General features: G+C 58.2%; 57 protein-coding genes (1 of these 57 running past the window's edge). 25 read left to right on the forward strand and 32 right to left on the reverse strand.

Annotated features, from left to right (window positions below; genetic code table 11):
- Positions 1–46: 46 nt before the first annotated feature.
- Positions 47–499: a hypothetical protein gene (locus tag BOP96_RS29600; protein ID WP_138726222.1), complete on the forward strand. Its 453-nt coding sequence runs from the start codon at positions 47–49 to the stop codon at positions 497–499.
- On the opposite strand, the gene BOP96_RS13175 is transcribed toward BOP96_RS29600, so the two are convergent.
- The 11 genes from BOP96_RS13175 to BOP96_RS13225 form a co-directional block, all read right to left on the reverse strand.
- Entirely contained in the window at positions 496–2,223 is a 1,728-nt protein-coding gene (locus BOP96_RS13175; protein WP_060765331.1) for a replication endonuclease, read from the reverse strand. The two genes, BOP96_RS29600 and BOP96_RS13175, sit on opposite strands and share 4 nt — an antisense overlap.
- A gap of 311 nt (positions 2,224–2,534) precedes the next feature.
- Positions 2,535–2,921: a hypothetical protein gene (locus BOP96_RS13180; RefSeq protein ID WP_060765330.1), complete on the reverse strand. Its 387-nt coding sequence runs from the start codon at positions 2,919–2,921 to the stop codon at positions 2,535–2,537.
- A 47-nt stretch (positions 2,922–2,968) separates the two neighbouring features.
- A complete protein-coding gene (locus BOP96_RS29605) occupies positions 2,969–3,382 on the reverse strand; it encodes a hypothetical protein (RefSeq protein WP_073453032.1) in 414 nt (137 codons plus the stop codon).
- A 62-nt stretch (positions 3,383–3,444) separates the two neighbouring features.
- Entirely contained in the window at positions 3,445–4,161 is a 717-nt protein-coding gene (locus BOP96_RS13190; RefSeq protein ID WP_073453033.1) for a hypothetical protein, read from the reverse strand.
- A 138-nt stretch (positions 4,162–4,299) separates the two neighbouring features.
- Complete coding sequence (locus BOP96_RS13195; protein WP_373420027.1) at positions 4,300–6,522, reverse strand: transporter substrate-binding domain-containing protein; 2,223 nt, start codon at positions 6,520–6,522, stop codon at positions 4,300–4,302.
- A gap of 8 nt (positions 6,523–6,530) precedes the next feature.
- The gene (locus BOP96_RS13200) at positions 6,531–7,157 is read right to left on the reverse strand and encodes a response regulator transcription factor (RefSeq protein WP_014717686.1); all 627 of its coding nucleotides are present in this window, start codon (positions 7,155–7,157) and stop codon (positions 6,531–6,533) included.
- 249 nt (positions 7,158–7,406) lie between these two features.
- Positions 7,407–7,808, reverse strand: a complete 402-nt coding sequence (locus BOP96_RS13205; RefSeq protein ID WP_073453036.1) for a response regulator — start codon at positions 7,806–7,808, stop codon at positions 7,407–7,409.
- Positions 7,809–7,976: 168 nt separating this feature from the next.
- Positions 7,977–9,308, reverse strand: a complete 1,332-nt coding sequence (locus tag BOP96_RS13210) for a deoxyguanosinetriphosphate triphosphohydrolase (protein ID WP_014717688.1) — start codon at positions 9,306–9,308, stop codon at positions 7,977–7,979.
- 165 nt (positions 9,309–9,473) lie between these two features.
- On the reverse strand, positions 9,474–9,815 hold the full coding sequence (locus tag BOP96_RS13215) for a hypothetical protein (RefSeq protein ID WP_014717689.1): 342 nt from the start codon (positions 9,813–9,815) through the stop codon (positions 9,474–9,476).
- Positions 9,812–10,216 (reverse strand): phage holin family protein, encoded by a 405-nt coding sequence (locus BOP96_RS13220; protein ID WP_005786473.1) that lies wholly within the window; start codon positions 10,214–10,216, stop codon positions 9,812–9,814. The genes BOP96_RS13215 and BOP96_RS13220 overlap by 4 nt, the downstream gene beginning before the upstream one ends.
- Before the next feature lie 2 nt (positions 10,217–10,218).
- Positions 10,219–10,533 carry a DUF883 family protein gene (locus BOP96_RS13225; RefSeq protein WP_019820355.1) on the reverse strand — a complete coding sequence of 105 codons (315 nt, stop codon included), beginning with the start codon at positions 10,531–10,533 and terminating at the stop codon, positions 10,219–10,221.
- 345 nt (positions 10,534–10,878) lie between these two features.
- On the opposite strand from BOP96_RS13225, the gene BOP96_RS13230 reads away from it, so the two are divergent.
- Positions 10,879–12,087, forward strand: coding sequence for an ammonium transporter (locus BOP96_RS13230; RefSeq protein ID WP_014717690.1), 1,209 nt, complete (start codon positions 10,879–10,881; stop codon positions 12,085–12,087).
- Here the strand turns inward: BOP96_RS13230 and BOP96_RS13235 are convergent.
- A complete protein-coding gene (locus BOP96_RS13235; protein WP_073453085.1) occupies positions 12,074–13,804 on the reverse strand; it encodes a cation:proton antiporter in 1,731 nt (576 codons plus the stop codon). The genes BOP96_RS13230 and BOP96_RS13235 overlap by 14 nt on opposite strands.
- A 173-nt stretch (positions 13,805–13,977) precedes the next feature.
- Here BOP96_RS13235 and BOP96_RS13240 point away from each other — a divergent pair, with 173 nt between their 5' ends.
- From BOP96_RS13240 to BOP96_RS13250, 3 genes are all read left to right on the forward strand, one after another.
- Positions 13,978–14,214, forward strand: coding sequence for a glutaredoxin family protein (locus tag BOP96_RS13240; RefSeq protein WP_014717692.1), 237 nt, complete (start codon positions 13,978–13,980; stop codon positions 14,212–14,214).
- Positions 14,215–14,288: 74 nt separating this feature from the next.
- The gene (locus BOP96_RS13245) at positions 14,289–14,624 is read left to right on the forward strand and encodes a hypothetical protein (RefSeq protein ID WP_003189932.1); all 336 of its coding nucleotides are present in this window, start codon (positions 14,289–14,291) and stop codon (positions 14,622–14,624) included.
- Positions 14,625–14,693: 69 nt separating this feature from the next.
- Complete coding sequence (locus BOP96_RS13250; RefSeq protein ID WP_014717693.1) at positions 14,694–15,584, forward strand: pseudouridine synthase; 891 nt, start codon at positions 14,694–14,696, stop codon at positions 15,582–15,584.
- Between the two features lie 55 nt (positions 15,585–15,639).
- Here the strand turns inward: BOP96_RS13250 and BOP96_RS13255 are convergent, their stop codons facing one another.
- Both BOP96_RS13255 and mobA read right to left on the reverse strand, forming a co-directional pair.
- Positions 15,640–15,861 (reverse strand): YgdI/YgdR family lipoprotein, encoded by a 222-nt coding sequence (locus tag BOP96_RS13255; RefSeq protein ID WP_003189935.1) that lies wholly within the window; start codon positions 15,859–15,861, stop codon positions 15,640–15,642.
- Between the two features lie 79 nt (positions 15,862–15,940).
- Positions 15,941–16,543 (reverse strand): molybdenum cofactor guanylyltransferase MobA, encoded by a 603-nt coding sequence (gene mobA / locus BOP96_RS13260; RefSeq protein ID WP_073453087.1) that lies wholly within the window; start codon positions 16,541–16,543, stop codon positions 15,941–15,943.
- Between the two features lie 76 nt (positions 16,544–16,619).
- On the opposite strand from mobA, the gene moaB reads away from it, so the two are divergent.
- Together moaB and BOP96_RS13270 are read left to right on the forward strand one after the other, a co-directional pair.
- Complete coding sequence (gene moaB / locus BOP96_RS13265; RefSeq protein WP_014717696.1) at positions 16,620–17,159, forward strand: molybdenum cofactor biosynthesis protein B; 540 nt, start codon at positions 16,620–16,622, stop codon at positions 17,157–17,159.
- The gene (locus BOP96_RS13270) at positions 17,143–18,369 is read left to right on the forward strand and encodes a molybdopterin molybdotransferase MoeA (protein WP_073453039.1); all 1,227 of its coding nucleotides are present in this window, start codon (positions 17,143–17,145) and stop codon (positions 18,367–18,369) included. Before moaB ends, BOP96_RS13270 begins: the two co-directional genes overlap by 17 nt.
- A 70-nt stretch (positions 18,370–18,439) precedes the next feature.
- Here BOP96_RS13270 and BOP96_RS13275 read toward each other — a convergent pair whose 3' ends face one another.
- Both BOP96_RS13275 and fliK read right to left on the reverse strand, forming a co-directional pair.
- Positions 18,440–18,769 (reverse strand): EscU/YscU/HrcU family type III secretion system export apparatus switch protein, encoded by a 330-nt coding sequence (locus BOP96_RS13275; protein ID WP_014717698.1) that lies wholly within the window; start codon positions 18,767–18,769, stop codon positions 18,440–18,442.
- Complete coding sequence (gene fliK / locus BOP96_RS13280; protein WP_014717699.1) at positions 18,766–20,343, reverse strand: flagellar hook-length control protein FliK; 1,578 nt, start codon at positions 20,341–20,343, stop codon at positions 18,766–18,768. The genes BOP96_RS13275 and fliK overlap by 4 nt, the downstream gene beginning before the upstream one ends.
- Before the next feature lie 200 nt (positions 20,344–20,543).
- Between fliK and ccmA the strand changes: the two genes are divergently transcribed.
- From ccmA to BOP96_RS13330, 10 genes are all read left to right on the forward strand, one after another.
- Positions 20,544–21,179, forward strand: coding sequence for a cytochrome c biogenesis heme-transporting ATPase CcmA (gene ccmA / locus BOP96_RS13285; protein ID WP_014717700.1), 636 nt, complete (start codon positions 20,544–20,546; stop codon positions 21,177–21,179).
- Complete coding sequence (gene ccmB / locus BOP96_RS13290) at positions 21,176–21,844, forward strand: heme exporter protein CcmB (RefSeq protein ID WP_014717701.1); 669 nt, start codon at positions 21,176–21,178, stop codon at positions 21,842–21,844. Before ccmA ends, ccmB begins: the two co-directional genes overlap by 4 nt.
- A gap of 87 nt (positions 21,845–21,931) precedes the next feature.
- Positions 21,932–22,687, forward strand: coding sequence for a heme ABC transporter permease (locus tag BOP96_RS13295; RefSeq protein WP_014717702.1), 756 nt, complete (start codon positions 21,932–21,934; stop codon positions 22,685–22,687).
- Positions 22,684–22,860 carry a heme exporter protein CcmD gene (ccmD, locus tag BOP96_RS13300; protein WP_003172771.1) on the forward strand — a complete coding sequence of 59 codons (177 nt, stop codon included), beginning with the start codon at positions 22,684–22,686 and terminating at the stop codon, positions 22,858–22,860. The genes BOP96_RS13295 and ccmD overlap by 4 nt, the downstream gene beginning before the upstream one ends.
- Positions 22,857–23,315, forward strand: coding sequence for a cytochrome c maturation protein CcmE (ccmE, locus tag BOP96_RS13305; RefSeq protein WP_014717703.1), 459 nt, complete (start codon positions 22,857–22,859; stop codon positions 23,313–23,315). The genes ccmD and ccmE overlap by 4 nt, the downstream gene beginning before the upstream one ends.
- A 3-nt stretch (positions 23,316–23,318) precedes the next feature.
- Positions 23,319–25,307 carry a heme lyase CcmF/NrfE family subunit gene (locus tag BOP96_RS13310; protein WP_014717704.1) on the forward strand — a complete coding sequence of 663 codons (1,989 nt, stop codon included), beginning with the start codon at positions 23,319–23,321 and terminating at the stop codon, positions 25,305–25,307.
- Positions 25,304–25,840 (forward strand): DsbE family thiol:disulfide interchange protein, encoded by a 537-nt coding sequence (locus tag BOP96_RS13315; RefSeq protein ID WP_014717705.1) that lies wholly within the window; start codon positions 25,304–25,306, stop codon positions 25,838–25,840. Before BOP96_RS13310 ends, BOP96_RS13315 begins: the two co-directional genes overlap by 4 nt.
- Positions 25,837–26,310 (forward strand): cytochrome c-type biogenesis protein, encoded by a 474-nt coding sequence (locus BOP96_RS13320; RefSeq protein ID WP_019820370.1) that lies wholly within the window; start codon positions 25,837–25,839, stop codon positions 26,308–26,310. Before BOP96_RS13315 ends, BOP96_RS13320 begins: the two co-directional genes overlap by 4 nt.
- Entirely contained in the window at positions 26,303–27,493 is a 1,191-nt protein-coding gene (ccmI, locus tag BOP96_RS13325) for a c-type cytochrome biogenesis protein CcmI (protein ID WP_073453041.1), read from the forward strand. Before BOP96_RS13320 ends, ccmI begins: the two co-directional genes overlap by 8 nt.
- A gap of 16 nt (positions 27,494–27,509) precedes the next feature.
- The gene (locus BOP96_RS13330; protein WP_005786516.1) at positions 27,510–27,905 is read left to right on the forward strand and encodes a hypothetical protein; all 396 of its coding nucleotides are present in this window, start codon (positions 27,510–27,512) and stop codon (positions 27,903–27,905) included.
- 547 nt (positions 27,906–28,452) lie between these two features.
- Here BOP96_RS13330 and BOP96_RS13335 read toward each other — a convergent pair.
- Positions 28,453–29,904 (reverse strand): MFS transporter, encoded by a 1,452-nt coding sequence (locus BOP96_RS13335; protein WP_032902972.1) that lies wholly within the window; start codon positions 29,902–29,904, stop codon positions 28,453–28,455.
- A gap of 393 nt (positions 29,905–30,297) precedes the next feature.
- On the opposite strand from BOP96_RS13335, the gene phnN reads away from it, so the two are divergent.
- From phnN to BOP96_RS30515, 5 genes are all read left to right on the forward strand, one after another.
- Complete coding sequence (phnN, locus tag BOP96_RS13340; RefSeq protein WP_073453043.1) at positions 30,298–30,864, forward strand: phosphonate metabolism protein/1,5-bisphosphokinase (PRPP-forming) PhnN; 567 nt, start codon at positions 30,298–30,300, stop codon at positions 30,862–30,864.
- Between the two features lie 405 nt (positions 30,865–31,269).
- The gene (locus BOP96_RS13345) at positions 31,270–32,835 is read left to right on the forward strand and encodes a M57 family metalloprotease (RefSeq protein WP_073453045.1); all 1,566 of its coding nucleotides are present in this window, start codon (positions 31,270–31,272) and stop codon (positions 32,833–32,835) included.
- Between the two features lie 1,569 nt (positions 32,836–34,404).
- The gene (locus tag BOP96_RS30765; RefSeq protein WP_272949434.1) at positions 34,405–35,871 is read left to right on the forward strand and encodes a M10 family metallopeptidase C-terminal domain-containing protein; all 1,467 of its coding nucleotides are present in this window, start codon (positions 34,405–34,407) and stop codon (positions 35,869–35,871) included.
- Between the two features lie 687 nt (positions 35,872–36,558).
- The gene (locus BOP96_RS30510; RefSeq protein ID WP_238346840.1) at positions 36,559–37,167 is read left to right on the forward strand and encodes a hypothetical protein; all 609 of its coding nucleotides are present in this window, start codon (positions 36,559–36,561) and stop codon (positions 37,165–37,167) included.
- Positions 37,130–37,807: a M10 family metallopeptidase C-terminal domain-containing protein gene (locus BOP96_RS30515; protein ID WP_238346841.1), complete on the forward strand. Its 678-nt coding sequence runs from the start codon at positions 37,130–37,132 to the stop codon at positions 37,805–37,807. The genes BOP96_RS30510 and BOP96_RS30515 overlap by 38 nt, the downstream gene beginning before the upstream one ends.
- 118 nt (positions 37,808–37,925) lie before the next feature.
- On the opposite strand, the gene BOP96_RS13360 is transcribed toward BOP96_RS30515, so the two are convergent.
- From BOP96_RS13360 to gcl, 9 genes are all read right to left on the reverse strand, one after another.
- Complete coding sequence (locus tag BOP96_RS13360) at positions 37,926–39,131, reverse strand: MFS transporter (RefSeq protein ID WP_073453049.1); 1,206 nt, start codon at positions 39,129–39,131, stop codon at positions 37,926–37,928.
- Between the two features lie 251 nt (positions 39,132–39,382).
- Positions 39,383–40,384: a sulfate ABC transporter substrate-binding protein gene (locus BOP96_RS13365; protein WP_014717712.1), complete on the reverse strand. Its 1,002-nt coding sequence runs from the start codon at positions 40,382–40,384 to the stop codon at positions 39,383–39,385.
- Positions 40,385–40,477: 93 nt separating this feature from the next.
- The gene (locus tag BOP96_RS13370; protein WP_019820385.1) at positions 40,478–41,302 is read right to left on the reverse strand and encodes an ion transporter; all 825 of its coding nucleotides are present in this window, start codon (positions 41,300–41,302) and stop codon (positions 40,478–40,480) included.
- Between the two features lie 31 nt (positions 41,303–41,333).
- Positions 41,334–42,209, reverse strand: coding sequence for an urea transporter (locus BOP96_RS13375; protein ID WP_038449570.1), 876 nt, complete (start codon positions 42,207–42,209; stop codon positions 41,334–41,336).
- A 131-nt stretch (positions 42,210–42,340) separates the two neighbouring features.
- Positions 42,341–43,756, reverse strand: a complete 1,416-nt coding sequence (gene pyk / locus BOP96_RS13380; protein ID WP_073453051.1) for a pyruvate kinase — start codon at positions 43,754–43,756, stop codon at positions 42,341–42,343.
- Complete coding sequence (locus tag BOP96_RS13385) at positions 43,746–45,026, reverse strand: glycerate kinase type-2 family protein (RefSeq protein ID WP_073453053.1); 1,281 nt, start codon at positions 45,024–45,026, stop codon at positions 43,746–43,748. Before BOP96_RS13385 ends, pyk begins: the two co-directional genes overlap by 11 nt.
- Positions 45,027–45,202: 176 nt before the next feature.
- Complete coding sequence (locus tag BOP96_RS13390; protein ID WP_020302585.1) at positions 45,203–46,093, reverse strand: 2-hydroxy-3-oxopropionate reductase; 891 nt, start codon at positions 46,091–46,093, stop codon at positions 45,203–45,205.
- A gap of 128 nt (positions 46,094–46,221) precedes the next feature.
- Entirely contained in the window at positions 46,222–47,004 is a 783-nt protein-coding gene (gene hyi / locus BOP96_RS13395; protein ID WP_014717718.1) for a hydroxypyruvate isomerase, read from the reverse strand.
- A gap of 10 nt (positions 47,005–47,014) precedes the next feature.
- A complete protein-coding gene (gcl, locus tag BOP96_RS13400) occupies positions 47,015–48,790 on the reverse strand; it encodes a glyoxylate carboligase (RefSeq protein ID WP_003189987.1) in 1,776 nt (591 codons plus the stop codon).
- A 256-nt stretch (positions 48,791–49,046) separates the two neighbouring features.
- On the opposite strand from gcl, the gene BOP96_RS13405 reads away from it, so the two are divergent.
- Positions 49,047–49,487, forward strand: coding sequence for a GlcG/HbpS family heme-binding protein (locus BOP96_RS13405; RefSeq protein WP_014717719.1), 441 nt, complete (start codon positions 49,047–49,049; stop codon positions 49,485–49,487).
- Between the two features lie 131 nt (positions 49,488–49,618).
- On the opposite strand, the gene BOP96_RS13410 is transcribed toward BOP96_RS13405, so the two are convergent.
- Together BOP96_RS13410 and BOP96_RS13415 are read right to left on the reverse strand one after the other, a co-directional pair.
- Positions 49,619–50,077 (reverse strand): REP-associated tyrosine transposase, encoded by a 459-nt coding sequence (locus tag BOP96_RS13410; protein ID WP_014717720.1) that lies wholly within the window; start codon positions 50,075–50,077, stop codon positions 49,619–49,621.
- 203 nt (positions 50,078–50,280) lie between these two features.
- Positions 50,281–50,886, reverse strand: a complete 606-nt coding sequence (locus BOP96_RS13415; protein WP_014717721.1) for a TetR/AcrR family transcriptional regulator — start codon at positions 50,884–50,886, stop codon at positions 50,281–50,283.
- 134 nt (positions 50,887–51,020) lie between these two features.
- Here BOP96_RS13415 and BOP96_RS13420 point away from each other — a divergent pair, with 134 nt between their 5' ends.
- Positions 51,021–51,941: a DUF808 domain-containing protein gene (locus BOP96_RS13420; RefSeq protein WP_014717722.1), complete on the forward strand. Its 921-nt coding sequence runs from the start codon at positions 51,021–51,023 to the stop codon at positions 51,939–51,941.
- 70 nt (positions 51,942–52,011) lie between these two features.
- Here the strand turns inward: BOP96_RS13420 and BOP96_RS13425 are convergent, their stop codons facing one another.
- The 3 genes from BOP96_RS13425 to BOP96_RS13435 all read right to left on the reverse strand — a co-directional run bounded on the left by BOP96_RS13425 (position 52,012) and on the right by BOP96_RS13435 (position 54,837).
- Complete coding sequence (locus tag BOP96_RS13425; RefSeq protein ID WP_019820397.1) at positions 52,012–52,548, reverse strand: hypothetical protein; 537 nt, start codon at positions 52,546–52,548, stop codon at positions 52,012–52,014.
- A 209-nt stretch (positions 52,549–52,757) separates the two neighbouring features.
- Positions 52,758–53,546, reverse strand: a complete 789-nt coding sequence (locus BOP96_RS13430; protein WP_014717723.1) for an MlaA family lipoprotein — start codon at positions 53,544–53,546, stop codon at positions 52,758–52,760.
- Positions 53,539–54,837, reverse strand: coding sequence for a serine protein kinase PrkA (locus BOP96_RS13435; RefSeq protein WP_003189995.1), 1,299 nt, complete (start codon positions 54,835–54,837; stop codon positions 53,539–53,541). The genes BOP96_RS13430 and BOP96_RS13435 overlap by 8 nt, the downstream gene beginning before the upstream one ends.
- Before the next feature lie 233 nt (positions 54,838–55,070).
- Between BOP96_RS13435 and BOP96_RS13440 the strand changes: the two genes are divergently transcribed.
- Entirely contained in the window at positions 55,071–55,439 is a 369-nt protein-coding gene (locus BOP96_RS13440; RefSeq protein ID WP_014717724.1) for a hypothetical protein, read from the forward strand.
- Positions 55,440–55,545: 106 nt separating this feature from the next.
- Here the strand turns inward: BOP96_RS13440 and BOP96_RS13445 are convergent, their stop codons facing one another.
- Positions 55,546–56,129, reverse strand: partial view of a glycoside hydrolase family 17 protein gene (locus BOP96_RS13445; RefSeq protein WP_073453055.1) — the end only. Its footprint extends 970 nt past the window's final position; the window shows 584 of its 1,554 coding nt (coding positions 971–1,554); its start codon lies off the right edge, out of view; it ends in the stop codon at positions 55,546–55,548.

Here is a 56,129-nt window from a genome sequence, read left to right on the forward strand (position 1 = left end):
GAGTTCGGTATAAGACATAGGGGCAGCACCGTACCGGAAAGGTCAGGTGTTGCACTCAGTTTTTGCCGCCGCCGAGTCTTTTAAGAAATTCACACAAGAATACTTTACAAAAATCTTCGACGAAATGAAAACCCTGTATCAACAAGTGTTGGGACTTAAACCGCTCTTCGATAGAAATTTAAAACGATTTGGTCTTGGTAAAGTATTCTTAAAGAATGATTTGCTTGACGAAGAAGAGTTTGATAATAGAGTCAAACAGATTGTTAGAGATAAAAGCACTGCGTCGTTAGAGTTATTTAATTCAATAGATAGACATTACGACAAGAACGATAAGGACTTTGAAGCACGAACAAAAAAATGGACTCACAAAGAAGTTAAACATCGAGCAGCAAACAATAGAATATCAGAAAATGAATTTACTCAATTTCTTGACAGAAGCGCTCCTGAAAGCCGACCAACATACGAAAACTCTCAATCACAAAAAAACAAACTCACTTAAAAGCCAGCCCCGCTGGTTTTTAATCGGCAGTTGAATTTTGTTTGTAGACAATCATCTGTATCTTTAACACGATAACCCCACTTTATTTTCTTAATGTACTCAAACCCGCTTGGGGTTTCAGTGTCAATCTCTACGATAATTGATTTGATAAACTCATTGGCATACTCACAAAACTCCCAAAATTTGTTCTCTTTTCTTAATTCTGCGAGCTTTACAAAAACTTTGTTTTTTAAAGCCAATCTTAATTCGTGAGGTTCTTTATTGAAAAACCTATCAAATGTTCGCCACAATATTGACTTTGTTTTTCCAAAAAAACCGTACATATGATAATTCCACAGACGAGCAACAGCCTTGTTTTTCATCGACTCATCAGACTTATCACGTAGACTTTTAATCACGTATTTCGTGATATAGCTCGCTGGGCTCGCTGCTTTTTTTCCCGCTTTTTTAGCTTCTTCTTCTGAAATGTGAACAATTCGCACAGCACTAGGGCTGTGCGAAAAATGTTTATTGATGAGTTCAATTAGCTCATCTGCTTGGTCAGGATGAACAAAAAACATCGAATGCATATGAACACATTGGTCTTTGTGAGCTTCTTTGCACCACATCCCAAGCGTCTCAATCTCGTGTCTTTCTCTATCCTTGTTCAGAGCCACAAGGCGTTTAGAAAGCCAGTCAGAGGCATCTCTCGGTGTTGAACCATTCCAACAGTTTCGCCCGTTTGAAGGATTTGAATGAAATTCTGCTGGGCAAGTAAATGTTGTAAATAAAGCCACATAGCCTTTACTTTCTGCGATTTTTTCTAAATTTTTAACTTTCATATAAATCTCAGACGCCTTGCGTTCGTCAGTCAAGGCAAATTGCGAAAGCGGTATAGAATGCTCTTCCCCTGTTTTTTCGTCCTTAAAGATTACTTCTGTATTCTCAACATAGTCTTGTTGTTCAATATCCTTTTCGTGCTGATATTTCAGTAGTTCTTCACTGCAATATACTTGGCCGTTTTCACCAATCCTTCTATTTTTCATCAAGTGAATTTCCCTTTGTTTTCTTGCTATTTTCCTTATGATGTTTCGCAATCGACGAAATGTTCTTTTATCTTTTTTATCAAACTCTTTATCTATGAACGCCATATCACTAGCAAAACCTAATGCTTCATTAGTAATGAAGTACTCATCAAGCTTGTCATAAATAGTTCCTGCAAGGCGCAAGTCCGAAAATTTTATGTTTTTATATATGGTGATGCTTTCTAATTCTTTCTTTAAAGAAGGGATAGCGCTTGCTTGAAGTATTAAGCCTTTAAGGTTCTCGTTGGCAGTGAGATAGCCGAATAATTTATTAATGACATTTGCGAAAGCAATTGTCTCCTTGTCGTAATTATCTATTTTTTCACGATAATCAAATTCAACTTTTTTCTTTGTTTGTAAAATATCTATTGCAATCGGGAGCTTGCCATCCCAAACGTCATTGTAGTTGCCACTCGAAAAACCCTCTGAATCACTTAAAAAAGGCAATGTAGTATGAGGGGTATAGTTAAACAACAGTGAAAAGGTTTTGGTAGTTGAGTTAAATTGAGAGATTGCTATCTCTATCTTACGTTTAAGTTCGTAGATATTTATCTCTGGCTTCAAATACAAAGAAATATCCGAACTTATTTCCGCAATATTTTCTTTGCTTATTACTTGCTTTTTATTTATAAATGGTATAATTGACGTATGAAGTTTCATTTTTAAAATTGTGTGTGGTAACTCAATTATAACAAATGAAAAATAAATACAAGAGCCGAAAGGCTCTTTTTTATTACCTATATTTTAGTGATGTCGCCTTTATATAATAATGTCGTAATTATGTAATTATCTTAACTTCGAGAGTTAATATTTATAAAATAGAATTCGCTGTAAGCCACGGATTTAATGGTTGCGACAGTTATTTTAGAATTATCCAAGAAGAGCAAAATCAAAAGCATTAGCCTGACGGCTCGGCTATACACTGCAATAGAGTAAGCACCTGTCAAGAAGTGAAGCCCGTTCGACTTTTTTTAGAAATAGGGATTTGTCGGAAGAGTGTAGGTTTTTATAACCACACCTCTGCTCAAATACTCTGGGTTTCTCCAAAAAATATCGTCTTGCATAGTCCAAAGCGTTTTGGCCTCTTCACAACTCCCAGTCTTGAAGTTAAATGTATGGCTTATTTGAAGCATAGAGCTACCTCGTTCATTGTATGAGTCTTTACTTTTGCAGTCGTTAGCTGCATTTTGAAAAGCTCTTACAGACTTCTTTTTCTCTTTGTCAGTCAGCCCGTCCTTTGCTGAAATTTTAGTTTCAATAACAGCGCCTTGCTGAACCTCGTCACTTTTGAAATAACCAACGTTTACTGCAATGCAAAGCGCACCGAGAACCACAAGGAATTTAAAAGCATCTTCCATATCAATTAGATATTATCATTACTCAATTGTAGCACTTCTATTGAATTTCACTTAACTATGCTAACGGCCAAAGCAGCTAATGACACTATCATGGCGGCTCCTGAAATCCATGTAGTTGTAAAAAATTTACTCTTCTCTGATTGAAGTCCAGCTAATACAGAAGCCATCATTGGGAAGTGAATGCATCTAACATCTCTTCCAACTTGCAACTCGAAGAGCGGGACTCTGGATTTCTGTGCGTCGTCATTGACATAAGAGTGGAGCCTGTTTAAATGATTATATAATCGTCCAAATACTATCCCCGAATCTACATTGAGCTTTGACGCTATTAAGTCGATGTCGATTGGCATATATGCTTTACTGTCCCTACCATTTTCCTCTCCCTTGCTGAAATTACTATATGGCTCATAGTATTCATTATAAATTGCTTCTAAAATTTGTAGGTCTGTCGGAAGCTTCATTTTTTGTACCTTATTTTGGTTGGGGGACTAATCGTGTGTTTGCCCTCAACACGCTATGTAGTTTATTTGGGAGTGCGGTAAACCGTATTTATTATTTCCCAAGCTTCTGCGAAGCCATATAAATCTATGGTCTGGTCCTTGTTTTGCTCATATGGCCATTCTTGGTAACGTGTCAGCGCTTTGCTACCAGATTTAAGCTGTTCAATTATTTGAGTAGTTTGTTTTCTGTTGAATCCACTTTCGGCAGAAGCGCTATTTGGAGTTTGCTGGTCGATTCTAATCGCAATATTTGAATTCGGAAAATGCTCACTGCCAATGCTTATAAAACTTTTTCCATCTTTCCATATGCCCACCATCAAATCCTTTTTTTGTATATAGCACCAATGTTTGTCTTCCATGCCATCCACCTTGCAACCCGTACTCCAATTGGTTACATGCAAATCCTTGATAGTGTCTAATGTACTGTTTTTATCGCCTTGTATAGAGCCGCTACCGTCAGTATAGTAAATTCGATATTTAATATTTTTAAAGCTCCCAGTCTCAATGCGGAGCTTCTCGTTTTCACTCATTTTTCGATAGTTCAATCCAATAAGGCAGGTAATCTTACCGTTAGCAAAAAGAGGTGTGTTTGTTTTTATTAACTCATCACGTCCCACAACCGGCAGCTGTTTTTTGTAACCACTGTCATAAGTTGTATTTGGGCAATCACTATCAGCGAATGACATTGCGCTAAACATTAGTCCAGTTACGATTCCAACTGTACGCCCGATATTTTTCATTTTCGACCCTCCATGGAGAATGTGGTTGACTGATACCATTTTAGCATCATCAGGTTGCAATGGTTTCGCATGATTTCCACGTTTGGACCAGCAGAGTTGCTGGTCAAAAAACACCCAAAATGCCGAGTTAATATTTCTTCAAATTTGGCCTATCATTGCGTTCATCGGGGTGCGAATCTCGTGGCTCATGGTGGCCAGGAACGTGCTCTTGGCGCGATTGGCCTCGTCGGCACGCTCCTTGGCGGCGCGCAGTTCATCGAATAGCTGGCGTCGGTCACTGATATCGATCCAGCCACCGATGATGCCTTGGACTTCACCCGTGGAGTCGCGGTAAGGCAGGATCCAGTGGTAGATGGTCAGTTTCCTGTCGTGGATATGCAGGCTGCGATCGAGGATCAGCGGGTTGCCCTCGGCCACCACGCGCAGATAGTCAGCATGGTACTGGGCCGCCTCCGACTCCAGGGCCATGCTCATCTGGGTCACGCTTTTGCCGATCACGTCTTCACGCTTGACGTCGAACACCTGCAGGTAGCTGTCGTTGCAGGTCTGCAGCAGGCCATTGCGGTCGCGCACGTAGATCGGATGCGGCGTCTCATTGACCAGCGCGCGCATGAACTCGAACTGATCGTTGAGGGCGCGTTCGGCCATTTTTCGATGCTTGATCTGGCGCCGCATGTAGGCGTTCCAGGCCAAGGAAATCAACAGCAACAGGCCGGTGCCGATGATGATGCGCGCGATCAACTGATGATAGTTTCGCCAGTAACTGTCGGACGCGGCGGTGTAGCCCCGCCAGCGGCTGTTGATCACGCCCATTTCATCCGGGGCAATGCTGAGCAGGGCCTTGTCGAGGATCGAGCTCAACTCCGTGGCTTGGCGCGAGGTGGCCAGGGTGAATGTTGCGGGGGTGGTGCCGATGCTGGCGCTGATTTGCAGGCGGTCCTGGAAAACCTGGGAAGACAGGAAGTAGTTGGCGATCACCAGGGTGTTCACGGCCCCATCTACTTGTCCCTGTGCGAGCAGCTCGGATGCTCTGAATGTATCACTGGTTTCCACCAGGTGAATCTCAGGAAAGTCCTTGGTCAAGGTTGCGGCCAAGGGGTTACCCTGGGTTATCGCCAGGCGCTTTCCGGCCATTTGCTCCATGTTCGACGGCGCTCCTGGCTCTTTGCGCGTCAACAGCACATAGGAGTTTTCGAGGTAAGGGCGGCTGAAATTAAGTTGTGGGTCTCGCTCGTTGCTGGGAACGATGGCCCCGATCATATCGACTTTCTGGGTCGCGACCTGGTCGATCATCGCGTTGACGTCGCGCCCACGTTGTACCGAAAAACGCAGGCCGGTGCGCAGGCGGATCAATTCCAGCAGGTCCGCGGTGATCCCGCGAAAGTTGCCGTCCGCATCGAAAAATGTCAGTGGCGCGAAGGTTTCGTTGACGATGACCGTCACCACCGGGTGGTCTTTGAGCCAACGCTCTTCGCGCTGGGTCAGTTGCAGTTTCTTGTCGGTCAGCAGGATATCGCTGCCGGCGCTCCAACGCTTGGCGATGCTCTCCCGTTCATTGATGGGCACCGAAGCCAGCGCTGAATCGACAATGCTCAAGAGCATCCGGTTGTCCTGACGCGTGGCAAAGCTGAAGCCATAAGCTTCATGCTTGCCGAAGTTGGCCATGCGAATGTTTTTGAGGTAGCCCTTGTTGATCATGTAATGGGTGGAAATGGTGTCACCGAGAAACACATCCGCCTGGTCGAAGGCCACTGCATTCAAGGCATTCTGATAAGAGGGGTAGGCGCGGATGATCGCCTTGGGGTACAGCTTTTCCACCTCATTAAGCGGCAGGTAGTGATAGACAAGGCTCAGGCGCAGCCCGTCGAGGCCTTCACTGAGGCTGCGGGTTTCTCCCTCGCGTGTGACCAGGACTGGCTGGTCTACCGCATAGGGTTCGGAGAGGATCAGATTCGGCGTTGCAGCCTCAAAGCCGTTGGAGGAGCCCAACAAGTCGATTTCCCCGGCTTCCAGGGCGCGAATGGCAGCCGCCCGGGACGGGTAGCGCATCACAGTGATGGGCAGGGAGAGTGCCTTGGCCAGCAATCCCGCGTAATCGGCGGTAAGGCCTTCATAATCATGTCCGCTGGACGTGAGGTCAAAGGGTGGGTAGTCAGGACTGGATGTACCCAGCGTTAGTTCACGTTTGTTATGCAGCCACTGGCGCTGGGCCTTGTCAAAATGAGTGTCCAGTTGTACAGCTCCCGCACGACTCAAGAGGGTGAAGCGTTCCGGGCTGGTTTGGTGCTCTGCCAGCACAGTTGTGCTGAAGTACAAACCGGCACTTAATATAATCAGATAGTCCTTTATACGCCTGGGCATCCGCTTTCTCACACTAGCGCGTTTCGTTTTGCCAACTCGATGAGGTCGACCAAGGATTTGGCTTGGAGTTTTTGCATTAATCTTTTCTTATAAGTACTGACGGTCTTGTTACTCAGGAACATACCTTTGGCGATTTCCTTGTTAGTGCGACCTTGTGCAAACAGTTGCAGCACCATCAGCTCCCGGTCGTTGACGGTCTTGAACAGTTCCAGCTCCTGAGCATCCATGCCTTCCGTTCCGGGGCCATTCAAGGCCTGGCTGGGGAAGTAGTTGTAGCCGGATAGCACCGCGCGGATGGCGCTCAGCAACTCGCTCAGGTCACCCTCCTTGCACACATAGCCCTCTGCCCCCGAGCGCATGCACCGCGTGGCAAACAACGTCGGACATTGAGCCGTGAGGACCAGGGTTTTCATCGAGGTGTTCATGGCGTTGAACCGGCAGAGCACCTCAAGGCCATCAAGTTTCGGGATGCTGATGTCGAGAATCACCAAGTCTGGAAGGCATTCACGCACCATCTGTATGGCATCGCACCCGTTATCTGTTTCGCCGACGACTTTGTAACCTTCATGTTCCAGCAACATTCGAATGGCAAGCCGGATAACGGGATGGTCGTCGATAATAAAAACTGAGTTCATAGTCACATTCCATGCAGGTGCAGATAAAGCGGGCACATTAGCTCAGAAGGTGAGTCCGCAGTATGAAGCTCGCAAGGAGTAGATGCAGAACAGGAAAGTTCCTACATTTAAAAAGGTATAGACCTACAAGTTGTTAGGTAATCGTGACAAGGCATGTGAGCGTTTCGAGGTCGATCATGACAAGACGCAAGGCTGGGGAATTTACGGCGGGCCTCGTATCTATTTTCGTTGAAAGGAATGTTTAAAATCCTACATGAGGGGGGCGAAAGTTAAGCCGATTAATATTTCAAGATCATCTTTGTTCAAAGGTTTTGGCAAATAGCCAAGGAGGGGGAGATTTCGTTGCGCGGCTTGTGTCGTCAGGTTGACCAGTTCTGGCGTAGGTAAGCCGCTCAACAGGATGGCACTGCTGATGAAGCGTCGGCGGCTGGCGATTTCCACCAGTTCAAGCCCAGGCAGGTCTGGCAGGCATTGGTCGCATAACATCAGGTCGAAAGGGTGTTCGGACTGGCTCATCGCGCGTATGGCCTGCTCGGCATTTTCCACCGCGGTCAGTTGGTCGAAGCCGAAACTTCTGAGCAGGCATTGGGTGGCCAGGAGTTGAAAGGGGTGATCCTCCACCAAAAGAATACGGAGAGAATAGCTGGGCATAAAGAGCACACAGTAAGGCAAGCGTCGATGGGGGCAGTAGGAATGACTCGGCTGGTCCGTTGGGAGCGCGCGTGATTATTCTTCGAGTGTCTGTACGAATTCGATCAGGCCGCTCTGTTCCCGTCGTAGGGCAATTCGCTTCAGGGAACAGGTTGCCTGATGAAGTCGTTATTGGGGGCCGGAGCGCCCGGTCATTTCTCGTGCCATTTCGGTGGCGTAGCTGTCGGTCATACCGGCGATGAAGTCGATCATCCGCAGGAACGAGGCGTGCAGTGACCAGGCGGGGTCTGGCGCGCTATTGCCTAGCAGGTCGAGAATGCGCCGGTTCTTGAACGACGGGGTGCGCCCGCCATGTTGTTCAAGGGCCGCGCCGCAGAAGGCGTTCAGCAGGATTTCCAGGGTGGTGTAGGCCCCGATTTCATGCAACGTCTTGCGCTTGTCCTGGAAGATTTTCTTGCGCGCCATGTCCTTGGCATCCAGCACGCAGCGCTTTGCCGGGCCGTGCATGTGCTCCACCAGATCCCCCGGCAGCGTGCCGGCCAACAGGGCGTCCTGTTGTTCGACGAACGCCTGCGCCGCTGCGTTGGTCAGGTGCTCGATGGCTTTGCCGCGCAGGATCGCCAGCTTGCGGCGGCGCGAGTCCATTGGCCCCAGTTGGCGATAGGTTTGTGGCAGATCATCGCCGACCAGGTCCAGCAGCAATGACTCGACTTCGGCGTACTCCAGCAACTCCATTTCCAGGCCGTCTTCCAGGTCGATCAACGCATAGCAGATGTCGTCGGCGGCCTCCATCAGATACACGAGCGGGTGACGCGCCCAACGTTGTTCCTCCAACTGAGGCAACCCCAGCTTGTGGGCGATTTGCTCAAGAATCGGCAGCTCGCTCTGGTAACAGCCAAACTTGTGTTTCTTGTAGCCCAGCGAGTCGGCGTGGCGGGCGGTCCAGGGGTATTTAAGGTAAGTGCCCAAGGTGGCGTAGGTCAGCCGCGTACCGCCGTCGAACTGATGGTATTCAAGTTGGGTGAGCACCCGAAAACCCTGGGCATTGCCTTCGAAGTTAAGGAAGTCATTGCGTTCGGCGCTGCTCATGTCATCCAGCCAGCCGCGCCCGGCGGCCTGTTGGAACCAGTGGCGAATGGCGTCTTCGCCAGAGTGCCCGAACGGTGGGTTGCCGATGTCATGGGCCAGGCAGGCCGATTGCACCACCATGCCCAGGTCGCTCGGGTCGCACCAGTCGGGCAGGGCGCCGCGCAGGGTTTCGCCTACGCGCATGCCCAGGGAGCGCCCCACGCAGCTGACTTCCAGCGAGTGGGTCAAGCGTGTGTGGATATGGTCGTTGCTCGTCACCGGGTGTACTTGGGTCTTGCGCCCCAGGCGCCGGAACGCGCCAGAGAAAATAATGCGGTCGTGATCTTTGTGAAAGGGACTGCGGCCCAGTTCTTCAGGGCTGTGCAGGGGTTTTCCAAGACGTTCGCGGGTCAACAGGGTGGGCCAATCCAAGGCAGAGGCTCTCCGTAGGGTGAATGACAGCGCCAGCTTCCCGGTTCGGCCTTTATGGGGCAAGCGAATCCAGCGGTCGGCCGCGTCAGTATCAATTAACAGGCAGCGCAAAAAACCGCAATGACCAGCAGTTGTCTGGTCGTTGCGGTCATTGGCTTTCGAAGGTCAGCTTTTGCGCGAAGCGCCTTGCATGGCCAACTTGATCAGTGGGATCAACCCGGCACCCAGCCGCACCAGGCGCGTGATGCTGCTGATACTGCCGCCCTTGGCGCCCTTGCCGGTAAAGAAGCCCATCAGCGTGACCGCCGCCACGCCCCACAACGGCGCGTGCTTGATGCCCAGGCTGTCCTGCCAGTTGTGGCGCATATTGCGCATTTTGTGCAGGGGCGCCATGAGTTGTTGGGACTCATGCCGGATTTCCTGGCGGTGCATTTCCATGCGCAGGCGGATCAAGGCTTTGCGCATTTCCCGGCGTGACGTATTTTGCGGGATCTCAGTCATGCTCATGGCAGCAGGCGCTCCCGGTCATTGGCCAGTTCTTCGAGCGTGGCATGGAAGGGCGTGGACTCATCGAATACCGCCGCCTTCAAGCGCACGCCGCAGAACGCAGCGGCCAGGCTATAGAACACGCAGAGGCAGATGATGCCGGTCAGGCGATAGCCCGTGTCCCACACCAGGATCATCACCAGCGTCGACAAGCCCACCAGCAACAGCAGGGCAAACACCAATGCCAGGCCGGCAAACAGCAACAGGCTGACGGTACGAGCCTTTTGCTCTTGTAATTCAATGCCGAACAACTCGACATGACTGTGCAGCAAGCCCAGCACAGCTGCGCCCAGGCGTCGGGAAGTTGAACCGCTTGCTGAGGAATGTGCGCTCGTGGATGAGCTGGATTCGCCGATAGACATGGTTAGCGCCTTGTAGCCAATAGACCGATCAAAAAACCTACGCCGGCAGCAATGCCGACTGACTGCCATGGGTTGGCTTGCACGTAGTCTTCAGTGGCAGTGATCGCCGCCTGGCCGCGCTCGCGCAATGAGTCTTCGGTCAGTTGCAGGGTCTGGCGGGCCTTGAGCAGGCTCTCATGGATCTTGGTGCGCAGCTCGTCAGCCTGGTCACCGGCCAGCACGGCAGTGTCGTCCAGCAGCTTTTCGGTATCGCTGACCAGGGTTTGAAAATCCTCCATCAGTATCTCTTGAGCAGTCTTTGCTGTTTTACCGGCCATGGTTATCTCCGTGGGTAGCTGATCTGTACGTGTGGTTTCGAGTCGCGGCGTTCGCTGAAGGTTCACTGCAATTGTGTGGTACAGCTTTTGCTTTGCCTTGGTGCGCAGGCCCTGGAGCCTGCGCTGAATCCGGGCGGTCGAGGTGAAAACCTTGAAAAACCTTACCCTAAATCACTTAACTTCGCGGAAAAACCCTGTCGGCAACGGCCTGTTGTGTTGATCGCTGCGCTAAAGCGGTTCACGCCCTCTGAAGAAGGGCGAGGCCGGCGGTGCCAATTTAGTGCGCGAAACCCTGGCTTGAACCGCTTTGGTGCTTTTTGCCTTGATGCAGGCCTGCCAACCTCCATGGAAAACTTGCAAAGCGCGGTGGACACCCTCGTCCACAGTTCCAACACCTTGTTCATTCTGATTGGCGCGGTCATGGTGCTGGCCATGCACGCCGGCTTTGCCTTCCTTGAGGTTGGCACGGTGCGCCAGAAAAACCAGGTCAACGCCTTGTCGAAAATCCTCAGTGATTTTGCGATTTCAACGCTGGCCTATTTCTTTATAGGCTATTGGATCTCCTACGGTGTGAGCTTCCTGCAACCGGCCGCCGTGATCAGCGCCGATCATGGCTACGGCCTGGTGAAGTTTTTCTTCCTGCTGACGTTTGCCGCGGCGATTCCGGCGATCATTTCCGGTGGGATTGCCGAGCGTGCCAAGTTTGCGCCGCAGCTGTGTGCCACCGCGTTGATCGTGGCGTTTATCTACCCGTTCTTCGAAGGTCTGGTGTGGAACGGCAACCTTGGCCTGCAAGCCTGGCTGCTCGCAACCTTTGGTGCCAGCTTCCACGACTTTGCCGGTTCCGTGGTGGTTCACGCCATGGGCGGCTGGCTGGCGCTGGCGGCGGTGTTGCTGCTGGGCCCGCGCAATGGGCGTTATCGTGAAGGGCGTCTGGTGGCGTTTGCGCCGTCGAGCATTCCTTTCCTGGCGCTGGGCTCGTGGATTTTGATCGTGGGCTGGTTCGGCTTTAACGTGATGAGCGCCCAAACCCTCAATGGCGTCAGTGGCCTGGTGGCCGTCAATTCGCTGATGGCCATGGTCGGTGGCACCGTGGCTGCCCTGGTAATTGGCCGTAACGATCCTGGGTTTCTGCACAACGGTCCTTTGGCCGGGTTGGTGGCAATCTGCGCCGGTTCCGACCTGATGCACCCGGTGGGCGCGCTGGTCACGGGCGTGGTGGCTGGTGGCTTGTTCGTATGGTGTTTTATCGCTGCCCAGTCGCGCTGGAAGATCGATGACGTGCTGGGCGTGTGGCCATTGCATGGCTTGTGCGGTGTGTGGGGCGGCATTGCCTGCGGTATTTTCGGGCAGGCCGCCCTCGGTGGGCTGGGCGGCGTGAGCCTGATCAGCCAGTTGATCGGCACCGGGTTGGGCGTGGCCGTGGCGTTTGGCGGCGGCTTGCTGGTGTACGGTGTGATCAAGCGTGTGCAAGGGCTGCGCTTGAGCCAGGAGCAGGAGTATTACGGCGCAGACCTGTCGATTCACAAAATCGGCGCGGTCAGTCAGGACTGATCGGCGCGTCTTCGTCAGTGTGTTCCGGTGGGTAGAAACCGTGCAGCAGGCGATAGTGGTTGCGCCGTACTTCGTTCACTCGCGCCTGCACCTGTTGGTCCGGCAGACCCAGCAGGATCAGGGCATGGGAGGCGAGCATCAGGCTCGACTCCAACAGCTCGGGCACCACTTCGCTGGCGCCCGCGGCCTTGAGCTCAGCCAACTGGCTGTCATCGCGGGTGCGCACCAAAATCGGCACGTCAGGGTTGATCTGCCGTGCCTCCTTGAGCACCACCAGCGCGACATCGCTGTTGTCCACCGCGATCACCACCAACCGCGACCGTTCCAGGCCGACGGCGCTGAGCAAAGCGCCACGGCGGCAGTCGCCGTAATGCACGCTGCTGTCCTCGGTGGCGGCTTCCTGCACCCGTTCGGGGTCATCATCCAGGGCGATAAACGCCTGTTGTTCGCGGCGCATAAAGCGCCCGATGGACTGGCCTACCCGGCCATACCCGCAAATCACCACGTGCCTATGCAGTTGGGCGTTGAGCGCGGTGATGTGTTCCAGTTGCACTTGCTGGTTGGGCTTGCGATGCAGGCGCAGGGCGATGGCCGGTGCCGCACGTAACAGCAGTGGTGTCAGCAGCATTGAGCAGAAGGTGGCAGCCAGTAGCAGGCCGTTGAACTCATCGGGAATCAACCGGCTCTGCTGCATTTGCGCCATCAGCGCAAAACAGAATTCGCCGCCCTGGGCCAGTGCCAGGCCGCTGCGCCAGGCCGTTTCGGTGTCGCTGTCACGCCACTTGACCAGCGCCGCGACGACCATGCCTTTGACCAGCATCAACGTGAGCGTCAGGCCGAGGATCAACAGGCTGTGGCTGACGAACAACTGCAGATCGATGAGCATGCCGATGCTGACAAAAAACAGCCCCAGCAGGATGTCGCGAAACGGGCGGATATCGGCTTCGATCTGGTGTCGGTAATGGCTCTCGCCCAGCAGCATGCCGGCCAGGAACGCGCCGAGGGCAGGGGACAGGCCCAGCAGGTGGGTGAGCCAGGCGGTGAGCAAGACAATCACCAGCGCCAGCAGCACAAACAGCTCCGCCGAATGAGACGCGGCGACTTCACGGAACAGGCGCGGCAGCAACCAGCGGCTGGCGAACAACAGGCCCACGAACAGCACCACGGTCTTAGCCAGCGTCAACGGCAGCGCCCAGTACCAGGCGTGGTCGCTGCTGCCGGCAAACACCGGCACCAGTGTCAGCAGCAACACCGCCACGACATCCTGGAACAGCAACACGCCTATCGCATTCTGGCCATGACTGCTGAAGATTTCCCCGAGGCTGGCCAATTCCTTGCTGACAATGGCCGTGGACGATAACGCCAGCCCTGCGCCCAGCAATAACGCGATGCCAGGCGCGAGGCCTAAGCTCATCAACAAAACGCCCAGCAATGCCCCGCACCCCAGCACCTGCAGGCTGCCCAGGCCAAATACCACGCTGCGCAGCGCCAACATTTTCGACAGGGAAAACTCAAGCCCCAGGGAAAACAGCAGGAACACCACGCCCATCTCGGCCAGGTCCGGCAGGTCTTCGTTGTCATTGACCCAGTCCAGCGCGGTGGGCCCCACTGCCAGGCCCACGCACAGGTAGCCCAGCACGGGAGGCAACTGCAGCCGGCGAAACAACGCAATCACCACCAGGGATGAAGCCAGAATAATCAGCAGGTTGGCGAACACAGGCATCTCCGTTGCAGGGTGAGCGGCAAAAAGCCGCGAGAATCGCTGAATCAGTTATAGGCCATGGTGATCTGGGTCAGGCTTTTTGCACCGTAGGAGCGAGCAAGCTCGCTCCTACAAGGGGCTTGTTGGGCTTAGAATGGAGATTCGTTTTGTGACCGAGTCCTTTCATCATGCTTCCTGAATGCCAGCTGTTCGGCACCCTGGGTTGCCATTTGTGTGAGATCGCCGAAGCCGAAGTCATGCCGCTCGTCGAACACGGGCTGTTGGTGGAGTTGGTGGATATCACCGATCCGCAGGACCTGACAGACGTCTACGGCCTGCGGATTCCGGTGCTTCGCCGCACGGACACCGGGGCGGAACTGGACTGGCCGTTCGACACCGAGCAGGTGGTTGCCTTCCTGCGCTGAGATTTATGCGATGGCGGCTTTTCAAATATTCAGTTACTGTATATTCGTACAGCGATTGAATAGAGGGAACGCCCGTGGTGAATGTTGAACAACTTAAAAGCAGCGTCAATCGCATGTCCGCCGATGTGGTGCGTGACGCGGTGAACGAACTGCGCCTCGATGGCTTGGTCACGGAAGGCAAGACGCCGTTTAACAAAGTGCATTTCAACACCTGCTTCGCGGAAATCGAGGCGCTGTTCCAGCGCGCCGGTTATCACAAGCAGCTGGATGTGGTGGGTTATCAGGGCTTGCTCTACGCGCTGTATGACCCAGGCCGTTGGGAAGCGGTGGACGTGCTGCGCTGGCTCAAGGAATTCACCGAGGCGGCGAGCGCCTCGCCGGTGCTGCGGGCTCAACTGGCCAAGGCCTGAGATAGGCCCTAGGCAATCGCGCGCCATGGGCGATAATGCCCGCCTGTTTTCCAGGCTTTGAGCGTCGGCATGTCCACTTTGGTTTTTTCCCCCTCCCAGCACCAAGCCAGCACCCTGTACTTGCCGCCGGGCTCCTGGGTGACAGTGCTCGATTGCCTGTGCGCACACTTCCCGGCCATTGGCCGCGAACAGTGGCTGGACCGCATTGCCCGCGGCCGGGTGCTGGATGTCAATGGCAACCCGATCAGCCTGGGCCTGGGCTACAAGGAAGGCCTGTGCATCTATTACTTTCGCGAAGTGCTCAACGAGAAAGTGATTCCGGTGCAGGAAAACATCCTGTACGCCGATGAACACCTGGTGGTGGCGGACAAACCGCATTTCCTGCCAGTGACACCCGCTGGCGAGTACGTCGAGCACACCTTGTTGCGACGCTTGATCCGGCGCCTGGACAATCCCGCCCTGGTGCCTCTGCACCGCATCGACCGGCATACGGCGGGGTTGGTGCTGTTCTCCGCCAACCCGCACAGCCGTTCGGCCTATCAGCAATTGTTTCCCACACGGCGTATCGACAAATTCTACGAAGCCATCGCACCGGCCTTGCCGCACCTCAGCTTCCCGTTGGTGCACAAAAGCCGTTTGGTGGATGGCGAGCCTTTCTTTCGCATGCAGGAAGGGCCGGGGGCCAGCAACACCGAGACGGCGGTAGAGGTGCGCGAGAAAAACGCTGATCTATGGCGCTACGGCCTGTTCCCGGTGACCGGTAAGAAGCACCAGCTGCGCGTGCATATGACGGCACTGGGGGCAAGCATCTGTAATGACCCGTTTTACCCCGAAGTAATCAAGGATGCCGAGGACGATTACGCCAAGCCACTTAAGCTGCTGGCCCAGGGCGTGCGCTTTATCGACCCGGTGAGCGGTGAACAACGCAGCTTCCGCAGCCAGATCACCCTGGACTGGTAAACCCCAGGAACAACAAGGCCCGCGCTAGGCGGGCCTTGTGTGCAAGCGCTGAAGCTTACAGGTCTTTAACGGTGCGAACCTGATCTTTGTTGATACGGGTGTGCTTGCCGTCCAGTTGTTCGAATTCGTAGAAGCCCGAATCTTCATCGTATTTCGGGGTGTCGACGGCCTGGATTTCGCGACCGTCATTCAGGGTGATCACTGTTGGCGAGGCGCAACCGGCGAGGGTGGCGAGGCCCAGTGCAAGCATGAGAGCGGCGATGGTCCGTTGAGTCATGAGTTTGTCTCCGAGAGAATACTTTTAAATTGCTGACCTTGTGACGTACGGGACGCCGGCAAAGTTCCTTGTGCAGGGTTCATTCTGACATGCCAGCCCCGGGGTGCAACAGCTCGGGCGTATTAAGATTGGCCAGGCGTGGGTCATCGGCCGGGCATTCCACGGCCACCGCGCCCAGTTGCAGCCAGAGCTTGCGCGGGCTGCGCTCACCCGCTTGCCATGCCTCTTCCACCTGGTTTTTCAGGCTTGTGGGAATGATGCACAGCAAGGGTTCCCAGCATTCACCCTGGCGCACCATCACCGGTATCTGCGGGTTGCGTCGTGCGGTCGCACGCAGGTCGGCCAGCAGTCGCGCATCGACCTGCGGCACATCGCAAGGCAATATCAGCAGATGCGCATGGCGTGCGGCGAAGAGTCCCGCACGGATACCGGCCAGCGGGCCGGGGAAGTCCGGGTTGTCGTCACTCACCTGCTGGTCGGCATAGGGCGCGTAGCGTTCATGGTTGCGGTTGCACGAGATGATCAGGTCATCGGTGAGCGGCCGGGCCAACTGGTGCAGGTGGGCGATCAAGGGCTGGCCTTGCCATTCCAGCAGCCCTTTGTCCTGGCCGCCCATGCGTTGGCCGCGACCACCGGCGAGCAATAGGATCGAACACGGCAGTGAGGAAAATTCAAACGTCATGGTGGTTGCGCTGCGGCAGGGAAACAGGGGCCTGTGATATAACACCGGGCTGTTCCTTCGACAACCGGACCGTGCCATGAAAGCCAAGGCCGATGCGCCCTTTGTACCCCTGAATATTGCTGTATTGACCGTCAGCGACACCCGCACCCTGGAGACTGACACCTCCGGCCAGGTCTTCGTCGACCGCCTCACCGCCGCCGGCCACCGCCTGGCCGAGCGCGTGCTGCTCAAGGACGACCTCTACAAGATTCGCGCCCAGGTGGCCCACTGGATCGCTGAAGACGTGGTGCAGGTGGTGCTGATTACCGGCGGCACCGGCTTCACCGGTCGCGACAGTACCCCTGAAGCAGTGAGCTGCCTGCTCGACAAGCAGGTCGATGGTTTTGGCGAGCTGTTCCGCCAGATATCCGTGGCCGATATCGGCACCTCCACCGTACAATCGCGCGCCTTGGCGGGGTTGGCCAACGGCACCCTGGTGTGCTGCCTGCCAGGCTCCACCAATGCCGTGCGCACCGGTTGGGACGGCATCCTCGCCGAGCAGTTGGATAACCGTCACCGCCCGTGCAATTTCGTCCCGCATCTGAAGCAGGCAGAACCTTGTGAATCCCGTGGATAAGCCCGGCAAGACCGGCGCCCTGATGCCGGTGGAGGCAGCCCTGCAACGTTTGCTCGACATGGCCGCCGCCGCGCCGATCCGCGAGGAGGAAGTACTGTCCCTGGCTGAGTGTGATGGCCGGGTATTGGCCCAGGATCTGATCTCCACACTCGACCTGCCACCGTGGCCCAACAGTGCCATGGACGGCTACGCCGTGCGCCTGGCGGACTGGACCGGCGAACCCTTGGTGGTGAGCCAGCGGATTTTCGCCGGCACTGCCCCTGAACCCTTGGCGGCCGGCACCTGCGCACGCATCTTTACCGGCGCGCCGGTGCCCCAAGGCGCTGACTGCGTGCAAATGCAGGAAAACGCCGTGGTGCATGCCGACCAGCGCGTGAGTTTCACCGAGCCATTGCAGATGGGCGACAACATCCGGCCTCAGGGCCAAGAGACCACGGTCGGCGAGACCGTACTCAGTGCCGGTACCCGCCTGGGCCCTATCGAACTCGGTTTGGCCGCGTCTCTTGGACGTGATCGTCTCGAGGTGGTGCGGCGCGTGCGCGTGGCCGTGTTGTCGACCGGCGATGAACTGATCGAGCCAGGGTTGCCGCTCGGCCCTGGGCAGATCTACAACAGCAACCGCCGCGTGCTGTGCAGTTGGCTTGGGCGCATGGGCTGCGAAGTGATTGATGCCGGGATTCTACCGGATGATCTGGAACAGACCCGCGCGCGCCTGGCGGGGCTGGGCAGCGTTGACCTGATCCTCTCGACCGGCGGTGTGTCGGTGGGCGAAGCGGACTTCCTTGGCATTGCCTTGCGGGAAGAGGGTGAGCTGGCGCTGTGGAAACTGGCGATCAAACCGGGCAAGCCGCTGACCTTCGGGCATTTTCGTGGCGTGCCGGTGATCGGCCTGCCGGGAAACCCGGCCTCGACCCTGGTGACCTTTGCGCTGTTGGCGCGCCCGTATCTGCTGCGCCGTCAAGGTGTGCTGCAGGTGCAGCCGCTGCGCTTCGAAGTGCCGGCAGGGTTCGTCTGGCCCAAGCCCGGCAACCGCCGCGAGTACCTGCGCGGGCGGATCGAACAGGGCAAGGCGATCATCTACCGCAACCAAAGCTCCGGGGTGCTGCGCAGTGCGGCGTGGGCTGAAGGCTTTGTGGAGGTAGTGGAAGGCACCACGCTGGCCATCGGCGACCGGGTCAACTTCATTCCTTTGAGCGAAGTCCTGAACTGAACACAGATCAAAAATGTGGGAGCAGGCAAGCCAGCTCCCACAGTTGGATGTGTGGGGAGCTCATGAGCAATCAGTAATCGTCACCCTGCTCAGTGACATCCCGCTCTACTGGCCCTGCTTCCGGGTCGTAGCCGGCCGGGAACTTGCCCTTCAACGTCCAGGCAAACGCAATGATCTCGGCAATCGTGCGGTACAACTCTTCCGGAATGCTGTCCCCCAGTTCCATGCGCGCCAGCAGCTTCACCAACTCGGCGTTTTCATAGATCGGTACTTCATTCTCCCGTGCCAATTTGAGGATGGCTTCGGCCAGGGCGTCGTCGCCTTTGGCCGTCAGGGTGGGGGCCTGTTGGCCGTCGTACTTGAGGGCGATGGCCTGGCGGGGTGGGGCGGCGTTTTTCATGCGGTTTCATCCACCCAGCGTTGCTCCAGTCCGGTTTTTGGCCCACGGGGCGGGGTGCCCAGATGGCAATCCAGGTCGCCGACGTTAAGCCCGGATGACACCAGGCGCTCGCGCAGGCTGCCCAAATGGCTTTCGATCAGGCTGGCGGTGAATGGGCGGCTGGCCCACAGCTGGCTGGACAGTTTGCCTTGAGACAACTGCGCCTGAACCTGCAGTGGCCCCAGCGGCTCCATGTCGAAGGCCAGTTCTACGCGCCAGAGCATCTGTTTCGGGTCTTTTTTATCCTTGCGCTCGGGCTGGTCCTTGTCTGGCGCGGGCTCCTCGCGTTGGAACTTGACCTGCAACGGCACAATGTCTTGCAGGGTGCGCATGGGGATCTCCAACTGCCAGGTCGTTTGCAGGCGGCCATCGGCGGTGATGCCGGTCTGTTCCAGGCTCGACAGTTGATGGCTCTGCAAGCGCGAGATCGCCCCGGCGGCCAGGCGTAGCAGGCTTTCCAAGTCGCCTTCACCTTCCAGTTTTGCCATGAGCCGCTCGGGCAGCGGGAAGCCGGCGGGTATCTGCCGGGCGCCGACCTGGCCGAGGGTGTTCAACGGGCTGCGCACGAAGTGCGGCAACACCTGGGCCAGGGTATTGGCGGCGAGGATCGCATTCAGGTTGGTACTGGCAGGCAAGGCGGGCAAAAGGTCTGCGACCAGGCGTAACAGCGCGCCTTTCATGTCCAGCGGTGGGATTTGCGGGTTCTGCCCGGCAAGCAATTTGGCTTCCAGAAAGGCGCCGCTGTTCTGCACCACCTGGGCCAGTATCTTGGGATTGCTGACCTGTGCCAGATCGGGCAACGCCGCCAGCAAGCGCTCGGCGGCGGCCCGCAGCTCGGCCGATGTGCTGTCGCCACGGGGCAGGTTTTGCAAGGCGGTGAACACCGCATCCAGCGAGCCTTGGCGACTTTGCTGAGTGGCAAGTTGCTGCGTCACGGCCAGTTGGTCCTTCAGGCCGCTTAGCGGTACGAAGTTCAGGGTCTGCGCGTTCTGCACCACGGCGCTGAGCAAGCTGCCCACCCTCAGCGGTTGAGGGCTTTCCAGGGTGAGGGTGGCACCGGCCAGGGCGTTATTGAGCACACTCACCAGCGAGCGATAGATCGCCGGTTGCGCCGTGCCCTGGGGCAGCATCTGCGTGGTCAGCACCTTGGCCTGCAATAACGTACCCACCGGTATTTGGTTAGTGTCGAGGCGGGTGAGGGCGGCCACGTTGGCACTCATGGCTTGCTGCAAGGTAATGGCCAGGTTGCCCGCAGGCGTCTGGCTAACCGCCACATTGCTGCCCAGGGGCAAGGGCTGGGCGCTGCTGGCTTGCACCAGCGTCTGGCGACCGCCGGCGAGGGTCAGTTTGAGCAATAACTGAAAGGCCTCGCCGCCTTGTTTAAGCGCGATGACCTCGGCGTTCACGGTTTTCCCCGGGTCGATCAACCCGGCCTGCGGCTCCAGCAGTTTGAGCAACGCGCCGGCCCCAGGCAGCGGAGTGGGCCCGGGTGCGGAGGTTGGCGGCAGTGGAGGAAGGTTGATCTCGCCGGTCATCGTGCGCATCGTCTCTGGGGAAATTGCCCTCTTTAGAGTAGGACATCGCATGTATAATGCCGTCCGTCTGCAAAGAGAGCGGTAAAAACCTCACAACTATTTGATCCAGCTCTCTAAAATCGGTCGCCAAAGTCGTTATTGTGCATCTCACTATAACGGCCGCTGCACCGCCGACTTGAACCGTAAAGGCCCGCGATCTCTTGACCAGCCCTCTTCTTGAAGCCGTAGCGCTTGCCTGTGAACGCGACCTGCGCCTGCTGTTCGAGCAACTCGACCTGCGGCTTTCGGGGGGCGACATGGTGCAAATCAGTGGCCCCAATGGCAGCGGCAAGACCAGCCTGCTGCGCCTGCTGGCCGGGTTGATGCAGCCGACGGCCGGCGTGGTGCGGCTCAACGGCAAACCGTTGCACGAGCAGCGTAGCGAGCTTGCGCGCAACCTGGTCTGGATCGGCCACGCCGCTGGCATCAAGGACGTACTCACCGCTGAAGAAAACCTCAGTTGGCTCAGCGCCCTGCATCATCCTGCTTCCCGTGACGCCATCTGGCAGGCCCTGGCCGCGGTGGGCCTCAAGGGCTTTGAGGACGTCCCCTGCCACACCCTGTCCGCCGGCCAGCAGCGCCGCGTGGCCCTGGCCCGCTTGTACTTGCCCGGCCCGCCGTTGTGGATTCTCGACGAACCTTTCACGGCCCTCGACAAACAAGGCGTGGCTCAACTCGAAGCACATCTGGCCCAGCACTGCGAGCAAGGTGGCCTGGTGGTGCTCACCACCCACCACACCTTGGCGCGTATGCCCGCTGGCTACCGTGAGCTGGACCTTGGGCGGTGGTCGCTATGAGTGTGTTCGCCCTGTTGGTCGCCCGCGAAGCCCGGCTGTTGTGCCGTCGCCCCGCCGAACTGGCCAACCCGCTGGTGTTCTTTGCCATCGTGATCGCGCTGTTCCCGCTGGCGGTTGGCCCGGAGACTAAACTGTTGCAAACCTTGTCCCCAGGACTGGTGTGGGTCGCCGCACTTTTATCGGTTTTGCTCTCGCTGGACGGGCTGTTTCGCAGTGATTTCGAAGACGGTTCCCTGGAACAGTGGGTCCTTTCGTCGCACCCTTTGCCACTTCTGGTACTGGCCAAGGTGCTGGCACACTGGGTTTTTTCCGGCTTGGCGCTAGTCTTGCTCTCGCCACTGCTTGCCATGATGCTCGGGTTGCCCGTTGAATGCCTGCCGGTGTTGCTCCTGTCCTTGTTACTCGGCACGCCGGTGCTCAGCCTGTTGGGGGCGGTGGGCGCAGCGTTGACCGTCGGCTTGAAACGGGGCGGCCTGTTACTGGCCCTGTTGATTCTGCCTTTGTATATCCCGGTGTTGATCCTGGGCAGCGGCGCTTTGCAAGCCGCGCTTATGGGGATGCCGGCGACCGGTTACCTCTTGTGGCTGGGTAGCCTGACCGCCCTGGCGGTAACCCTGACACCCTTTGCTATAGCCGCCGGCCTGAAAATCAGCGTCGGTGAATAATGAGGTCTGACCCGGCGTCAATAACGCTGAGTCAGTAAAGACCCTGAGCTTTTCGCCACGACGAAAAGCACCGTGATGGAAACAGCAATGAACTGGACCTGGTTTCACAAGCTCGGCTCGCCCAAATGGTTTTATGGCATCAGCGGCAAGCTGCTGCCGTGGTTGAGTATCGCCGCCATCCTGCTGATCGGCATCGGCCTGGTCTGGGGCCTGGCCTTTGCGCCGCCGGACTATCAGCAAGGCAACAGCTTTCGCATCATCTATATCCACGTGCCTGCCGCGATGCTGGCCCAGTCCTGCTACGTGATGCTGGCGGTGTGCGGCATCGTCGGCCTGGTATGGAAGATGAAGCTGGCCGATGTAGCCCTGCAATGCGCCGCGCCCATCGGTGCGTGGATGACCGCCGTGGCGCTGGTGACCGGTGCGATCTGGGGCAAGCCGACCTGGGGCTCATGGTGGGTGTGGGATGCGCGCCTGACCTCGATGCTGATCCTGCTGTTCCTGTATTTCGGCCTGATTGCCCTGGGCAACGCCATCAGCAACCGTGACAGCGCCGCCAAGGCCTGCGCGGTGCTGGCGATTGTCGGCGTGATCAACATCCCGATCATCAAGTACTCGGTGGAGTGGTGGAACACCCTGCACCAGGGCGCCACCTTCACCCTCACCGAGAAACCGGCGATGCCCGTGGAAATGTGGGCGCCGTTGCTGCTGATGGTGCTGGGTTTCTACTGTTTCTTCGGCGCCGTACTGCTGCTGCGCATGCGCCTTGAAGTGCTCAAGCGTGAAGCCCGTACCAGTTGGGTAAAGGCCGAAGTGCAAAGCTGCCTGGGAGCACGTGGATGAGTTTTGCTTCTTTCAGTGATTTTCTCGCCATGGGCCACCACGGCCTGTATGTCTGGACGGCCTATGGCATCTGCCTGGCGGTGCTGGCCCTCAACGTCGCCGCGCCGATCCTGGCCCGCAAGCGTTACCTGCAACAAGAGGCGCGACGTCTGCGCCGGGAGACCGAAAAGTGAATCCGCTGCGTAGAAAGCGTCTGTTGATCATCCTTGCCATCCTGGCCGGCGTCGGCATTGCCGTGACCCTGGCCCTGAGCGCCCTGCAGCAGAACATCAACCTGTTCTACACGCCCACCCAGATCGCCAATGGCGAGGCACCGGTCGATACGCGCATCCGCGCTGGCGGCATGGTGGAGCAGGGCTCGTTGAAGCGTTCCGGCGATTCGTTGGACGTGACCTTCGTGGTCACCGATTTCAACAAGGCCGTGACCATCACCTATCGCGGCATCCTCCCGGACCTGTTCCGTGAAGGCCAGGGCATTGTCGCCCTGGGCAAGCTCAACGCCGACGGCGTGGTGGTGGCTGACGAAGTGCTGGCCAAGCACGATGAAAAATACATGCCGCCCGAGGTCACCAAAGCCTTGAAAGACAGCGGCCAAACCGCGCCCGCCACCCCAGTCAAGGAGGGCTGAGCCATGACGTCCGCACTGTTTATTCCGGAGCTGGGCCAGTTGGCGATGATCCTCGCGCTGTGCTTTGCCGTGGTCCAGGCCGTGGTGCCCTTGCTCGGTGCCTGGCGCGGCGACCGCCTGTGGATGAGCCTGGCGCAGCCTGCCGCCTGGGGCCAGTTTGCCTTCTTGCTGTTCGCCTTTGGTTGCCTGACCTACGCCTTCATGACCGACGATTTTTCCGTCGCCTACGTCGCCAACAATTCCAACAGCGCTTTGCCCTGGTACTACAAGTTCAGCGCCGTGTGGGGCGCCCACGAAGGTTCATTGCTGTTGTGGGCCTTGATCCTCGGCGGCTGGACCTTCGCTGTATCGGTGTTCTCGCGCCAATTGCCGCAAGTGATGCTGGCGCGGGTGCTGGCGGTGATGGGCATGATCAGCATCGGCTTCCTGCTGTTTTTGATCATGACCTCCAACCCGTTCACCCGCATCCTGCCGCAGATCCCGGTGGACGGTCACGACCTCAACCCGTTGCTGCAGGATATCGGCCTGATCGTGCACCCGCCGATGCTCTACATGGGCTATGTGGGCTTTTCTGTGGCCTTCGCGTTCGCCATCGCCGCCTTGCTCGGCGGGCGTCTCGACGCCGCCTGGGCGCGCTGGTCACGGCCATGGACCATCGTCGCCTGGGCCTTCCTCGGTATCGGTATCACCCTGGGCTCGTGGTGGGCCTATTACGAACTTGGCTGGGGCGGCTGGTGGTTCTGGGACCCGGTGGAAAACGCCTCCTTCATGCCGTGGCTGGTGGGTACCGCGCTGATTCACTCCCTGGCCGTCACCGAAAAGCGTGGCGTGTTCAAGAGCTGGACGGTACTGCTCGCCATCGCGGCGTTTTCCCTCAGCCTGCTCGGCACTTTCCTGGTGCGCTCGGGCGTGCTGACCTCGGTGCATGCGTTTGCCTCAGACCCTGAGCGCGGCGTGTTCATCCTGATCTTCCTGCTGTTTGTGGTCGGCGGTTCCCTGACCCTGTTCGCCCTGCGTGCTCCGGTGGTCAAGAGCCACGTCGGTTTCAACCTGTGGTCGCGGGAGACCCTGTTGCTGGGCAATAACCTGGTACTGGTGGTGGCTGCATCGATGATCCTGCTCGGCACCCTCTACCCGCTGGTACTGGATGCCTTGAGCGGCGCCAAGCTGTCCGTGGGGCCGCCGTACTTCAATGCGTTGTTCATCCCGTTGATGGGCCTGTTGATGGTAGTGATGGCGGTCGGCGTGCTGGTGCGCTGGAAAGACACCCCGGTGAAATGGCTGGCGGGCATGCTGATGCCGGTGCTGCTCGGCAGCGTGGCCCTGGCGGTGATCGCCGGGTTTGCCTACGGCGACTTCAATTGGGCGGTACTCGCCACCTTCCTGCTGGCGGCCTGGGTGTTGCTGGCGGGGGCGCGGGACATCGTCGACAAGACGCGCCACAAAGGCCTGATCAAAGGCCTGCCCACTCTGACCCGCAGCTATTGGGGCATGCAGATCGCCCACATTGGTATTGCGGTGTGCGCCCTTGGGGTGGTGCTGTCCAGCCAGAACAGCGCCGAGCGCGACCTGCGCCTGGCGCCGGGCGAGTCCATGGACCTGGCCGGTTACCACTTCATCTTCGAAGGTGCCAAGCACTTTGAAGGGCCGAACTTCACCTCCGACAAAGGCACGGTGCGCGTGGTGCGCAATGGCAAGGAAATCGCCGTGCTGCACCCGGAGAAACGCCTGTACACCGTGCAAAGTTCGATGATGACCGAGGCTGGCATTGACGCAGGTTTCACCCGTGACCTGTATGTGGCCCTCGGTGAACCTCTGGGCGATGGCGCCTGGGCCGTGCGCGTGCATGTCAAACCGTTCGTGCGCTGGATCTGGTTCGGCGGGTTGCTCACCGGGTTCGGCGGGTTGCTCGCAGCGCTGGACCGGCGCTATCGGGTCAAGGTCAAGAGCCGGGTGCGTGAAGCGCTTGGCCTTTCGGGAGCTGCGGTATGAAGCGTTGGTTGATGGTTGTGCCGCTGGCGATGTTCCTGCTGGTGGCGGTGTTCCTGTATCGCGGGTTGTACCTGGACCCGGCCGAGCTGCCTTCGGCGATGATCGGCAAGCCGTTCCCCGCCTTCAACCTGCCAACGGTGCAGGGTGACAAGACCCTGACCCAGGCAGATTTGCAGGGCAAGCCGGCGCTGGTCAACGTGTGGGCCACCTGGTGCATCTCTTGCCGCGTCGAACACCCGGTGCTGAACAAGCTGGCCGAGAAGGGCGTGGTGATCTACGGCATCAACTACAAGGACGACAATGCGGCGGCCGTGAAGTGGTTGGCGGAATTTCATAACCCGTACCAGCTGGATATCCGCGACGAAGACGGCAACCTGGGGTTGAACCTGGGCGTGTACGGCGCGCCGGAAACCTTCTTCATCGATGCCAAGGGTGTGATTCGTGACAAGTTCGTCGGCGTGATCGACGAAACGGTGTGGCGCGAGCAACTGGCCGCCAAGTACCAGGCCCTGGTCGATGAGGCCAAGCCATGAAGCGTTGGTTGACCGCTGCCGTTTTAACCCTGGGCCTGGCCGGCGTGGCCCACGCCGCCATCGACACCTATGAATTCGCCAACGACGCCGAGCGTGAGCGTTTCCGCGACCTGACCCAGGAACTGCGCTGCCCCAAATGCCAGAATCAGGACATCGCCGACTCCAACGCCCCGATCGCCACCGACCTGCGCAGAGAGATTTTCCGCATGCTGGGGGAGGGCAAGGACGACCAGCAGATCATCGACTTCATGGTCGACCGCTACGGTGATTTCGTACGCTACAAACCGGCACTCACCGGCAAGACCGCGCTGCTGTGGTTTGGCCCGGCCGGGCTGTTGCTGGCCGGCGTGGTGGTAATGGCCGTGATCGTGCGTCGGCGCCGTGTCGCACCGATTGATGGCGCCGATGCGCTGTCCCCTGAAGAGCGTAAACGCCTCGACCAATTGCTGGACACCAAGACTGATGATTGATTTCTGGCTCGCAGCCGGTTTGCTGCTACTGATTGCCCTGAGTTTCCTGTTGATCCCTGTGTTGCGTGGCCGTCGTGCCCAGCGTGAAGAGGATCGCACCGCGTTGAACGTGGCGCTGTACCAGGAACGCGTCGCCGAGCTGCAAGCGCAGCAGGACGAAGGTGTGTTGAATACCGCGCAACTTGATACCGGCCGCGCCGAAGCGGCCCGCGAGTTGCTGGCCGACACCGAAGGTGTGGAAAAACCCCGCGAATCGCGGTTAGGCAAACCGCTGCCGTTTTTGGCGGCGTTTCTGGTGCCTGTGCTGGGCGTGGCGCTGTACCTGCATTATGGGGCGAGCGACAAGGTTGAACTGACCCGTGAGTTTTCCCAACCGCCGGTGTCCATGGCCGACATGACCCGCCGCCTGGAACGCGCCGCCGCCGCGCAACCGGATTCGGCAGAAGGTTTGTACTTCCTTGGGCGCGCCTATATGGCCCAGGACCGTGCCGCCGATGCCGCCAAAGTCTTTGAACGTACGGTTGCGTTGGCCGGGCGCCAACCGGAACTGCTCGGCCAATGGGCCCAGGCGCAGTACTTTGCCGACAACAAACAATGGTCGCCTCAGGTTCAGGCGCTGACCGACGAAGCCTTGAAGCTCGACCCCAAGGAAGTCACCAGCCTTGGCCTGTTGGGTATCGCTGCCTTTGAGGGCCAGCGTTATCAGGAAGCCATCGACTACTGGAACCGCCTGCTCGCGCAACTGCCGCCAGAGGACAATTCCCGTGTCGCCTTGCAAGGCGGAATTGACCGCGCAGCAGAGAAGCTCAAGGAGAGCGGTGGCAGCCTGGCTCAGGCGCCCAAGGCGCTGCTGACCGTGCGGGTGGACGTATCTGCCGAGGTGAAAGCCAAGGCCCTGCCAGGCGACAGCGTGTTCATCTTCGCCCGCGCCGTAAACGACCCCCCGGCGCCCTTGGCGGCCAAGCGTGTAACCGTCGACGCATTGCCGGTCACCGTCGAACTGGGCGATGCCGACGCGATGATGCCGCAGTTGAAACTGTCCAACTTCCCCGAAGTCCAACTGGTTGCGCGCATATCCCGGGCCGGCCAACCGACCGCTGGCGAATGGATCGGCCGCAGCCAACCGTTGGCCAGCAGCACCACTGCGCTGCAGCAATTGACCATCGACACTCCGGACCAGTAATTCTGAGGACACACCCATGACCGCATTTGCACGCATCACCCTGCTCAGCCTGGTACTGGGCCTGAGCGCCTGTGCGGTCCACCGCCCACCTGCGGCGCCGACCGGCCCGACTATTCCACCGTCTGGCCCCTCGACCCAGCCGAGCACCAAACCATCTGGCCCGGTGACGCCGCCGCCCAAGCCTCTGCCAAGCAAATCGCCGACCTTCGCCCCACCGCCGGGCGCCGCCAGCCACTGGGACGGCAAGATGCAGGTGTACGTGCTGGATGACCAGCCTGACACCTTCTACCGCCAGCGCACCTACTACCGCTGGAGCAACGGCTGGAGCCGGTCCATCAGCCCCAACGGGCCATGGGAAGAAACCAACGTGCAGGGCGTGCCGCCGGGGCTAAGCAAGCAGTACGCGCAATGACAAAAGGCGACCGTGTTCAGGTCGCCTTTTTTTATTTCCGATTTGAAATGCTCTCCACTGTGGGAGCTGGCTTGCCTGCGATGACTATAGGTATCTACACAACTTTGTAGATTGTAGCCGCCGTTGGGCGGAACCCTAAGTGGCTGTTACCTCAATAACGGATATGTACTCGGTCTGGATCCAACATATTGGTCGGCTGCCAAGCCGCCTTCGCAGGCAAGCCAGCTCCCACATTTGGATCGCAGCGCTTCAGTTGGCCCAGCGTCGGCTGTCAAGCCGTCACGGGAGCAAGCTCCCTCGCATCGCCCTATAGTTGGGCGGCAGCTTGCCTGACAGCCGACACCTGACCAATTGTGGGAGCTGGCTTGCCTGCGATGACGGCCTGCCAGCCGATACCTATCTACCTGACGCCCCGCAATCCAAGTGTGGGAGCGGGCTTGCTCGCGAAGGCGGCCTGACAGTCGATCGGGATGTTGGATCTAACCCGGCGTCCTGTCGGGTTACCCCCGCACTCAAGATGTACTTGGTTCGTCCGCCCGCACCCACTTCACACCGGCGCAGTCTCCTGGCCTTTCAATGTGCGCCTGGCGATGACAATGGCCAGCACCGCCAAGCTGAAGGTGGCCCAGGCCATCAGTTGAGTCCCTCCTACAAATGCCTGTATAGCGTTGCCCATGACTTCACTGGCCTGGTCGTGCGCCAGGGTGGCCGAGATTGCGTGCGCGCCTGCCAAGGTTTCGCTTGCCAGTTGCATTTGCATAGGGCTCAAGAAGTCCGGTAGGTGCAGCGTGCCACGGTAGTACGCCGTCACCAGGCCACCGAGCACGGTGGTGCCGAGTACTACGCCGACTTCATAGGCCGTCTCGCTGATGGCTGACGCGGCGCCGGCTTTGTTGGCTGGGGCGGCCGACAGGATCACGTCGTTAGAGACGGTAGCAATGGCGCCGACGCCAATGTTCAGCAAGGCAAACGCAACCACGATCACCGTCAAACTGCTACCGAGGCTGGCCACCAGCAAAAACGCGCCGGCAGTGAAGGCCAGCAGGATGGGAATCAGGACATTGACCGAGACGCGCTGGGCGACCGGGACGATCAGGATCCCCACCACAATCGCCATGAGCTGGCCCGGTATCAACGCCAGGCTGGCGTTCAAGGGCGACATGCCCAGGACGATTTGCAGCAACTGAGTGGCAAAGAACACGAAGCCGATCATGAAGGCCAGGCTCATCAGGTTAATGGTCACCGAGCCGCTGAACGTCTTGTTGCGAAACAGGCTCAGGTCCATCAAGGGGGTAGGGAGGCGCAACTGACGGCGTACGAATTGCCAGCCGCTCACGATTGCAACGGCCAATACCGCCAGTGCCCAGGCGTCCGGCCCTTCACTGGCGACATGCTTGATGCTGTACACCAGCGCACTGAGGGCGACCATCGAGAGCGCAATGCTGATGACATCCATCGGCCCCGACGCGTCCGGCTCGGACTCAGGCAGCAGCCAGAGGCCGAGGATCAACAGAGGCACCAGCACCGGTACGGCCAGGAGAAAAATCGACCCCCAACTGAAGAACTCCAGCAATATGCCGCCGACCAACGGCCCAAGCGCAGAACCGACGGTCAAGGTGGTTGCCCAGATCGCCACGGCCAGGCGACGCTCTTCCCGGTCCTCGAACACTGAGCGAATCAGCGCCAGCGTTGACGGCATCAACATCGCCCCGAAAACCCCCATGCATGCGCGTCCCACGACCAGCTGCGTGGCGGTGCTGGAATAAGCGGTCATCACCGACACCAGGGTAAACCCCAGTGAGCCGATCAGCAGGAGTTTGCGATGGCCTTTGCGATCCCCCAGGCTACCCATGGAAATGAGCAATCCTGCCAGCATGGGCGGCGGCATGACCTCCGCCACGATGTCCAGGTCTACCGAAGATTGGGCCAAGGCCATGCCGAAGCCGAGAATGGCTGCATGGGGCAATGCCTGACACAGGGCCATCAATTCATTCGGCACATGCACACTCCCTGAACGGCACGCGCCTACTACAATTACGTCGAACGCTATGTTCTAGATCCTTGTTTAAACTGTCAGCTGTAGGATGAAAAACATTCCCATGTAGGAACGTGCTGAGCTTTCTATAGATTGTGAGTAGGGGCGACCATCGAGCATTTGTTTCATGTTGTATCGTTGTTACAAATTTACATACTCACTCAAGTAAGCCCGGAAAGCCTGGTGCACGTGCCGAGCGTGGTGCGCGGTAGGTCACACTCGGGTAATGTGGCCGCCGCCGGCCTGCAAGGGCAGGTTGGCTGGAAATACTTTCCAGCCCTGACGATGGCTTGACGCGCCGAATGCTGACACCGAGGCGCCGGTACAGGTCTGGAGACAAGCGAAGAGGGTGTTTTGATGGCGGGCAGGTTGATCTATCTCATCGGGCCATCGGGGTCGGGCAAGGACAGCCTGCTGGACGCCGCGCGCCCACGCCTGGTCGAGCGTGGGTGTCGCCTGGTGCGGCGGGTAATCACGCGGTCAGCGGAGGCGGTGGGCGAAGCGGCGCAAGGCGTGAGCCCCGAGCAGTTTGCGGCGATGGAGGCCGAGGGTGCATTTGCCTTGAGCTGGCAGGCTAATGGCTTGTCCTACGGCATCTTCAAGGACATCGACGATTGGCTGGCCGCCGGCGACGATGTTTTGGTCAACGGCTCCCGTGCCCACCTGGCGCAGACCCGCGAGCGTTATCCGACCTTGCTGGTATTGCTGCTGACGGTGGACCAAGCGGTGTTGCGCCAACGTCTGATTGCGCGTGGGCGGGAGTCGTTGGCGGATATCGAGCAACGCCTGGCGCGCAATGCGCGGTTCACTGCCGAATTGATCGCAGGTCACGGCGCGGGTTTGTTCGTGTTGGATAATTCCGGCCCATTGGCGCACACCGTTGAACGCTTGCTGTGCTGCCTGGACCACCGGCATTGCGTATGAGCCTGACCCAAGTCCCGGTAGGTTAGGACAACCCCGTCATGTAGTGCCTGATGAGGCCAGGTCTCAGATAAAACCCTGGCACTGAGCTTATTTTTTTCTGATGTGTTTGAGTGGGTTGCTGAATGTTTGAAGTTTAACTGTCGACCCGATTAAATTAACGCTTTGCGCGTTTTTACGTCTGTAGTATCAGGGTTTTAGCGTGATTGATAAGGGGCGGCTGTGCTGCGCTGAATAAACTGTGTGCGGATTTTTTGCGGTCGTGTTTATAGGGTTTTCTTGCAAAGAATTAGCGATGGTGAAGGCGTTTTCAATATGGGAGCTTTATCGGGCTGACTACGGAACAGTCGGCATCGATAACTCCTGTACATGGACGATTCATTTCACTGTTCAGAGTAGTAAAGTGCCATGCATATCCCAGTTAGACAGTCTTTCCAGTCGCATCCCCCTGAGACATTGAACTCCAATTTTTCACCTGATGAGAAGCAAGTTATTCGTTGGGCCAATAATAAAAAATCTTTCACCACGGACCAGGCGGCGAAACATATTACGCGCAGTAATGCGAAGTTTAAGGACAGTAATAGAGATGGAAAAGTTGTGGTGGGGGTTAACTTTTCCGGGGGGTTCAATGCGGCGCAGAAAGAGCGAGCCAGGCAAGCCCTTCAATACTGGGCGGATATCGCCAATATCGAATTTGTTGAAAATGGCTCAAACACCGATGGCAAGATCACTATCAAGGGGACTGGCGGATCGGGAGGCTGGGCAACCTTTCCGTTCGGTCAGCATGCAAAAGTCCAGGCCAATATAGGCACTTCGGGTGGGCAGAACCCGATCATGGGCAGCCACTTTCTGGGTTTGTTGATCCATGAACTGGGGCATACCCTGGGGCTCAGTCATCCAGGTGAATACAATGGCCAAGGCTTCAACTACGAGCGCAGTGCCGAATATGCACAGGACACCAAGGCACGCAGTGTCATGAGCTATTGGGCCGAGACCCATCAACCGGGGCACAAGTTTGCCGGCCGCAGCCCGGCGGCACCGATGATGGACGATGTCGCGGCAGCACAGCGGCTCTATGGCGCCAATACGAAGACCCGCAATACCGACACTACCTATGGCTTCAATTCCAATGCCGGTCGCGAGGTCTACAGCCTCAAGCAGGGGAGTGACAAGCCGATTTTTACCGTCTGGGATGGCGGCGGTAACGATACGCTCGATTTCTCCGGGTTTACCCAGAACCAAACCATCAACCTCAAGGCTGAGGCGTTTTCGGACGTGGGAGGCTTGCGCGGGAACGTATCGATTGCCAAGGGCGTCATTGTCGAAAATGCCATCGGCGGTGCCGGCAACGATACCTTGACGGGAAACGAGGGCAACAATCGCCTTACGGGCGGCAAGGGTGCCGATAAGTTGCACGGCGGTGCAGGGGCAGACACGTTTGTGTATCACCGCATCGGCGATTCGACACCGCAGAACCCAGACGTTATTCAGGACTTCCAAAGCGGGCTCGACAAGATCGACCTCACCGGCGTTCTCCAGGAGGCAGGGATCAAGTCGTTGAATTTCGTTGATAAATTCGGCACAAAAGCGGGAGATGCCGTGCTCGGTCATGACTCGAAGACTGGCCGTTCCACGTTGGCTGTGGATACAACGGGGAACGGCACGGCGGATCTGATGATCGCCAGCCAAAGCCAGATCAAGCAGACGGATGTGATCTGGAACGGTGAGGCGCCGACTGTCACACCGACGCCTGGGCCCACTGTTGTCCCTGTGTCGGAACCCGTTCCGAGTCCCGTTCCCAGTCCCATTTCGGAGCCGACTGACTCCAAGCCTGATCCCAAGCCTGACCCTGACCCACAGCCAGAGCCGAGGCCAAGCCCCGGCCCGGCGCCCCGGCCGGGGAGAAGGTTTATCCAGAAAGTTTTTTCATCGTTCAAGGGGTTTGTAAATAAGGTGCGGTCGATATTCCGGTGAGTCCGGTGGCTATTGGCTAGTCCCTTGATCAGCCCAGAGCATGCCATCGCAGCGTCTGACCAACAACACGCGTACCTTTCACCGCCTTGAGCTTGCAGCTTTTCCTGACGGTGATTGCCTGGGAATGCCAGCCCCTGCAACCCAACGATTGCGCTTGCACCTTTGTGCCGTAGCGCCGCTCTCCCGGTTACCTCTGTCCAGGCTTGGACGCGCGCATCACCGCGTTCAAGCCTGCCTGCCGTACGTTTTCTCCCTTCAGCCGTGTCCTTTGCAGCGGGCTATCAGCGCTCGGTGATCGTTCTGCTTCGTCGCTTCATAGGGCGCCTGCAAGGCTCTGCTCAACCGTCGAACACTCCCGTTGAGGCACACACTGGCCGTATTGCAGTGTGTTTTCATGTTTCAGTTTTGGAGCGTCAGCCGGATCGGTTGTTGCAGTACATTCAATGACCGTCCTCGGCCAGACTAAAGCCGTTGTATGAGCACTGCAGGTTTTTTCTTTCAATACGAACTCTGCTATTCGTCTGTGCATTGGGTTGTTGTGTAGGACGGGTTAAAAGTTGCCAGTCGGGTATAGGTTTTTGGGCGATTGGGGTGTTGTCTGATTGTGAATAACGCTTTGCAATAAAAATTATGTAAAGTGTGTTTGTGAGGTTTAATGTTCATGCAAAACAAAGAGTTATCATGTTTGCGGTTAAAGTGCTATCTGTTCTGGAGTTTCGGAAGTTTTCAAGTATAAGATTAAAGTGTTTTTAAATTTTAGAGTGTGTCGAGTTGAATTATTTCACCGCTGGTGTACGGCAGGGGAGTGTGCGAATTTAACGCTGTGCCGATAACTACTGCTGCTCTTGGTGGGCGGGAATCGGTATCTCGAACGTGCTGATGTTACAGCCTCGAGTCTGATTTTTATGAGGACGTTGGTTTATGAGAGTGCCAGGACCATCCACACCTAATATTGTTATACCCAAGGAACCAGCTCTTAATAGCAGTATCAGCCCAGAAAGCCCTGCCGGGGCCTATACACGCAATAGTAAAAAGCCGATGTTTACTACGGAACAGGCGGGAAAACACATCACCCGCAACGGTTTCAAGGTTCATGATAATAATGGTGACGGCAAAATTACCTTGTCCGTTCGCGTCTCCAAGGGCTTTACCCCGCAGCAGGCAGAGCAGGTCAGGCAGGCACTGCAATCCTGGCAGGATGTCGCTAACGTTACATTTACTGAAAAACCGCAACATTCAGACGGTCATGTTGATATCAGTGAAATGCCCGGAACACCGGGGGGAGTGGCCTCACTGCCTGATAAGTTCATGACTCGAACCTTCGTAAATATTGGAACGGCGAATGCGGGGGCGAACCCTCCACTGGGTCATTATTTTCGCGGAGTGCTTATCCATGAAATAGGTCATTCAATCGGCCTGGAACACCCGGGGCGTTATGATGGTTTTGGTAACTATGGGCGTGACGCAGTCTATGCAGGGGATACTCGAGCGCGTTCGGTGATGAGTTACTATTCAGAAAAAAACCAGCCAGGCCACGACTTCAAATTGTTGAACCCTTCTGCGCCGATGATGGATGACATCTCGGCTGTCCAGAAACTGTATGGGCCGAATACCAATACGCGCAATACCGATACAACCTATGGGTTTAATTCCAATACGAACCGTGAAGCGCTTAGTTTGAAGTCGCCAAATGACAACCCTGTTTTTTGTGTGTGGGATGGTGGTGGGAAAGACACGTTGGATTTCTCTGGGTATTCACAGCCTCAGAAAATCAATCTCAATGCCGAGTCTTTTTCGGATGTCGGTGCGTTGAAGGGTAATGTCTCCATAGCCAAGGGCGTCACACTGGAAAACGCGGTGGGCGGCAAGGGAGATGACGCTCTCATAGGTAACCAGGTCGCCAATCGTCTCAAAGGGGGCGGTGGAGCAGACCGGTTGTCAGGGGGAGGGGGGGCAGACACTTTTGTCTATGACCATGCCAATGATTCCACGCCGGATAACCCCGATGTAATTCTGGATTTTGAAAGTGGTGCAGACAAAATTGACGTCTCCGGGGCTTTGAAAAGGGCCAATCTCAGTGCGCTTAAATTCGTTGATCGCTTAACGGGTCAACCCGGCCAGGCTGTGATGAGTTACAGCGAGGGCAGTAATGAGGGAAGTCTGGCCCTGGACCTGACGGGCAACGGCAAGGCTGACCTGTTCGTAAAAAGCATCGGCCGGATAAACGCGGGTGATGTCGTGGCACACGGCGATACCCCTACGCCAAACCCTGAACCGAAAGACCCCAAGCCTGCGCCGCGGCCTCAATTCGACGAGCCCAAAACCAAGCCTGAGCCCAAACCGAAGGAGCCAAAGCCTGAGGAGCCCAGGCCAAGTCCAGACCGCTGTGAGCCGAAGCCACAGCCAGACCCTTGTGAGCCGAAGCCAAGTCCAGACCGCTGTGAGCCGAAGCCACAGCCAGACCCTTGTGAGCCGAAGCCAAGTCCGGACCGCTGTGAGCCGAAGCCACAGCCAGACCCTTGTGAGCCGAAGCCAAGTCCGGACCGCTGTGAGCCGAAGCCACGGCCAGAGCCTTGTGAGCCGACGCCACGTCCAGACCTGTGTGAGCCAAAGCCGCGCCCGTCCCCGCGTGAACCCAGGCCACGGCCTGAGACCCGCGAGCCGACGCCACGTCCAGACCCGTGGGAGCCAACGCCACGCCCGAAGCCGCGTGACCCTCGGCCACGCCCGGAGACCCGCGAGCCGACGCCACGTCCAGCCCCGTGGAAGCCCACGCCACGCCCGCACCCGCGTGACCCTTGGCCACGCCCGGAGACCCGCGAACCGACGCCACGTCCAGACCCGTGTGAGCCCATGCCGCGCCCGAACCCGCGTGAGCCCCGGCCATGGCCGGTGACCCGCGAGCCGACGCCTCGTCCAGATCCCTGTGATCGGCAACCGGATCCTTGCGAGCCGAGAGCTGCCAGTCGAAACGATCAGTCGGCGTATTCAGCGCGGTCTTGGAACGGGCGCCATTCACCGGCAGCCGCACGCTGAATACGTTCAAGTAGCGTGCTGCTTTTATAAGTAAAAAAGTCGCGCTGATTGCTCGATTTAAATCGAGTCTGTTGCAAAATCAAATCATGTATTACGCAGTGTATAAGTGCAAACAATCAGCAATGGCTTGATGTTCGTCAGTAAAGCGGGTGCTGTGATACTTATATAAAGATTGGTTTGTCGGGTAATTAATTTTCTTGGGTTGTGAATGGTTGAATGGGTGGGCGGTTATGCACGGACTGGCCGTAGCGGCTCGGAAGGGGAGGTTGATCGACTTAAAGATTTGAATGGCTATTAATGAAGTTGGATGTCTAGGAATTCACCGGTGACTTACGTGTGAAGTGTTGTGTTGTTGTTTTTAACTAACTGAGAAACGTGATTATGATCAATGCAAATACACCCGCTGCAAATTATTATGTGCCCACACCGAACGCGGCCCCTCAGCCGTCTCAGGTGCTACGTTCTGGCAATCCAGCTGAAAGTGAGGCTGCCAGTTTCCTTCATCGCGACGCGAACTTAGCAGCCGACAAACAAGCCTCAACAAACTCTCAATTGCTTAATCTTTCTGCTCCGCTGATAGGGGCACGCACTCATCAGCAGCGAATGTATGGATTGAGTCTAAACTCGGGGCTGCTTCGACTTGGAGACATCCATTCCGGCAACGTGGTGACGGCCCGTTGCTATCCGATGGCAGAGGAAAATACCAAACCCACTCCTGAGCCCCGGCCAAACGGCGGTACCAAGCCGGCAGCCGATCAGCCCCAGCCAAACGGCGGTACCAAGGGGGCAACAGATCAGTCTCAGCCAAACGGCGGTACCAAGCCGGCAGCCGATCAGCCCCGGCCAAACGGCGGTACCAAGCCGGCAGCCGATCAGCCTCGGCCAAGTGGCTACACCACGCCAGTAAGTGATAGGCCCAAGCCCAACATCGACACCACGCCAGTCGGTGGTAAGCCCAAACCCAGCGTCGACACCCTGCCAGTCGTTGATAAGCCCAAACCCAGCGTCGACACCCTGCCAGTCGTTGATAAGCCCAAGCCCAACGTCGACACCCTGCCAGTCGTTGATAAGCCCAAGCCCAACGTCGGCACCCTGCCAGTCGTTGATAAGCCCAAGCCCAACATCGACACCATGTCAGTCGTTGATAAGCCCAAGCCCAACGTCGACACCCTGCCAGTCGTTGATAAGCCCAAGCCCAACATCGACACCCTGCCAGTCGTTGATAAGCCCAAGCCCAACATCGACACCCTGCCAGTCGTTGATAAACCCAAGCAACCCCGACACCAGAACCGATGACACCACCTATGGATTCAACTCGAATACTGGCAAGGCGGAAACGACCCTGACGTCCGCGGCCGATAAGCCAGACTTCAACGTATGGGATGAGCGTGGGAACGATACCTTTGATTTCTCTGGCTTCAAGCAGGATCAAATCATCAACTTGCGCGGTGGTTCGTTTTCCAGCGTGGGGGGGCTGAAGGAAAACGTCAGGATCGGCGAGAAGACGGTGATCGAAAATGCTGTGGGGGGCCATGGTAACGATCGCATCATCGGTAACAGTGCGGATAATGTGCTCACCGGTGGCGCGGGGGCCGATACGTTGGTGGGCGGCGGCGGTTGGAACACCTTCAAGTTCAACGCCTTTAGCGATTCAACCCGTGCCAATGCCGACTTGTTGTTGGACTTCAACACGGGGCAGGACAAGATCGACCTGTCGCAAATGGTGCTCGACGGCAAGGTAGCGTTGAACTTCGTCGAGAACTATACGGGGGCGGCAGGCGACACCATCATCAAGTTTAATCCGCAAACGGGACGTTACTTGCTGGCGGTCGACCTGGATGGCGATGGCAAGACCGACTTCCTGATCAAAAGCACCCGAATGATCAGTCCAGAAGATGTCATCGGGCTCAACATCAAAGAGGGCAGTTATCTCTAATGCCTTGATCGCGCGCCTTTGACGGGCGCCACTGCTGGAAGCAAGGCGGGGGCGGGACTTACTCACGTGTTGATTAAGTCCCGCCCTTTTGTGCGTTTTGAAGTGGCGCACGGGCTCGTCAGGACGCTTGGACGGTGGCCAACGCGGCTTTACGTGCAACGCTCATGAAACGCAACAACGCAACCAGCGCAAATGCACTGCCCACCAGCATGACGGCCAACCAGCCGCCATGTTCATACACGCTGCTGGCAATCGCTGAACCGAACGCACCGCCGATAAAAATGCTGGTCATGTACAGCGCGTTCAGGCGGCTGCGGCTGTTGGCATCGAGGGCGTAGATGGCGCGCTGGCCGAGGACCATATTCATCTGCACGCAGAAGTCCAGAACCACACCGGTGACTGCCAGGCCGATCACGCTGTAAAGCGGGTGTACCAACGCCGGCAGGAAACTCAACGCGCCAAACAGCATCGCCAGCAACGAGGCGCGGTGGGTATGGCCGGCGTCGGCCAGGCGACCGGCCATGGGCGCGGCGATGGCGCCAAGTGCACCGACCAGGGCAAACAGTGCGATCTCGCTTTGGCTCAGGCCGTGGTTACGCGCCAGTTCCAGTGGTACGGCAGTCCAGAACAGGCTGAAGGCGGCGAACATGCAACCCTGGTAGAACGCCCGCTGGCGCAACAGCGGTTGTTCACGCAACAGGGTGCCCAGGGAGCGCAGCAACTGGCCGTAGCTGGCACTGTGATCGGGCTGGCGCTTGGGGATTGTCAGCATCAGCACCACGCTGATGAACGCCATCAGTGCGGCGGCCGCCATGAACATCGCACGCCAGCCGAAGTGATCGGCCACCACGCTCGACACTGGCCGTGCCAGCAGGATGCCCAGCAGCAGGCCGCCCATGATGCTGCCGACCACCCGGCCCCGGGACTCGGCCGGCGCCAGGTGTGCGGCCAGCGGAATCAGGATCTGCACCGAGACGGAACTGAAGCCGATCAGCAGCGACACCAGCAGGAACAGGTTTGGCTGTTCGATAAACGCCGCACCCAGCAGGCTGGCGATCGCCACGACGGTGGTGGCGATCATCAGCTTGCGGTTTTCCAGCAGGTCGCCCAGAGGCACCAGGAAAAACAGGCCCAGGGCATAGCCGATTTGCGTGAGGGACACGATCAGGCTGGCCATTGCCGGCGTCAGGCCAATGTCCGGGGCAATCAGCTCGATGATCGGTTGCGCGTAGTAGATGTTGGCGACAATGGCGCCGCAGCAAAACGCGAACAGCATGACCATGCCCCGGGTCATGGTGCCTGCAGCGTGAGAGGTTGTGTTCATGGTGTACTCATAAAGGCGAAGGACGATGGCGTGAGAGAGTAAAGACAAGGCTCGCAAGTGAGTAGGCTGCTTGTGGTGATATCACTTATGCGGGCTGATGATACATTCAGACACATCTGCCCTACGCAAAAAAGTGGGAGCTGGCTTGCCTGCGATGGCGGTGCACCAGTCACCAGAAATATGACTGATAGATCGCTTTCGCAGGCAAGCCAGCTCCCACAGGTTTGACCGAGTTGATTCAGTCAGATGGATTATTGGCCAGAGTAGATCTGGTCAAACACCCCGCCATCATTGAAATGGGTCTTTTGCACTGTGCGCCAGTCGCCGAAGGTCTTCTCCACCGACAGGAAGTCCACCTTGGGGAACCGGTCGGTGTACTTGGCCAGCACCTTAGGGTCCCGTGGGCGCAGGTAATTGTTCGCCGCAATTTCCTGGCCTTCGGGCGACCACAGATACTTGAGGTAGTCCTCAGCCACCGCACGGGTGCCTTTTTTCTCGACCACTTTATCCACCACCGACACCGGCGGTTCGGCTTCGGCGGAGACGCTTGGGTAGACCACTTCGAACTGATCACGGCCAAACTCACGGGCGATCATTTCCGCTTCGTTTTCAAAGGTCACCAACACGTCGCCAATCTGGTTGGTCATGAAGGTGGTGGTGGCGGCGCGGCCACCGGTGTCCAGCACAGGCGCTTGCTTGAATAACTTTCCAACGAAGGTCTTGGCCTTGTCTTCATCGCCGCCGTTCTTCAACACGTAGCCCCAGGCCGACAGGTAGGTGTAGCGGCCGTTGCCCGAGGTCTTCGGGTTGGGCACGATCACTTGCACGCCATCCTTGAGCAGGTCGGGCCAGTCTTTCAACGCCTTGGGGTTGCCTTTGCGCACGATAAAGACTGTGGCTGAGGTGAATGGCGCACTGTTATTCGGCAGGCGTGTCACCCAGTTGTCCGGCACCAGCTTGCCGTTATCGACCAGGGCATTGATGTCGGTGGCCATGTTCATGGTGATCACGTCGGCGGGCAGGCCGTCGATCACCGAGCGCGCCTGTTTGCTGGAGCCGCCGAAGGACATCTGCAACGTCAGCTTGTCGTCCGGGTGCTCGGCTGCCCAATGCTTCTGGAAGGCGGCGTTGTAGTCCTTGTAGAAATCGCGCATCACGTCGTAGGAGACGTTGAGCAGGGTGGTCGCTGCCTGGGCGGAGCCCGCCAGGGCCAGGCCGGCGGCCAGTAGGGAGGCGCTGAGGATTTTTTTCACTGCTCATTCCTTGTTGTTCGAGAAGAGGGAGGCAATTTGCCAGCGACTATAGCCGGGCCTTCATAGAGCTTTAAAGATTAAAAAGAACTTTGCTTATTCCAGTTTGCGAAACAGATTGCTGCCACAGCGCGCACAAAACGCGGCGTTGGGTTCATGGCTGTCCTTCTTGCACACTGGGCAGTCGGTATGCAGCTGTTCGCCGCGCATGGCACTGGCCAGTTCAGCGGTAAAAATACCCGTCGGCACGGCGATGATCGAGTAACCGGTGATCATCACCAGCGATGAAATAACCTGGCCCAGGGGCGTCTTGGGCACGATATCGCCGAAGCCCACGGTGGTCAGGGTGACGATCGCCCAGTAGATGCCCTTGGGGATACTGGTAAAGCCATGTTCCGGGCCTTCGATCACGTACATCAACGTGCCGAACACCGTCACCAGGGTGCACACGCTGACCAGGAACACCACGATCTTCTGCTTGCTGCCGCGCAGCGCCGCCATCAGGTAGTTGGCCTGCTTGAGATACGGGCTGAGCTTGAGCACGCGGAAGATGCGCAGCATGCGGATGATGCGGATGATCAGCAGATACTGGGCGTCGCTGTAGTACAGCGCGAGGATGCCGGGGACGATGGCGAGCAGGTCCACCAAGCCATAAAAGCTGAAGGCATAGCGTAGCGGCTTGGGCGAGCAATACAGGCGCAGGCCGTACTCGATGGCGAAGATCAGCGTGAAGCCCCACTCGATATAGGCCAGCAGGTCGGCGTAGTTCTGATGGATTGTGTCGATGCTGTCGAGCATCACGATCACCAGGCTGGCGAGGATGATCAGCAGCAGGATGCCGTCAAAGCGCCGCCCGGCGACGGTGTCGCTTTGGAACACCATGATGTAGAGGCGCTGGCGCCAGTCGTTGTTGCTGTCCATAAACCCTGCCTGAAACGAATATCGAGCAAGCCTAGGGCGATTCGTACGGGCTGTCCATGTGAGGCTTGTGCAGCATTCGCTGACCGGCGCGCACCAGCCAGCACGCGAGGATAAACGGCGCGGTCAGCGCGGGCAGGTGCAGGGCGGCGAAGCCTGGGGTGAGCAGGATGGCCAGGCCGATACCCAGCAGCGGCAACCAAGGCTGGCGACGCGACGAGCACAGGGCCAGGGCGGCCAGCGCGGGGTTATAGCTGTGCAGGCCGAGCAGAGCGCCAGTGGCGTCGTTCAACCACAGGCCGGCCAGCATGCCGAGAGTGGCGCCGCCCAAGGCCCACGCGACGGCGCGACGGTCGGCCAGCAGCAAGCCCAAGGCGATCAGCACACCCGCCAGGGGCTGGTCCAGCAGCATGATTTGCCCAAGGCCGGTGAAGGGCGCGGCCAGTATAGCGACAGTGTCGGGCTCGCTCAGCGCAAGGGTGTTCTGCGGGACCTGGCCGAGCAGCAACCAGCCCAGCCCAACAAAGGGCGCGGTGTACGCTGGCAAATCCAGGGGTTGGGTCGCGTGTTTCAACCAGTGCCGGGTGAGGATGGCACTCAAGCCGCCGCACGCCAGGATCAGCGGCGGCACCAGCGCCGACCAGGCAAAGTGCTGGCTGATCAACAGGCCCAGCAATACGCCGTTGTAGCTATACAGCCCGGCCTGGCGCTCGGCCTTGGGATACCCCCGGCGCTGGGCCGTGAGCAACCCCGCGACACCTCCCAGCAAGGCACCGCCGAGCAACGCCGGGGCGCCGATCAGGATCGCCAGCAGGCACAGCAGGCCGCACAGCGGGTGGCGCTGCAGGAAGATTTGGCTGAAGCCGTTGAGCAGGGCTTCGGCCCAGTCGGGGCAGGTTGGGTTGTGCATTTGGGTTGAGTCAATAAGACCGAGTTGCCCTCCTCGCAGGCAAGCCAGCTCCCACATTTGATTGATGTTCGACATGCAAACTCGATCAAATGTGGGAGCCGGGCTTGCCCGCGATGAGGCCCTGACAGGCGCTAAATCAGCGTCTCTATACGCAGCGAATTGGTGGACCCCGGCTGCCCGAACGGCACCCCTGCGGTAATCACCAAGGTATCGCCACGCTGCGCCATGCCCTGGGCCTGGGCAATTTCCAGCGCGGTGGAACACACCTCATCCACCTGGCGCAGCCGATCATTGACTACCGAGTGCACGCCCCACGCCACGCTCAGGCGTCGCGCCGTGGACAGGTTGGGCGTGAGGTTGAGAATCGGCGCCACGGGCCGTTCCCGCGCCGCCCGCAAGCTGGAACTGCCAGACTCGCTGTAGTTCACCAGCACCGCTACCGGCAGGATGCTGCTGATGCGGCGGATCGCGCAGCTGATGGCGTCCGACACCGTGGCATCTGCCTTGGGCCGGCTGACATCCAACTGTGCCTGGTAGTCTGGGCCGTTTTCCACCTGGCGGATGATCTTGCTCATCATCTGCACCGCTTCCAGCGGGTACTCGCCCGAGGCGGTTTCCGCCGACAGCATCACCGCGTCCGCACCTTCAGCCACCGCATTGGCGACATCGGTGACTTCGGCGCGGGTGGGTGCTGGCGAGAAGCGCATGGATTCGAGCATCTGCGTGGCCACCACCACCGGCTTACCCAGTTGGCGGCAGGTGCTGATGATGTCTTTCTGGATCTGCGGCACGCTCTCGGCCGGTACTTCCACGCCCAAATCACCCCGGGCCACCATGATCGCGTCGCTCAGTTCGGCGATTTCGCGCAGCCGTTGCACCGCTGACGGCTTTTCGATCTTGGCCATCAAAAACGCCTTATCACCAATCAGCTCGCGGGCTTCGCGGATGTCTTCCGGGCGCTGCACAAACGACAGCGCCACCCAGTCCACACCCAGCTCCAGGCCGAAGCTCAGGTCGCGGCGGTCCTTGGCGGTGAGTGGGCTCAGTTCCAACAGCGCTTGTGGGACGTTCACACCTTTACGGTCAGACAGTTCGCCGCCATTGAGCACGGTGGTGTCGATGGCGTCGGCATGCTTGGTGACCACGCGCAGGCGCAGCTTGCCGTCGTCGAGCAGCAGGTCCATGCCCGGCTCCAGGGCCGCGATGATTTCCGGGTGGGGCAGGTTGACCCGGCGTTGGTCCCCCAAAGTTTCATCCAGGTCCAGGCGCAGGGCCTGGCCGCGTACGAGCTGCACCTTGCCTTCGGCAAAGCGTCCCACCCGCAGCTTCGGCCCTTGCAGGTCCATGAGGATGCCGAGCGGGTAGTTGAGCTGGCGCTCGACCTGGCGAATCCACTGGTAGCGCTGGGCATGGTCGGCGTGGTCACCGTGGCTGAAGTTGAGGCGGAAGATATTTACCCCGGCCTCCACCAGCTCGCGGATGTCATCGATACCGTCGGTGGCCGGGCCCAGAGTGGCGAGGATTTTGACCTTCTTGTCAGGCGTCATGGTTGGCAGTCTCAAGGATCAGGATGGCGCGGAAGTCGTTGACGTTGGTGCGCGTCGGCTCGGTGACGATCAAGTCGCCCAGGGCGGCGAAATAGCCGTAGCCGTTGTTGTTGTCCAGCTCATCACTGGCCGACAGGCCCAGGGCTTCGGCACGGCGGTAGCTGCAGGGGGTCGTGATCGCGCCGGCGTTGTCTTCTGAACCGTCGATGCCATCGGTATCGCCGGCCAGGGCGTACACGCCGGGCAGGCCCTTGAGGCTGTCGGTGAGGCTCAAGAGGAATTCCGCGTTGCGTCCGCCACGGCCGTCGCCGCGTACGGTGACGGTGGTTTCGCCCCCCGAAAGGATCACGCACGGCGCCGCCAGTGGCTGGCCGTGCTGCACGATCTGGCGGGCGATGCCGGCGTGTACCTTGGCCACATCGCGGGCTTCGCCTTCCAGATCACCGAGGATCAGCGGGCTGAAACCGGCCTGGCGCACTTTTACTGCTACCGCTTCCAGGGATTGCTGCGGGCGGGCGATCAATTGGAAGTGGCTGCGGGCAAGCACCGGGTCGCCGGGCTTGACGGTTTCCGAGGTCGGGTTCTGCAACCAACTGCGCACCGAAGCGGGGGCGTCGATGTGGTAACGCTTGAGGATCGCCAGGGCCTGTTGTGAGGTGCTCGGGTCACCGACGGTCGGGCCCGAGGCAATCACCGTGGCCTGGTCGCCCGGTACATCGGAGATCGCGTAGGTGTACACCGTGGCCGGCCACGCAGCCTTGGCCAAGCGACCGCCCTTGATCGCCGAGAGGTGCTTGCGCACGCAATTCATCTCGCCAATGGTGGCGCCGGATTTAAGCAGGGCTTTGTTGATGGCTTGCTTGTCCGCCAGGGTGATGCCCTCGGCGGGCAGGGCGAGTAGAGCCGAGCCACCGCCGGAGAGCAGGAAGATCACGCGGTCGTCTTCACCCAGATGGCTGATCAGTTCCAGCACGCGCTGGGCCACGGCCAGGCCGGCCGCATCCGGCACCGGATGGGCGGCTTCGACCACTTCGATTTTTTTGCATGGCGCGCCATGGCCGTAGCGGGTGACCACCAGGCCCGAGACCTCGCCCTGCCAACAGTCTTCGACGACCAGTGCCATGGCGGCTGCGGCTTTGCCGGCTCCGATCACGATCACACGGCCACTGCGGTCGGCAGGCAGGTAGGGTTCAAGGACTTGCCGGGGGTGGGCGGCGTCGATGGCTGTGGCAAACAGCTCGCGAAGCAGGTGTTGCGGATCGACCGACATAAGCGGGCTCCCGGGGGATTCTTGTTATTAGAGGTGCAGCGATCGTTCCCACGCTCTGCGATCGTTCCCACGCTCTGCGTGGGAATGCAGTCCGGGACGCTCTGCGCCCAAAGCGTGACGCGGAGCGTCACAAGAGGCATTCCCACGCGGAGCGTGGGAACGATCAGCGGTGTGGGTTATTTTTCGCGAATCGAGAAGTTCGCCATATGCTCCAGGCCCTTGATCAGCGCCGAGTGGTCCCAGTTGCCGCCGCCAATTGCCGTGCAGGTGCTGAACACTTGCTGGGTGCCGGCGGTGTTCGGCAGGTTGATCCCCAGTTCCTTGGCACCGGCCAGCGCCAGGTTCAGGTCCTTCTGGTGCAGGTTGATGCGGAAACCCGGATCGAAGGTGCCCTTGATCATGCGCTCGCCGTGCACTTCCAGGATCTTCGACGATGCAAAGCCACCCATCAGCGCTTCACGCACTTTGGCCGGGTCGGCGCCGTTTTTGGAGGCGAACAACAACGCTTCGGCCACCGCCTGGATGTTCAGCGCGACGATGATCTGGTTGGCCACCTTGGCGGTCTGGCCATCGCCATTGCCGCCTACCAGGGTGATGTTTTTGCCCATGCTCTGGAACAGCGGCAACGCGCGTTCGAACGTGTGCGGTTCGCCGCCGACCATGATGCTCAAGGTGCCGGCCTTGGCACCGACTTCACCACCGGACACCGGTGCGTCCAGGTACTGCGCGCCGGCCTGGTTGACCTTGGCGGCGAATGCTTTGGTCGCAGTAGGGGAGATCGAGCTCATGTCGATCACCACCTTGTTCGGTGACAGGCCCGCAGCCACGCCGTCGGCGCGAAACAGCACGTCATCGACTTGAGGGGTGTCGGGCACCATGACGATGATGAACTCGGCTTCCTGGGCCACTTGTTGCGGGTTGGCCAGCGCCACGGCGCCGGCGCTGATCAGTTCAGCCGGAGCCTTGCCGTGATGTTCGGAGAGAAACAGTTGATGGCCTGCTTTCTGCAGGTTGGCGGCCATGGGTTGGCCCATGATGCCGGTGCCGATGAATCCGATTTTAGCCATGATCAAAATCCTCGTTTAATGTGGGAGCTGGCTTGCCTGCGATGGCATCACCTGGGTATGCCTGATACAGCGAGGTGTCCGCATCGCTGGCAAGCCAGCTCCCACAGTGTTTTGTGTTGTGTCAGTTGTCAGATGGCGTTATGGGTTTTGAGCCAGCCCAAACCCGCCTCGGTAGTGGTCAACGGCTTGTACTCACAGCCGACCCAACCCGCGTAACCAATGCGGTCCAGATGCTCGAACAGGAAGCGGTAGTTGATCTCACCGGTACCTGGCTCGTTGCGCCCTGGGTTGTCCGCCAGTTGGATGTGGTTGATCTCGCCCAGGTGCGCCGCCATGGTCCGCGCCAGGTCGCCTTCCATGATTTGCATGTGGTAGATGTCGTATTGCAGGAACAGGTTGGCGCTGCCCACTTGCTCGCGAATCGACAGGGCCTGCGCCGTGTTGTTGAGGTAGAAGCCCGGAATGTCGCGGGTGTTGATCATCTCCATCACCAGCTTGATACCCGCCGCCTGCAGCTTCTCGGCGGCGTACTTGAGGTTGGCGACGAAGGTCTTTTCTACGGTCTCGTCATCAACGCCTTGTGGCCGGATACCCGCCAGGCAGTTGACCTGGGTGTTGCCCAAGACCTGGGCATAGGCGATCGCCAGTTTGACCCCGGCACGGAACTCCTCGACCCGGTCCGGGTGGCAAGCCAGGCCGCGCTCGCCCTTGGCCCAGTCACCGGCTGGCAGGTTGAACAGCACCTGGGTCAGGCCGTTGGCGTCCAGCTGCGCCTTGATATCGGCAGAGCTGAATTCATACGGGAACAGGTACTCCACGCCCTGGAAACCGGCATCGGCAGCCGCTTTGAAGCGGGCAAGGAAATCCTGTTCGGTAAACAACATGGACAGGTTGGCAGCAAAGCGCGGCATAGGGTTCTCCTTAATCGAGCAGGGAAATGGCAGTCGGCGCATCGTTGCCGACCAGGGCCAGATCTTCGAATTCATTGACGGCGTTGATCTCGGTGCCCATGGAAATATTGGTCACCCGTTCCAGAATAATCTCAACGATCACGGGCACCTTGAATTCTTCGATCATCTCTTGGGCGCGGCGCAAGGCAGGTTGGATCTGGCCTGGCTCGAACACACGCAGAGCCTTGCAGCCCAAGCCCTCGGCAACCGCCACATGGTCGACGCCGTAGCCGTTGAGTTCGGGGGCGTTGAGGTTGTCGAAGGACAGCTGCACGCAGTAGTCCATCTCGAACCCACGCTGGGCCTGACGGATCAGGCCCAGGTAAGAGTTGTTCACTACCACATGGATGTACGGCAGCTTGAACTGCGCGCCCACCGCCAGTTCTTCGATCATGAACTGGAAGTCATAGTCGCCCGACAAGGCCACCACTTTGCGGCTCGGGTCGGCCTTGACCACGCCCAGCGCTGCGGGAATGGTCCAGCCCAATGGGCCGGCCTGCCCGCAGTTGATCCAGTGGCGGGGCTTGTACACATGCAAGAATTGCGCGCCGGCAATCTGCGACAGGCCGATGGTGCTGACGTAGCAGGTGTCTTTTCCGAACACCTGGTTCATCTCTTCGTACACGCGTTGCGGCTTGACCGGCACATTGTCGAAGTGAGTCTTGCGGTGCAGGGTGGCCTTGCGCTGTTGGCAGTCATGCAACCAGGCACTGCGGTCCTTGAGCTTGCCGGCGGCTTTCCACTCGCGGGCCACTTCAATGAACATCGTCAGCGCGGAGCCGGCGTCAGAAACGATGCCAAGGTCCGGCGTGAACACGCGGCCAATCTGGGTCGGTTCGATGTCGACGTGAATGAATTTACGGCCCTCGGTGTACACCTCGACCGAACCGGTGTGACGGTTGGCCCAGCGGTTGCCGATGCCCAGCACCACGTCCGACTTGAGCATCGTCGCGTTGCCGTAGCGGTGCGAGGTTTGCAGGCCGACCATGCCCACCATCAGCGGGTGGTCGTCCGGGATCGTGCCCCAGCCCATCAGGGTCGGGATCACCGGGATGCCGGTCAGCTCAGCGAACTCCACCAGCAGCTCGCTGGCGTCGGCGTTGATCACGCCACCACCGCTCACCAGCAATGGGCGTTCGGCTGCGTCGAGCAGAGCCAGGGCTTTTTCCACTTGCACACGGGTCGCCAGCGGCTTGGCCAGGGGCAGCGGCTGGTAGGCGTCGATGTCGAATTCGATCTCGGCCATCTGTACGTCGAACGGCAGGTCGATCAACACCGGGCCAGGGCGGCCGGAGCGCATTTCATAAAAGGCCTTCTGGAACGCGTAAGGCACTTGGCCGGGTTCCAGCACCGTGGTTGCCCACTTGGTCACTGGCTTGACGATGCTGGTGATGTCCACGGCCTGGAAGTCTTCCTTGTGCATCCGGGCGCGGGGGGCTTGGCCGGTAATGCACAGGATCGGGATCGAGTCGGCCGAGGCGCTATACAGGCCGGTGACCATGTCGGTACCCGCCGGGCCCGATGTGCCGATGCACACGCCGATATTGCCGGCCTTGGTGCGGGTGTAGCCCTCGGCCATGTGCGAGGCGCCTTCAACGTGGCGAGCAAGGACGTGATCGATGCCACCCACCTTCTGCAAGGCCGAATACAGCGGGTTGATCGCGGCGCCTGGGATACCGAAGGCGGTATCCACACCTTCACGGCGCATCACCAGGACGGCGGCTTCGATTGCTCTCATTTTGCTCATGGTTTTGGTGCCTCTTGCGTTTTGTAATTGTATACAAGTGGTGTCTGTCCAAAGTGTATTCACGGCGAGCGGCGTTGGTCAATGCCTTTCGTAAACTGACCTTTGCGTTCGTCGGAAGCGCTTTTTTCGACGTATGGAGCCTTTGTTGGAAAATATTGTATACAAAAACAAATATCATTGTGTTCTATTTGTATCATCGAGCATCTGATCAAACAGACCTCACCGCGTTACCCATAACAAGATAAGGACGGCACCTATGAGCGCTTTAACCTTGAAACTCGCCACCCAACTGGCCACCCAGGCCCTTACTGCAGGCCGCACCATTTCGGCTGCGCCACTGACCATCGCCGTGCTCGACAGCGGCGGCCATCTGGTCACCCTGCAACGCGAAGACGGCGCCAGCCTGCTACGCCCGCAAATCGCCATCGGCAAAGCCTGGGGCGCCATTGCCCTGGGCAAGGGTTCACGTTTGCTGGCACTGGACGCCCAACAGCGCCCGGCGTTTATCGCGGCGTTGAACAGTCTGGGTCACGGCAGCGTCGTGCCGGCACCGGGTGGGGTGTTGATTCGGGATCAGAGTGGCATGGTGCTCGGCGCAATTGGGATCAGCGGGGACACGTCCGATATTGACGAGCAGTGTGCGATCACGGCGATAGAGGGGGTGGGGTTGATGGCGGATGCGGGGGTGTCGGCTTGAATCGTTCTGACTGTGAGTAAGCTATCGCAGGCAAGCCAGCTCCCACATTGGCGGTGTTCACAAATCCAACTGTGTGAATCCAATCAGTGTGGGAGCTGGCTTGCCTGCGATGCAGTCGACTCGGTCTACAGTCAAACCCAAATAGCATCCCACAGCGGATAGTCGCCAAACTTCTTTACCAGCCCAGCCCTGAGTGGATTAGCTACGATGTAGCGTGCAATCCCCTCAAGGCTTTCCTCTCGACGCACGGCATGATCATGAAAGCCCGGCTGCCAGAGGCGACCTTGGCGGCCAGCCACCGCATTCACAATTCGGGTGCTCTTGGACTTCACTTGTCGCATCAAGTCGGCAAGCGAACCTTTCTCCAGAGCAACAAGCCAATGGAAATGATCAGGCATTACTACCCAGGCCAATGAGGTTGCGAGCCCTTTATATTGAACGATTCTGAATTGGTGTACGACCAGACGGCCAAGTCTGAAGTCGCTGAAGATGGGCTCACGTTCAAGGGTGTTGGTGGTGAGCAGGTAAATGCGGTTGGATTCGTTATAGCGGCCGATGCGCAGGCGTTTTGAAGCAGGTAGATCAGGCATTCCTTGGCCTCTCTTCAGATGGTGTTCTGAGAGGCTAGACTGAGGGGCGAAGGCTGATCGGCAGGCTTTTAGCAGGATGTGTCTGGATGGGCGCTATCGCGGGCAAGCCCGCTCCCACAGGGGATTATGACCAATTTACATTTTGTGTCCCGCGCAAATCCGTGTGGGAGCTGGCTTGCCTGCGATAGCCTCTGCGCGGTCTATCAATCCGGCTCACACCCCTTGAGCACCAACCGAATGATCGTCTGCGCCGCCGCCTCATAATCGGCCTCATCCAGCTTGGCCTTGCCGGTTACCGCCGAGATCTGCCAGTCGAAATCGGCATAGGTCTGGGTGGCTGCCCAGATGCTGAACATCAGGTGGTTGGGGTCAATTGCTGCGATCAGGCCACGGTCAACCCAGCTCTGGATGCAGTCGATATTATGCTTGGCCTGGGCATTGAGCTGTTCAACCTGGTCGGTGCTCAGGTGTGGGGCGCCGTGCATGATTTCGCTGGCGAACACCTTGGAGGCAAACGGCAGGTCGCGGGAGATGCGGATTTTGGAGCGGATGTAGTTGCTCAATACTTCCTTGGGCTCGCCTTCGGGGTTGAACGGCGTGGAGGCGGCCAGGATCGGCTCGATAATGCTTTCGAGCACCTCGCGGTAAAGGTTGTCCTTGGATTTGAAGTAGTAATAGACGTTGGGCTTGGGCAGCCCGGCCTTGGCGGCGATGTCGCTGGTTTTGGTCGCGGCGAAGCCCTTGTCGGCAAACTCCTCGCTCGCCGCCCGCAGGATTTTTTCTTTGTTGCGCTCGCGAATGCTGCTCATAAACCAGACGTTTCCTTGCCATGACAGGCGGTTGCGCATGGTAGCACCGGCCATCCGCAAGCCTCAACAATCTGCCCGCAACGCCTTGCGCCGCGCTATGCTCGCGCCATCTCTCTCTAACGGAAGTTCGGTTCATGGCAGGAAGCAGCTTGTTGGTGTTGATCGACGATATCGCGGCGGTACTCGATGACGTCGCGCTGATGACAAAAATGGCCGCCAAGAAGACATCGGGCGTGCTGGGCGATGACCTTGCACTGAACGCCCAGCAGGTCTCCGGCGTGCGGGCTGAGCGGGAAATTCCCGTGGTGTGGGCGGTGGCCAAGGGCTCGTTTATCAACAAGTTGATCCTGGTGCCGACGGCCCTGTTGATCAGCGCCTTTGCTCCGTGGGCGGTGATACCACTGTTGATGCTTGGCGGTGCCTATCTGTGTTTCGAGGGCTTCGAAAAACTCGCGCACAAATTCCTGCACAGCAAGGCTGAAGATCAAGCCGAACACGCGCAGTTGGCTGAAGCGGTGGCCGATCCGGCAACCGATCTGGTGGCGTTCGAGAAAGACAAGATCAAGGGTGCCATCCGCACCGACTTCATTCTGTCCGCCGAAATCATTGCCATCACCCTCGGCATTGTCGCCGACGCGCAGCTCACACAGCAGGTGATTGTGCTGTCGGGTATCGCCATTGTCATGACCATCGGCGTATATGGATTGGTGGCTGGTATCGTCAAGCTCGACGACCTGGGGCTGTGGCTGACGCAGAAGCCGGGCCAGGTGGCACGCAGTATAGGCGGCGCGATTCTGAGTGCGGCGCCGTACATGATGAAGAGCTTGTCGGTGATCGGCACGGCGGCGATGTTTATGGTCGGTGGTGGCATTCTCACCCATGGCGTGCCCGTGGTGCACCACTGGATCGAGACGGTGAGCCAAAGCACAGGGGCGCTGGCGTGGCTGATGCCGACGTTGCTGAATGCGGTGGCGGGGATTATTGCCGGTGGGGTGGTTCTGGTATTGCTCACCTTAGTGACCAAGCTCTGGGTTGTTTTAAAATCCAAACCATAACGTGCCCATGCTTTCTCAAAACAAGCAGTGCCAGGCGGCGCTGCTTGTTTTTCAGCTAACAGCGCTTCACTTAATGAAAGACATCGTAACCGTGATCGGCAAAGTTCAGTAGAAGCCTTGCCTCGGAACCCTCGGTCGTCAGATGCTCAGTGGTCAGCCTGTTATAGTACAAGCGAGGCAAGGCGCTGCTCATCCCGTTAATCATTTGGTCGCCCACTGTCGAATTGTTTCCTCCTAGGCTATCGATATATTCAAGCACTCGCTCCGCATTCGCGGCGATATCAGCGCGCTCACTGTCGCTGAGGCTGGGATCGTTCCAATTGCCTCCAACCTTATCGTAGAAATCGTCGATCCTGTGTTCTTCAAGCCGCGCTGCATAGGGGTTTGTGAATGGATCCAGGTGAGCGGACGTCGGCATTTTATCGGCGGGCAATGGTGTAAGCAGATTGTCGAACAAGGGGTTTTTGGTGATTTCGTCTACGGTCCGATAATCGCCAGCTGCCCGGCCGGTGTTTTCGGTTGGGGCTTGCAGTTTCGGCATACCAAACTGTTGTGCAATGGCGTCTATCGAGCCAGCCGCCAAATTCAAGGTGTTCGGAATGAACATGATGTGTCCTTTTGAAGAAGTTTAATCAGGAATACCTCGGCGGCCTTGGGTGAGCCGCCGGGTCAGTACCTGTGTGTAAACTTTCATTCAAGAGGTTCCACTGTTTTCGCCGTCTGGCGGTGATCAGTGGCTCAAAGTGTGACGATAGATGGCGTTTACAGGATTGAGGCCAAGGCCATTGCGATGACCTTGGCTTTGGTCAATGACGTTTACTCGGCAATCTGCAATTTGCGCGATTCCGTATAGATATACCGCACCTTCTCATACTCGAACGGCGAGTTCATCTGGCCGTAGCGGAAGCTGGTCTGGTAGCGCTTGTCCACGGCGCGCAGGGCCCAGACTTCCGGATGGTTGGAGCTGACTTCGGATACGTTGAGGAAGTTGATCTGCGATTCGGCGCTGTAGTCCACCAGCAAGCCGGTGGTGTCACGCAGGTTCGACGGGCCAAAGATCGGCAACACCACATAGGCGCCGCCCGGTACGCCGTAGAAGCCCAGAGTCTGGCCGAAGTCTTCGCTCTGGCGCGGCAGGCCCATGGCGGTAGCCGGGTCCCACAGGCCGGCGATGCCAATGGTGGTATTGACCAGCAGGCGCCCGGTGGTTTCCAGCGAGCGGTGGCCCTTGAGCTGCAACAAGCTGTTCATCAGGTTGGGCACATCGCCCAGATTGTTGAAGAAGTTGCTCACGCCGGTGCGCAGGAAGCTCGGCGTGACGTAGCGGTAACCGTTTACTACCGGCAGGAATACCCACTGGTCGAAGCGATAGTTGAAGTGGTACACGCGGCGGTTCCACGACTCCAGTGGGTCGTAGACGTTAAGCGCGGTGAGCGTGGAGCGTTCGAACTCACGCTGGTCCAAGCCTGGGTTGAACTTGAGCTTGGTCAGCGGCTCCTTGAAGCCGTCGGCATCGACCTTGACGGGTTCTTGGGCCTTGCTGTTGTCGGCATTGGCCACGCCTGCGCACATCAGTGCGGCGAGCAGCAGAAGATATTTAGCCACGGAAGAACTCCAGCATGGCGTCGGCGTTGACGCGGTAATTGAGGTTGCCGCAATGGCCGCCCAGCGGGTAGACGGTCAAGCGATCGCCGAAGGTTTTACGCAGGAAGCCCAGGTCGCCAGGGCCGAGGATTACATCGTCGGCGTTATGCATCACGGCAATTTTCGGGCTGTCGCGCAGGTAGTCCTTGAGGGCGTAGAGGCTGACCTGGTCGATCAGTTGCAGCAGGCTGCCGCCATCGGAACGCGCGCGCCACATCGGGATCACTTGTTCGGTGAGGTAGCAGTCGAAGTCACACTGCAGGGCACGCTTGAGGAACGGCGTGAGGCTGGTGCCTTCGGTGATCGGGTATTTGGGTGGAATGATCAGGCCGCGGCGGTTGATCAAGTCCGAAGTGAACGCAATGTCAGCGGCCGAGAAGCGGAACGAGGTGCCGATCAGCATGGCCATCTGTTCATTGCTCAGGTGCTGCTTGGACTGCTGGAAGTCATAGAGCAAGGCATCGTTGAGGTCGATGTAGCCTTTCTGCTGGAAGTAACGCGTCAGTTTGCTCAGCACCAACTCATAGAAGGTGGTGCTGTTGTTGATGCCCTTAACCTCGGTCTGTACCAGCTTGTCGAGGTTGGTGATCGAGGTGTAGAGGTTGACCGGCGGGTTGAGCAGCAGCACTTTCTTGAAGTTGAAGCTACGGCGGGTCTCATCCAGCTTGCTGACAAACGCCGCATCCAGGGCGCCCAGGCTGTAACCGGTGAGGTAGAAATCAGTCACTGGCAACGAGGCGTTCTGCGCGCGTACGGCTTGCATCACGCGGTACATGTCTTCGGCGTCTTCCTGGGTGATGCCCGGGGTGGCGAAGCGCGAAGCGGCGCTGATGAAATCGAAGCTGGTTGGCGAGGAGAGCTGCACCACATGGTAGCCGGCCTGGTAATACAGCTTTTTCAGGTATTCATTGATGCTGCTATCAAAGCGTGCACCGGTGCCGGCGATCAGGAAGATCAAAGGCGCAGCACGGTCCTGCTTGGCAATGCGGTAAGTGAGTTTCTTCACCGCCCAGAAATTGTCCGGCAGGCTGAACTCGCGCTCGGGGCGCATCGTCAGGGTGTAGTCGGACTGGTTGATCTCGTCATCTGTCGGCAGGGTTGGCCGCAGATCGGGAGGCGTGGTGGCGATGGTTGCTTCGAACGGGTTGGTCAAAGGGTAGCCATAGCTGGCTTGGTCGATATCGACGGCCAGTGCTGACGCACTCAAAAATAGGCTGCCCAGCAAGGCAGCACAGCGCAAGGAACGGAGCATGACTTAATCCCTAAGAGGAACGGGCTGAATGAAGTTCGCAGGCTATGACCACCGCCTTGTCACCGAAGTGCCAGCACTCGGCACGAAAAGTCGGAAAAAACGTCGGAATCGGGGTAATAGTAGCGAGACGATACACTTTGCCATGCTTTGTTGAACAGATATCTGTGCGAACACCTTGCTAACGGCCGCCGTGGGATTAAGCTGGGCGCCGTTTTTGCCTATCGGAGTGCCCCATGTCCCGTCGTTTGCCGTTGATTCTGCTGCTTATTGCCTTGCCGTTATGGCTGGCCGCCAGTTATGCCGCACGCTACGGCTTCATGGAGGATGGGCAGTGGGTTGGCATCTGTGCTGATGAGGCCAGTCGCTGGGAATGCCAGGTGCGTTCGAACCTGGGTTTGATGATCCATTTCAAGCTGCTGGGGTGGGCGGCGTTGATCACCTCGGTGCTGGGCTTTTTTGTACCGGGGCGTGCGGGATGGGCGTTGGCGGTGGTGGGCTTGGTGTTCGGGCTGCCGGCGCTGGCGTTGTACAACACGACGTTTGCGGTGTTTGCGGTGGTGATTGCGGGGTTGCGGTTGGTCAGGAAGCCGCGCGGCGCCTGATGTGGCCTCAGCGCAGGCAAGCCAGCTCCCACATTTGACCGTGCTCACAGATAGAAATGTGTGAACCCACTCAACTGTGGGAGCTGGCTTGCCTGCGATAGCGGTGTTACGCCTTGCGCACTCGCAAGCAACGCCACAAAGCCGCAACCATCAGCACGCTGACCACTGCCCAACCCCAGGCCTGCTGGTTCAACAGCCCTTCACGGTACAACTGCGGCGCAACGCCGGTACCGATGATAAAGGCCAGCAACGCAATCTCCCGACGTGGTCCGGTCACCGGGCGTACCAGGTACACCAGGGCCGGCAACACCAGCGCCGCGCTTGGGAAGCTGCGATAGCGCGGGTCAAACACCAGCGCTAGCATCATCACCGCACCGGCAAACCCGGCGATTGCCATCAGCCAGCCCGCGCGTTGCTCCAGCCAGCTGAACCCGCGCTCACGCCAGCCTTCCCGTGCGCTGAGGGCGAGTGCGGCGTGGGCCAGCACCAGCAAGTTCAACATCACCAGCAAGCCTGCCCATACCCATTCATCGCTGAAGCGCGCGGTAACGCGGGTCAGTTCGGCCCAACTGCCGATGGAGCACGCTGCGACGGCCCCTAGCAACGGCAGTATTAATGCAGAGCGAGTGCTGCGAACGCGGCCGCCGAGCACCAGGGTGCCAAGCAGGATGAGCCCGCCGACGCCCAGCC

It is taken from the genome of Pseudomonas sp. FSL W5-0203, assembly GCF_001896155.1.
Classification (GTDB): Bacteria; Pseudomonadota; Gammaproteobacteria; order Pseudomonadales; family Pseudomonadaceae; genus Aquipseudomonas; species Aquipseudomonas paracarnis.

Excerpts from the sequence above, each read along its gene's own strand:
- BOP96_RS13175 (WP_060765331.1), bottom strand. The coding sequence starts at position 2,223 with ATGAAACTTCATACGTCAATTATACCATTTATAAATAAAAAGCAAGTA.
- BOP96_RS13180 (WP_060765330.1), bottom strand. The coding sequence starts at position 2,921 with ATGGAAGATGCTTTTAAATTCCTTGTGGTTCTCGGTGCGCTTTGCATT.
- BOP96_RS29605 (WP_073453032.1), bottom strand. The coding sequence starts at position 3,382 with ATGAAGCTTCCGACAGACCTACAAATTTTAGAAGCAATTTATAATGAA.
- BOP96_RS13190 (WP_073453033.1), bottom strand. The coding sequence starts at position 4,161 with ATGAAAAATATCGGGCGTACAGTTGGAATCGTAACTGGACTAATGTTT.
- BOP96_RS13195 (WP_373420027.1), bottom strand. The coding sequence starts at position 6,522 with ATGCCCAGGCGTATAAAGGACTATCTGATTATATTAAGTGCCGGTTTG.
- BOP96_RS13200 (WP_014717686.1), bottom strand. The coding sequence starts at position 7,157 with ATGAACTCAGTTTTTATTATCGACGACCATCCCGTTATCCGGCTTGCC.
- BOP96_RS13205 (WP_073453036.1), bottom strand. The coding sequence starts at position 7,808 with ATGCCCAGCTATTCTCTCCGTATTCTTTTGGTGGAGGATCACCCCTTT.
- BOP96_RS13215 (WP_014717689.1), bottom strand. The coding sequence starts at position 9,815 with ATGAGCATGACTGAGATCCCGCAAAATACGTCACGCCGGGAAATGCGC.
- BOP96_RS13220 (WP_005786473.1), bottom strand. The coding sequence starts at position 10,216 with ATGTCTATCGGCGAATCCAGCTCATCCACGAGCGCACATTCCTCAGCA.
- BOP96_RS13225 (WP_019820355.1), bottom strand. The coding sequence starts at position 10,533 with ATGGCCGGTAAAACAGCAAAGACTGCTCAAGAGATACTGATGGAGGAT.
- BOP96_RS13230 (WP_014717690.1), top strand. The coding sequence starts at position 10,879 with ATGGAAAACTTGCAAAGCGCGGTGGACACCCTCGTCCACAGTTCCAAC.
- BOP96_RS13240 (WP_014717692.1), top strand. The coding sequence starts at position 13,978 with ATGCTTCCTGAATGCCAGCTGTTCGGCACCCTGGGTTGCCATTTGTGT.
- BOP96_RS13250 (WP_014717693.1), top strand. The coding sequence starts at position 14,694 with ATGTCCACTTTGGTTTTTTCCCCCTCCCAGCACCAAGCCAGCACCCTG.
- BOP96_RS13255 (WP_003189935.1), bottom strand. The coding sequence starts at position 15,861 with ATGACTCAACGGACCATCGCCGCTCTCATGCTTGCACTGGGCCTCGCC.
- mobA (WP_073453087.1), bottom strand. The coding sequence starts at position 16,543 with ATGACGTTTGAATTTTCCTCACTGCCGTGTTCGATCCTATTGCTCGCC.
- moaB (WP_014717696.1), top strand. The coding sequence starts at position 16,620 with ATGAAAGCCAAGGCCGATGCGCCCTTTGTACCCCTGAATATTGCTGTA.
- BOP96_RS13275 (WP_014717698.1), bottom strand. The coding sequence starts at position 18,769 with ATGAAAAACGCCGCCCCACCCCGCCAGGCCATCGCCCTCAAGTACGAC.
- fliK (WP_014717699.1), bottom strand. The coding sequence starts at position 20,343 with ATGACCGGCGAGATCAACCTTCCTCCACTGCCGCCAACCTCCGCACCC.
- ccmB (WP_014717701.1), top strand. The coding sequence starts at position 21,176 with ATGAGTGTGTTCGCCCTGTTGGTCGCCCGCGAAGCCCGGCTGTTGTGC.
- BOP96_RS13295 (WP_014717702.1), top strand. The coding sequence starts at position 21,932 with ATGAACTGGACCTGGTTTCACAAGCTCGGCTCGCCCAAATGGTTTTAT.
- ccmD (WP_003172771.1), top strand. The coding sequence starts at position 22,684 with ATGAGTTTTGCTTCTTTCAGTGATTTTCTCGCCATGGGCCACCACGGC.
- BOP96_RS13310 (WP_014717704.1), top strand. The coding sequence starts at position 23,319 with ATGACGTCCGCACTGTTTATTCCGGAGCTGGGCCAGTTGGCGATGATC.
- BOP96_RS13315 (WP_014717705.1), top strand. The coding sequence starts at position 25,304 with ATGAAGCGTTGGTTGATGGTTGTGCCGCTGGCGATGTTCCTGCTGGTG.
- BOP96_RS13320 (WP_019820370.1), top strand. The coding sequence starts at position 25,837 with ATGAAGCGTTGGTTGACCGCTGCCGTTTTAACCCTGGGCCTGGCCGGC.
- ccmI (WP_073453041.1), top strand. The coding sequence starts at position 26,303 with ATGATTGATTTCTGGCTCGCAGCCGGTTTGCTGCTACTGATTGCCCTG.
- BOP96_RS13330 (WP_005786516.1), top strand. The coding sequence starts at position 27,510 with ATGACCGCATTTGCACGCATCACCCTGCTCAGCCTGGTACTGGGCCTG.
- phnN (WP_073453043.1), top strand. The coding sequence starts at position 30,298 with ATGGCGGGCAGGTTGATCTATCTCATCGGGCCATCGGGGTCGGGCAAG.
- BOP96_RS13345 (WP_073453045.1), top strand. The coding sequence starts at position 31,270 with ATGCATATCCCAGTTAGACAGTCTTTCCAGTCGCATCCCCCTGAGACA.
- BOP96_RS30765 (WP_272949434.1), top strand. The coding sequence starts at position 34,405 with ATGGATGACATCTCGGCTGTCCAGAAACTGTATGGGCCGAATACCAAT.
- BOP96_RS30510 (WP_238346840.1), top strand. The coding sequence starts at position 36,559 with ATGGCAGAGGAAAATACCAAACCCACTCCTGAGCCCCGGCCAAACGGC.
- BOP96_RS13360 (WP_073453049.1), bottom strand. The coding sequence starts at position 39,131 with ATGAACACAACCTCTCACGCTGCAGGCACCATGACCCGGGGCATGGTC.
- BOP96_RS13370 (WP_019820385.1), bottom strand. The coding sequence starts at position 41,302 with ATGGACAGCAACAACGACTGGCGCCAGCGCCTCTACATCATGGTGTTC.
- BOP96_RS13375 (WP_038449570.1), bottom strand. The coding sequence starts at position 42,209 with ATGCACAACCCAACCTGCCCCGACTGGGCCGAAGCCCTGCTCAACGGC.
- pyk (WP_073453051.1), bottom strand. The coding sequence starts at position 43,756 with ATGACGCCTGACAAGAAGGTCAAAATCCTCGCCACTCTGGGCCCGGCC.
- BOP96_RS13385 (WP_073453053.1), bottom strand. The coding sequence starts at position 45,026 with ATGTCGGTCGATCCGCAACACCTGCTTCGCGAGCTGTTTGCCACAGCC.
- BOP96_RS13390 (WP_020302585.1), bottom strand. The coding sequence starts at position 46,093 with ATGGCTAAAATCGGATTCATCGGCACCGGCATCATGGGCCAACCCATG.
- hyi (WP_014717718.1), bottom strand. The coding sequence starts at position 47,004 with ATGCCGCGCTTTGCTGCCAACCTGTCCATGTTGTTTACCGAACAGGAT.
- gcl (WP_003189987.1), bottom strand. The coding sequence starts at position 48,790 with ATGAGCAAAATGAGAGCAATCGAAGCCGCCGTCCTGGTGATGCGCCGT.
- BOP96_RS13405 (WP_014717719.1), top strand. The coding sequence starts at position 49,047 with ATGAGCGCTTTAACCTTGAAACTCGCCACCCAACTGGCCACCCAGGCC.
- BOP96_RS13410 (WP_014717720.1), bottom strand. The coding sequence starts at position 50,077 with ATGCCTGATCTACCTGCTTCAAAACGCCTGCGCATCGGCCGCTATAAC.
- BOP96_RS13415 (WP_014717721.1), bottom strand. The coding sequence starts at position 50,886 with ATGAGCAGCATTCGCGAGCGCAACAAAGAAAAAATCCTGCGGGCGGCG.
- BOP96_RS13420 (WP_014717722.1), top strand. The coding sequence starts at position 51,021 with ATGGCAGGAAGCAGCTTGTTGGTGTTGATCGACGATATCGCGGCGGTA.
- BOP96_RS13425 (WP_019820397.1), bottom strand. The coding sequence starts at position 52,548 with ATGTTCATTCCGAACACCTTGAATTTGGCGGCTGGCTCGATAGACGCC.
- BOP96_RS13435 (WP_003189995.1), bottom strand. The coding sequence starts at position 54,837 with ATGCTCCGTTCCTTGCGCTGTGCTGCCTTGCTGGGCAGCCTATTTTTG.
- BOP96_RS13440 (WP_014717724.1), top strand. The coding sequence starts at position 55,071 with ATGTCCCGTCGTTTGCCGTTGATTCTGCTGCTTATTGCCTTGCCGTTA.